At 64.0% G+C, this 57,671-nt stretch carries 42 protein-coding genes and 1 riboswitch; of the genes, 24 read left to right on the top strand and 18 right to left on the bottom strand.

Annotation, left to right across the window (positions count from 1 at the left end; genetic code table 11):
• Positions 1-37: 37 nt before the first annotated feature.
• The 3 genes from ACVOLS_RS07215 to thiC form a co-directional block, all read right to left on the bottom strand.
• Positions 38-721 (bottom strand): ion channel, encoded by a 684-nt coding sequence (locus ACVOLS_RS07215; protein ID WP_481545084.1) that lies wholly within the window; start codon positions 719-721, stop codon positions 38-40.
• A 54-nt stretch (positions 722-775) separates the two neighbouring features.
• Positions 776-1,366 carry a DUF4136 domain-containing protein gene (locus ACVOLS_RS07210; protein ID WP_481545042.1) on the bottom strand — a complete coding sequence of 197 codons (591 nt, stop codon included), beginning with the start codon at positions 1,364-1,366 and terminating at the stop codon, positions 776-778.
• Positions 1,367-1,471: 105 nt separating this feature from the next.
• On the bottom strand, positions 1,472-3,346 hold the full coding sequence (gene thiC / locus ACVOLS_RS07205; protein ID WP_481545041.1) for a phosphomethylpyrimidine synthase ThiC: 1,875 nt from the start codon (positions 3,344-3,346) through the stop codon (positions 1,472-1,474).
• Between the two features lie 114 nt (positions 3,347-3,460).
• Positions 3,461-3,562: riboswitch (TPP riboswitch) on the bottom strand.
• A gap of 269 nt (positions 3,563-3,831) precedes the next feature.
• Between thiC and ACVOLS_RS07200 the strand changes: the two genes are divergently transcribed.
• Positions 3,832-5,412 (top strand): BCCT family transporter, encoded by a 1,581-nt coding sequence (locus tag ACVOLS_RS07200; RefSeq protein ID WP_481545040.1) that lies wholly within the window; start codon positions 3,832-3,834, stop codon positions 5,410-5,412.
• 112 nt (positions 5,413-5,524) lie between these two features.
• On the opposite strand, the gene ggt is transcribed toward ACVOLS_RS07200, so the two are convergent.
• Positions 5,525-7,228: a gamma-glutamyltransferase gene (gene ggt / locus ACVOLS_RS07195; RefSeq protein ID WP_481545039.1), complete on the bottom strand. Its 1,704-nt coding sequence runs from the start codon at positions 7,226-7,228 to the stop codon at positions 5,525-5,527.
• A gap of 249 nt (positions 7,229-7,477) precedes the next feature.
• Positions 7,478-8,323, bottom strand: a complete 846-nt coding sequence (locus ACVOLS_RS07190) for an AfsR/SARP family transcriptional regulator (protein WP_481545038.1) — start codon at positions 8,321-8,323, stop codon at positions 7,478-7,480.
• A gap of 642 nt (positions 8,324-8,965) precedes the next feature.
• Here ACVOLS_RS07190 and ilvC point away from each other — a divergent pair.
• From ilvC to ACVOLS_RS07135, 11 genes are all read left to right on the top strand, one after another.
• Entirely contained in the window at positions 8,966-9,940 is a 975-nt protein-coding gene (ilvC, locus tag ACVOLS_RS07185) for a ketol-acid reductoisomerase (protein ID WP_481516359.1), read from the top strand.
• A 132-nt stretch (positions 9,941-10,072) separates the two neighbouring features.
• A complete protein-coding gene (gene ilvG / locus ACVOLS_RS07180) occupies positions 10,073-11,800 on the top strand; it encodes an acetolactate synthase 2 catalytic subunit (RefSeq protein ID WP_481545037.1) in 1,728 nt (575 codons plus the stop codon).
• Positions 11,784-12,035: an ACT domain-containing protein gene (locus tag ACVOLS_RS07175; protein ID WP_282267202.1), complete on the top strand. Its 252-nt coding sequence runs from the start codon at positions 11,784-11,786 to the stop codon at positions 12,033-12,035. The genes ilvG and ACVOLS_RS07175 overlap by 17 nt, the downstream gene beginning before the upstream one ends.
• A 159-nt stretch (positions 12,036-12,194) precedes the next feature.
• The gene (locus ACVOLS_RS07170) at positions 12,195-13,247 is read left to right on the top strand and encodes a threonine dehydratase (RefSeq protein ID WP_481545083.1); all 1,053 of its coding nucleotides are present in this window, start codon (positions 12,195-12,197) and stop codon (positions 13,245-13,247) included.
• Positions 13,244-14,800 (top strand): 2-isopropylmalate synthase, encoded by a 1,557-nt coding sequence (locus ACVOLS_RS07165; protein ID WP_481545036.1) that lies wholly within the window; start codon positions 13,244-13,246, stop codon positions 14,798-14,800. Before ACVOLS_RS07170 ends, ACVOLS_RS07165 begins: the two co-directional genes overlap by 4 nt.
• 35 nt (positions 14,801-14,835) lie before the next feature.
• The gene (leuC, locus tag ACVOLS_RS07160) at positions 14,836-16,254 is read left to right on the top strand and encodes a 3-isopropylmalate dehydratase large subunit (RefSeq protein ID WP_481545035.1); all 1,419 of its coding nucleotides are present in this window, start codon (positions 14,836-14,838) and stop codon (positions 16,252-16,254) included.
• On the top strand, positions 16,254-16,832 hold the full coding sequence (gene leuD, locus ACVOLS_RS07155; RefSeq protein WP_481545034.1) for a 3-isopropylmalate dehydratase small subunit: 579 nt from the start codon (positions 16,254-16,256) through the stop codon (positions 16,830-16,832). The genes leuC and leuD overlap by 1 nt, the downstream gene beginning before the upstream one ends.
• A 188-nt stretch (positions 16,833-17,020) precedes the next feature.
• Positions 17,021-18,082, top strand: coding sequence for a 3-isopropylmalate dehydrogenase (gene leuB, locus ACVOLS_RS07150; RefSeq protein WP_481545033.1), 1,062 nt, complete (start codon positions 17,021-17,023; stop codon positions 18,080-18,082).
• 120 nt (positions 18,083-18,202) lie between these two features.
• The gene (gene gdhA, locus ACVOLS_RS07145) at positions 18,203-19,546 is read left to right on the top strand and encodes an NADP-specific glutamate dehydrogenase (protein ID WP_481545032.1); all 1,344 of its coding nucleotides are present in this window, start codon (positions 18,203-18,205) and stop codon (positions 19,544-19,546) included.
• Between the two features lie 307 nt (positions 19,547-19,853).
• Positions 19,854-21,122: an aminotransferase class I/II-fold pyridoxal phosphate-dependent enzyme gene (locus tag ACVOLS_RS07140; protein ID WP_481545031.1), complete on the top strand. Its 1,269-nt coding sequence runs from the start codon at positions 19,854-19,856 to the stop codon at positions 21,120-21,122.
• Positions 21,123-21,213: 91 nt separating this feature from the next.
• Positions 21,214-22,023 (top strand): hypothetical protein, encoded by an 810-nt coding sequence (locus tag ACVOLS_RS07135; RefSeq protein WP_481545030.1) that lies wholly within the window; start codon positions 21,214-21,216, stop codon positions 22,021-22,023.
• A 33-nt stretch (positions 22,024-22,056) separates the two neighbouring features.
• On the opposite strand, the gene ACVOLS_RS07130 is transcribed toward ACVOLS_RS07135, so the two are convergent.
• From ACVOLS_RS07130 to ACVOLS_RS07120, 3 genes are all read right to left on the bottom strand, one after another.
• Entirely contained in the window at positions 22,057-24,903 is a 2,847-nt protein-coding gene (locus ACVOLS_RS07130) for a ligand-binding sensor domain-containing protein (protein ID WP_481545029.1), read from the bottom strand.
• A 245-nt stretch (positions 24,904-25,148) separates the two neighbouring features.
• Positions 25,149-28,310 (bottom strand): efflux RND transporter permease subunit, encoded by a 3,162-nt coding sequence (locus ACVOLS_RS07125; RefSeq protein ID WP_481545028.1) that lies wholly within the window; start codon positions 28,308-28,310, stop codon positions 25,149-25,151.
• 3 nt (positions 28,311-28,313) lie between these two features.
• Complete coding sequence (locus tag ACVOLS_RS07120) at positions 28,314-29,441, bottom strand: efflux RND transporter periplasmic adaptor subunit (RefSeq protein WP_481545027.1); 1,128 nt, start codon at positions 29,439-29,441, stop codon at positions 28,314-28,316.
• 106 nt (positions 29,442-29,547) lie between these two features.
• Here ACVOLS_RS07120 and ACVOLS_RS07115 point away from each other — a divergent pair, with 106 nt between their 5' ends.
• The 3 genes from ACVOLS_RS07115 to ACVOLS_RS07105 all read left to right on the top strand — a co-directional run bounded on the left by ACVOLS_RS07115 (position 29,548) and on the right by ACVOLS_RS07105 (position 32,377).
• Entirely contained in the window at positions 29,548-30,225 is a 678-nt protein-coding gene (locus ACVOLS_RS07115; RefSeq protein ID WP_481545026.1) for a TetR/AcrR family transcriptional regulator, read from the top strand.
• A gap of 125 nt (positions 30,226-30,350) precedes the next feature.
• A complete protein-coding gene (locus tag ACVOLS_RS07110; RefSeq protein ID WP_282267184.1) occupies positions 30,351-30,998 on the top strand; it encodes a protein-L-isoaspartate O-methyltransferase family protein in 648 nt (215 codons plus the stop codon).
• Between the two features lie 20 nt (positions 30,999-31,018).
• Complete coding sequence (locus tag ACVOLS_RS07105; RefSeq protein ID WP_481545025.1) at positions 31,019-32,377, top strand: TolC family outer membrane protein; 1,359 nt, start codon at positions 31,019-31,021, stop codon at positions 32,375-32,377.
• A 239-nt stretch (positions 32,378-32,616) separates the two neighbouring features.
• Here the strand turns inward: ACVOLS_RS07105 and waaA are convergent, their stop codons facing one another.
• Complete coding sequence (waaA, locus tag ACVOLS_RS07100; RefSeq protein WP_481545024.1) at positions 32,617-33,924, bottom strand: lipid IV(A) 3-deoxy-D-manno-octulosonic acid transferase; 1,308 nt, start codon at positions 33,922-33,924, stop codon at positions 32,617-32,619.
• Positions 33,925-34,170: 246 nt separating this feature from the next.
• On the opposite strand from waaA, the gene ACVOLS_RS07095 reads away from it, so the two are divergent.
• Complete coding sequence (locus tag ACVOLS_RS07095; RefSeq protein ID WP_481545023.1) at positions 34,171-35,091, top strand: LpxL/LpxP family Kdo(2)-lipid IV(A) lauroyl/palmitoleoyl acyltransferase; 921 nt, start codon at positions 34,171-34,173, stop codon at positions 35,089-35,091.
• A gap of 13 nt (positions 35,092-35,104) precedes the next feature.
• On the opposite strand, the gene ACVOLS_RS07090 is transcribed toward ACVOLS_RS07095, so the two are convergent.
• The 6 genes from ACVOLS_RS07090 to ACVOLS_RS07065 all read right to left on the bottom strand — a co-directional run bounded on the left by ACVOLS_RS07090 (position 35,105) and on the right by ACVOLS_RS07065 (position 42,217).
• Positions 35,105-36,439 carry an O-antigen ligase family protein gene (locus ACVOLS_RS07090; protein ID WP_481545082.1) on the bottom strand — a complete coding sequence of 445 codons (1,335 nt, stop codon included), beginning with the start codon at positions 36,437-36,439 and terminating at the stop codon, positions 35,105-35,107.
• The gene (locus ACVOLS_RS07085) at positions 36,420-37,532 is read right to left on the bottom strand and encodes a glycosyltransferase (protein WP_481545022.1); all 1,113 of its coding nucleotides are present in this window, start codon (positions 37,530-37,532) and stop codon (positions 36,420-36,422) included. The genes ACVOLS_RS07090 and ACVOLS_RS07085 overlap by 20 nt, the downstream gene beginning before the upstream one ends.
• Before the next feature lie 10 nt (positions 37,533-37,542).
• Positions 37,543-37,740, bottom strand: coding sequence for a zinc-finger domain-containing protein (locus ACVOLS_RS07080; protein WP_282267169.1), 198 nt, complete (start codon positions 37,738-37,740; stop codon positions 37,543-37,545).
• A 280-nt stretch (positions 37,741-38,020) separates the two neighbouring features.
• Complete coding sequence (locus tag ACVOLS_RS07075; RefSeq protein WP_481545021.1) at positions 38,021-40,765, bottom strand: M16 family metallopeptidase; 2,745 nt, start codon at positions 40,763-40,765, stop codon at positions 38,021-38,023.
• Between the two features lie 199 nt (positions 40,766-40,964).
• Positions 40,965-41,678 (bottom strand): HlyD family secretion protein, encoded by a 714-nt coding sequence (locus ACVOLS_RS07070; protein ID WP_481545020.1) that lies wholly within the window; start codon positions 41,676-41,678, stop codon positions 40,965-40,967.
• A gap of 20 nt (positions 41,679-41,698) precedes the next feature.
• Positions 41,699-42,217, bottom strand: coding sequence for a hypothetical protein (locus ACVOLS_RS07065; RefSeq protein ID WP_481545019.1), 519 nt, complete (start codon positions 42,215-42,217; stop codon positions 41,699-41,701).
• 288 nt (positions 42,218-42,505) lie between these two features.
• Here ACVOLS_RS07065 and ACVOLS_RS07060 point away from each other — a divergent pair, with 288 nt between their 5' ends.
• The gene (locus ACVOLS_RS07060) at positions 42,506-42,871 is read left to right on the top strand and encodes a helix-turn-helix transcriptional regulator (protein WP_481545018.1); all 366 of its coding nucleotides are present in this window, start codon (positions 42,506-42,508) and stop codon (positions 42,869-42,871) included.
• A gap of 295 nt (positions 42,872-43,166) precedes the next feature.
• Here the strand turns inward: ACVOLS_RS07060 and ACVOLS_RS07055 are convergent, their stop codons facing one another.
• Positions 43,167-45,458 carry an NADP-dependent malic enzyme gene (locus ACVOLS_RS07055; protein WP_481545017.1) on the bottom strand — a complete coding sequence of 764 codons (2,292 nt, stop codon included), beginning with the start codon at positions 45,456-45,458 and terminating at the stop codon, positions 43,167-43,169.
• A 233-nt stretch (positions 45,459-45,691) separates the two neighbouring features.
• Complete coding sequence (locus ACVOLS_RS07050) at positions 45,692-47,023, bottom strand: dicarboxylate/amino acid:cation symporter (RefSeq protein ID WP_481545016.1); 1,332 nt, start codon at positions 47,021-47,023, stop codon at positions 45,692-45,694.
• 186 nt (positions 47,024-47,209) lie between these two features.
• Here ACVOLS_RS07050 and ACVOLS_RS07045 point away from each other — a divergent pair, with 186 nt between their 5' ends.
• Complete coding sequence (locus ACVOLS_RS07045; RefSeq protein WP_481545015.1) at positions 47,210-49,852, top strand: hybrid sensor histidine kinase/response regulator; 2,643 nt, start codon at positions 47,210-47,212, stop codon at positions 49,850-49,852.
• A 250-nt stretch (positions 49,853-50,102) separates the two neighbouring features.
• Here the strand turns inward: ACVOLS_RS07045 and ACVOLS_RS07040 are convergent, their stop codons facing one another.
• Positions 50,103-50,762, bottom strand: a complete 660-nt coding sequence (locus ACVOLS_RS07040) for a response regulator (RefSeq protein WP_481545014.1) — start codon at positions 50,760-50,762, stop codon at positions 50,103-50,105.
• A 111-nt stretch (positions 50,763-50,873) separates the two neighbouring features.
• On the opposite strand from ACVOLS_RS07040, the gene ACVOLS_RS07035 reads away from it, so the two are divergent.
• From ACVOLS_RS07035 to ACVOLS_RS07010, 6 genes are all read left to right on the top strand, one after another.
• The gene (locus ACVOLS_RS07035; RefSeq protein ID WP_481545013.1) at positions 50,874-52,022 is read left to right on the top strand and encodes an OprO/OprP family phosphate-selective porin; all 1,149 of its coding nucleotides are present in this window, start codon (positions 50,874-50,876) and stop codon (positions 52,020-52,022) included.
• A gap of 125 nt (positions 52,023-52,147) precedes the next feature.
• Positions 52,148-53,413, top strand: a complete 1,266-nt coding sequence (locus tag ACVOLS_RS07030; protein WP_481545012.1) for an amino acid deaminase — start codon at positions 52,148-52,150, stop codon at positions 53,411-53,413.
• A 23-nt stretch (positions 53,414-53,436) separates the two neighbouring features.
• Positions 53,437-54,792, top strand: coding sequence for a GntT/GntP/DsdX family permease (locus tag ACVOLS_RS07025; protein WP_481545011.1), 1,356 nt, complete (start codon positions 53,437-53,439; stop codon positions 54,790-54,792).
• Positions 54,793-54,794: 2 nt separating this feature from the next.
• Positions 54,795-55,670 (top strand): MurR/RpiR family transcriptional regulator, encoded by an 876-nt coding sequence (locus ACVOLS_RS07020; RefSeq protein WP_481545010.1) that lies wholly within the window; start codon positions 54,795-54,797, stop codon positions 55,668-55,670.
• Between the two features lie 3 nt (positions 55,671-55,673).
• Positions 55,674-57,113 carry an N-acyl-D-amino-acid deacylase family protein gene (locus ACVOLS_RS07015; RefSeq protein ID WP_481545009.1) on the top strand — a complete coding sequence of 480 codons (1,440 nt, stop codon included), beginning with the start codon at positions 55,674-55,676 and terminating at the stop codon, positions 57,111-57,113.
• Positions 57,114-57,146: 33 nt separating this feature from the next.
• Positions 57,147-57,545, top strand: coding sequence for a RidA family protein (locus tag ACVOLS_RS07010; protein WP_481545008.1), 399 nt, complete (start codon positions 57,147-57,149; stop codon positions 57,543-57,545).
• The last annotated feature ends 126 nt before the right edge of the window (positions 57,546-57,671 follow it).

Here is a 57,671-nt window from a genome sequence, read left to right as displayed (position 1 = left end):
GTTACATGATTCGCGCCGCACGGCGCGATTTTTTTAACTAACGTTCAGTTTTCTCTGCCTTGTAGATGGTCAGGCCAACCAGCCGCGAAACCACCAGCGCAACGTACATAACGCCTGCAAACTGCTCCAACATCACCAATGCACGTGCCTGCGGATGCACCGGTACCACGTCGCTCAGACCTACCCCTGACAACAAGCTGAAGCTGAGATAAAGCAGCTCGACCCAGCTTCTGAAATCGCCTTCGCTGGTGGCGACAAAACTGCCCGGATAGACGTGCTGGCATACTGAATAGGCAAAAGCGAACGCCCAGGCCAACAGGGTGAACGTAGCGCCCGCAGCAAACAGCTCATCCCGTGTGACCTTGTGGTCCTGCAGCATGTAGGCAATCAAACTGCATGAAGTATAGAAATACAGCAGGCTCTCGAACGCCTGCGCCACCGCCACCAGCGAATGGCGCCCCAACAAGGCACCGGCGACGGAGAACACCACCGCCGGGATCGCCAGCGTCAATGCCAGCCACAGCAACAGCGGACTGCGCCGTACCACCCACACCGCCAACCCCAGCACCAGCATGCCGAACGCGCCGAACAACGCGCGTCCGGCCGGCATGTGCTCCATCGCCGGGTAAAGCAGCACACCCAGCAGCTGCACCGCCAGCAACCACGCCGACGGGTGCCTGCGCGCCATCACGATCCATCTCAAGCGCGACTGCATACGCATCCCCATTGCCGGTACCAAACGATGTGGTTGAGCCAGGGCCCGCAGGGGCGGACCTCAGGGACCCGGACTGGCCGCCATCCCGGCGCGATACGGGTAAGTGGCAAAGATCGCCGCTACCGCGGCATCAATCCGCTCGCCGCGCTGCTCCGGCTTCACCCGCCCCACCGTACCGACCGCAACGCCTTCCCAGACCAGTTGCTTCTTCCGCGCATCCACCACGTCGATGTTCAAGGTACCTTCGGTGTACTGGCGCACGTCGGTGCGGTCGCGCCAATAAGGCACGGCAACATAACCGCGGGCGCGGTAGCTGTAGTAATAGTCGTAATCCACTTCCGGCATCGTGGTGACCTGGGTCTTGTCCTGCAGGTAGGCGTTGAGGTTCACCCACAGGTCCGGGTTGGTTTCATCGAACCGATAGCCACGTGATTCCATCTGCGTGCGCACCGCTGCGCGGATACGATTGCTGGTGATGGTGGTATAGCCATGCTGCTCAAGCGCGAGCGGGGTGTAGAAGGCAAAGCTGCGGTAGCGCGAGAAGTCAGCGGTCGGATCGGCCTGGCTGGCAACTCGCGGTGTGCTGGCGCAGGCGCCCAGCAGGAGCAGCGAGGACAAGACGAAAAGCAAGGAAACGAAGCGAAGTTTCATGGCCTACCCCTGGTGTGGACGAGCGCACGCTAACACGTCCTTAGCCGTCCCGGCGTCAAACAATGGGCGGGGCACCCGCTGGATGCCCCACCCCGGATTGCAGGACTACTCGACCCGGTAGACCTGCGCGCCCTGCTCGCGGAACTGCGCCGACTTCTCGGCCATCCCCGCCGCCAACGCCACCCCCTCATCCATCCCCTGCTCGGCCGCGTACTCACGCACATCCTGGGTGATCTTCATCGAGCAGAAATGCGGGCCGCACATCGAGCAGAAGTGGGCCAGCTTGTGTGCATCCTTGGGCAGCGTTTCATCATGGAATTCCTTGGCCTTTTCCGGATCCAGACCGAGATTGAACTGGTCTTCCCAGCGGAACTCGAAGCGCGCCTTGCTCAAGGCGTTGTCGCGGACCTGCGCACCCGGATGGCCCTTGGCCAGATCGGCGGCATGCGCGGCGATCTTGTACGCCATGATGCCGTCGCGCACATCCTGCCGGTTGGGCAGGCCCAGGTGCTCCTTCGGCGTCACGTAGCACAGCATCGCGGTACCGTACCAACCAATCATCGCTGCACCAATCGCACTGGTAATGTGGTCGTAACCCGGCGCGATGTCGGTGGTCAGCGGCCCCAGCGTATAGAACGGTGCTTCGCCGCACTCCTGCAGCTGCTTGTCCATGTTCTGCTTGATCAGCTGCATCGGCACATGACCGGGACCTTCGATGATGGTCTGCACATCGTGCTTCCACGCAGTCTTGGTCAGCTCGCCCAACGCCTCCAGTTCGCCGAACTGCGCCGCGTCGTTGGCATCGGCAATGCAGCCAGGGCGCAGGCCGTCACCGAGACTGAAGGACACGTCGTAGGCCTTCATGATGTCGCAGATGTCTTCGAAGTGCGTGTAAAGGAAGTTTTCCTTGTGGTGCGCCAGACACCATTTGGCCATGATCGAACCACCGCGCGAGACGATGCCGGTGACGCGCTTCGCGGTCAGTGGCACGTGTCGCAACAACACCCCGGCATGGATGGTGAAGTAGTCAACGCCCTGCTCGGCCTGTTCGATCAAGGTATCGCGGAATATCTCCCAGGTGAGCTCCTCGGCCCGCCCGTCCACTTTCTCCAGCGCCTGGTAGATCGGCACCGTACCAATCGGCACCGGCGAATTGCGCACGATCCACTCGCGCGTCTCATGGATGTGCTTGCCGGTGGACAGATCCATCACCGTGTCGCCGCCCCAGCGGATCGCCCACACCAGCTTCTCCACTTCCTCGGCGATACCGGAAGAAACCGCGCTGTTGCCGATATTGGCGTTGATCTTGGTCAGGAAATTGCGGCCGATGATCATCGGCTCACACTCGGGGTGGTTGATGTTGTTTGGCAGGACCGCGCGGCCGCGCGCGATCTCATCGCGCACGAACTCCGGCGTGATGATCTGCTGGATGCTGGCACCGAAGCTCTGCCCCGGATGCTGGGCAAGCAGCCCTGCATCGCGCACCGCATCCAACCGCTGGTTCTCGCGGATGGCGACGTACTCCATCTCCGGGGTAACGATGCCGCGCCGCGCATAGTGCATCTGGGTGACGTTGGCGGTACCAATCGCACGGCGCGGCAGCGTGCGGCCGGGGAAGCGCACGGCATCGAGCCTGGCATCGTGCTGGCGACCACGACCGAACTCTGAACTGAGCCCGGCCAACTGCTCGGTATCGCTGCGTTCCTCGATCCAGGCGCTGCGCACCGCCGCCAGCCCAACTGCCAGATCGATATTGGCCTGTGGGTCCGTGTACGGGCCGGAGGTGTCATACACGGTGACCGGATGATTCTCTTCGCCGCCAAACAGGGTTGGTGTGCGGGTCAGCGCGATCTCGCGCATCGGCACCTGCAGGTCCGTACGCGAACCCGCAACGAAGATCTTGCGCGAACCGGGAATCGGCCGGGTAACGGATTCGGAGAGTTGCTGGGCCTGTTGCTGCAGGCTGGGCTGTGCGTTCATTGGCATTCGTCCTGTCTATCCACACGCGGGGTGCGAAGGCCACGCGAGGGATTCGCATGACGGAACGAAGCGAAGGCGCACGCCACCCGGCCCTGGCCCATAGCGGGACATCGACTGGCGGCACACGAAGCTTCCCTACGCCGGTATGAGCCGGATCAGGTTCGAAGGGTATGTCTCAACCGTGACCCAATGGTCACGGTACCCCCGCTTCGGGCGTCATTAGACCCGCAATCGATGGGAAAGCCAAGCCAGCAGGAACGCCGGTCAACGGTACTACCCGGGGCATCGCCCTGCGCAACAACACAAGCCACTAACGTAATCGTGACGCGCCATTCAGTAGCATCCCGCGCAGGCTCGTTTCGAATGACTGCCTTGCGGCGCTTGCCGCCCCTCCTTTCCCGGTTTGGCGCCACGGTGCCAGCCGGCTGTCCTGCAAGCTCAGGCTCGCTCCCCTCAATCACTCATTTGATCGGAGAAGCTCCTTCATGGTGTTTCGTGTCTCCATTGCACTGGTCGCGCTGCTGGTGCTGATTGCCGGCCTCGCGCCCGGCCCCTTCAACGACGTGGTGCAGGCCGCGCTGGCCCAGGTTGTGCGTGGCGCCGGCTGGATGTACCTGCTGATCGTGTTCCTGACGCTGTCCTTCCTGCTGTACCTGGCGTTCGGGCGCTTCGGCAGCCTGCGCATCGGCGGCGAAGATGCCGAGCCGGATTTTTCCCGCGCCAGCTGGCTGTCGATGCTGTTCGCCGCTGGCATGGGCATCGGCCTGGTGTTCTGGGGCGCAGCCGAGCCGGTATCGCATTTCGTCACACCACCCGAAGGCCTTCCGCCGCAAAGCATGGATGCCGCCCGGGCCGCGATGCGCTACTCCTTCTTCCATTGGGGCCTGCACCCGTGGGCGATCTATGCCTTGATCGGGCTGGCAATGGCCTGGTTCCAGTACAACCGCAACGGCCGCGGCCTGATCAGCGACATGCTGCAGCCGGTGATCGGCCGCCATCATCGCGGTTGGTTTGGCAAGCTGGTGAACATTGCCGCCGTGGTCGCCACCGCAATCGGTGTCGCCACCACGCTGGGATTCGGCACCATCCAGATCGCCGCCGGCATGCAACGTGTGTTTGGCGTCACCGCAGGCGTGCCACTGCAGATGACCGTCATCGCCATCGCCTTCGTGCTTTACATGATCTCCACCACCAGCGGCGTGGACCGTGGCATCAAGTGGTTGTCCAACTTCAATCTGGCGTTGGCGGCATTGCTGCTGGCCGCAGTGCTGGTGCTCGGCCCCACCGGTTTCATCTTCGATACCTTCACCACCACGCTGGGCTCCTACCTGAACCAGCTGGTGACGATGAGCCTGCGCATGTCGCCTTTCTCCGGCAGTACCTGGGTCGCCGATTGGACCATCTTCTACTGGGCCTGGTGGATTGCCTGGGCGCCGTTCGTGGGCGCATTCATTGCGCGGGTATCGCGGGGCCGCAGCGTCCGCGAGTTCGTGGTCGGGGTAGTGCTGGCGCCAACCCTGCTCGGCTTCCTGTGGTTCTCGGTCTTCGGTGGCACCGCGCTGTGGGCGCAGCTGTTTGGCCACGCCGATCTTGTCCAGGCGCTGGGCAATGGCTATGAAACGGTGTTGTTCACGCTGTTCGACAGCATGCCGGCGTCATTGCTGCTGTCGGGCCTGGCGCTGGTCCTGCTGGTGATTTTCTTCGTCACCTCCGCCGATTCCGCGGTACTGGTGCTGGCCAGCATGTCCACCGATGAAGCCGGCGATCCACCACTGTCGCGCAAGCTGGTGTGGGGCATTGCCATTGCACTGATCGCCGCGGCATTGCTGCTCGCAGGTGGACTGGATGCACTGCAGGGCATGATCACCATTGCCGCACTGCCATTCGCGCTGTTGATGGTGTTGGTGATGATTTCGCTGTACCGCGTACTGGACGCCGAGCACAACCGGCAGCGTCGGCTTGCGCAGCGTGCACGACACATGATGGAGGCGTGGATCGAGCGCGAGCAGGCGGCACAGGAAGCAGCGCGTGCGGCCGCTGAAGCAGGCACCAACGCCGATCCCTGACCACAAAGAATCTGCGCTGTCCCGGAGTTTCACTCAAGTTCAAAGCGCCCTCCCCTTCGGCTCTGGCCGACGGAAGGGCGCAGTTACCGCCCCGCTTGCTCAGCAACGAGCCTCAATAACCAGCCGCCTGCCCATCCTTGCGGCTTTCCGAAGCGCCGTAGTAAACGCCACTTTCCGGGTCACGCATGATTGCCTGATAGCCGCCATAAGGACCGTCGGCAAACACCACACGGTGGCCCTTGCGCATCAGGCTGCGCACCGTCTCATAGGCAAAGCCGGTTTCAAGATTGACCTCACCTCCGTCACTCATCGCCGTGGCCTGCCCGGTCGGCTCGGTGGAGCCTTCATGCTGGATGCGCGGCGCGTCGCCGGCCTCCTGCAGGTTCATGCCGAAATCGACCAGGTTCATCACGATCTGCGCATGCCCCTGTGGCTGCATCGCGCCACCCATCACGCCAAAGCTGGCGAACGGCTTGCCGTCCTTGGTGATGAAGGCCGGGATGATGGTCTGGAACGGCCGCTTGCCCGGTGCATAACCGTTGGGATGATCCTTCTGCAGCACGAACATCTCGCCTCGATCCTGCAGGATGAAGCCGAGCCCCGGTGGCGCCATGCCGCTACCCATGCCGCGATAGTTGGATTGGATCAATGACACCATCATGCCGTCGGCATCGGCCACGGTCATGTAGATGGTGTCGCCCTCCTCCAGCTGCCGGGGCGTGCCCGGCTGCACTTCCTTCAAGGCCTTGTCCATCGAGATCAGCGCACGGCGCTGTGCTGCGTACTCTTTGGAGATCAGCCGCTGCACCGGCGCCGGCGAGAATGCCGGGTCCGCGTAGAAGCGTGCACGATCGGCGAACGCCAGTTTCTTGGCCTCAACGAACAGATGGATATGTTCTGCCGAGCCAAATGGAATCTTCGAGAAATCGTATGCTTCCAGCACGTTGAGGATCTGCAGCGCGGCGATGCCCTGGCTGTTCGGCGGCAACTCCCACACGTCGTAGCCGCGGTAGTTGCTGCTGACCGGCTCGACCCACTCACCCTGGTGCGCAGCCATGTCCTCGTAGCTCAGGTAGCCGCCATTGGCCTTGAAGTAGTCGCCAATGCCGCGAGCGATGTCGCCTTTGTAGAACGCATCGCGGCCGCCGTCGGCAATCTGCTGCAAGGTGTTTGCAAGGTTTGGGTTGCGCCACATCTGCCCCTTGCGTGGCGCTTGCCCGTCGATGGTGAACTGCTCTTTGAAACCCGGATACTGCGACAGCTTGGGCACCGAGCGATCCCAGTAGTAGGCAATGACCTCGGACACCGGATGCCCTTCTCGCGCATAGGCGATTGCCGGTGCCAGATTCTCCGCCATCGGCTTGCGCCCGAAGCGTTCGTGCAAGGCGAACCAGCCATCCACCGCGCCAGGCACCGACACCGGCAGCGGCCCGGTCGCAGGAATCTCCTTCAAGCCACGCCGCTGCAGCTCTGCAAGCGTCAGCGAACGCGGCGAGCGGCCCGAGCCGTTGTAACCATGCAGCTTCTGCGTCGCCGGGTCCCAGACAATCGCGAACAGGTCACCGCCAATGCCATTGCCGGTCGGTTCCATCAGTCCAAGCGCGGCGTTTGCGGCGATGGCCGCATCCACCGCCGAGCCGCCGCCCTTCATCACGTCGAGCGCGATCTGCGTGGCCAGCGGCTGCGACGTGGCCGCCATCGCATGCGGCGCGATGACTTCCGAACGGGTGGCAAATTCATGCCCGGTGATACGGTCTGCGGCAGGCACCGTTACCGGCGCGAGGGACAAGGCGAGCAACAGCGCGGTACGCAACATGGCGAAGGACCAGCAAGGGAATAGCGGGACGATAGCCCAGCCGCCATACAAGCGCACGCCTTGTGCAGTCGTTCAACTGCCAGGGAGGCGCCCTCATGGCGCGATGTGGTCCACGCAGGCTTTTTGCATCAACCAGAATCCCATGCCAGGTCACCACGGTCGGCTTCCCGGTGGGAATGGCGTGAACCGCGAAGCAGGGACATTGTCAGATGAGGGAACTCGAGACACCCGTCGGATGCCGCTGGCAATTCAGGGCGACGTCCCGGCCCGCGCCACTCCCAACGCCCCGACAGTCTCCTGCCCCCCGCTTGACCAGCCGCTGATCTGCTCCAGCAGCCCGCGCGTCTCCTGGCCTGGATCCAGGCCCAGTTCCTGCCGCAATACCGATTCGAATCGATGGTAGACCTTCAGTGCTGCAGCGCGCATGCCGGTCCCGGCATGTGCGCGCATCATCCGACGTGTATGTGCCTCGTTCCACGGATCGCGCTGACTCAAGGCATTGGCCAGCTGTACCGCCGACTCCCAACGCGATGCCTCCAGCATTTCATCGCAGCAGCGAGCCGCCGCATCGATCAGCTGCGCGTCCAGCAATTGCCGGGTACTCGCCAGCCAGCTCTGGAAGTTGGAATCGGCCACATCCTCCATTCCATCCAGAAACACTTGCTGCTCAGCCATCAGGTGGACCGCTTCACACGGCGCCTGCTGCAGCAGATCGACATCGAACAAAGGCGCACCGCCACGCATCAGGCCAACCGCCGAGCGTTCGATACGCAGAATGCCTTCGCCCAAAGCCAGATTGCAGAAGCGATTGAGGTTGCTCAGCACCTGGCGCAGGTTGGTCAGGGCGCTGGTCTCTCCCAGGTTGGGCCACAACAGGGCCGCCAGCGCAGCCCGCGAATGCATGCGATTGGATTCGATCGCCAGGTAGCCAAGCAGGACCCAGCCCTTGCGATAGATCAATGGCGTCGGCAGACCACCCCCCTGACCCATCAGCTGCAGCAGGCCGACGGTCGGTTCGCTGGTCAGTCCGCCATTCGGGTCGCCACACCGGCCCGCCCCCGCACACGTAGTGTCCTGTCCTGTTAACTGGGTCATGGCGATCTTCCTCGGGCTGGCCCAGAAAAGAGCCTCTTACTTGCTAAACCGGCAAAAGCGGCGCGATCCAATCATCGCCAGGGGAAATTTTTCCTTCGGCTGCATTCAAGCCGCCGCGGCTGGCCCGAAACCGCGCAATCCCGCAGCAAGCGCTACCGGTGCGCTTAGGTTTCAGCCGCAACCATGCCGTAGCGGCGGGGCTTGCGCGGCAATGTCAGGTATTCACACCTGCAAGCGTTGACACGCACCCGCAGGTAGTGGTTATCTCGACCAATGCTGCAACGCCACAACACCACCGCCAACACAACTTCGATCCCGGCCAACGCCGCGGCGTCGCTGCTTGTACTCGTACTTATTACCGAACCTACAGGGGCGGGACGAGCTGGCGCGTAGCAGAAAATGCCAGATTCGAACAAAGACCCCGCACCGGCCCCGGCGCGGGGTTTTTCGTTTCCAGCTTCTATTTCATCTGAAACCATGTACCCGACCCCAGACACCGCCAACAAACACACCGCCAACGCTGCCTGCCGCAGCGCTGCCGCCTGCATGGTGTCCACCCCGCCCGCCCCGGCCGCTGCGTCCTGACGCAACGGCCGTTTTTATTTCTGCCTGACTCTCTTCATTGCAAGGAAACCAAGCACCATGAGCACCAACGAACTGCCCCAGATCAAAATCGCCGTTGTCGGTTACGGCAGCCAGGGCCGCGCCCATGCCATGAACCTGCGTGAATCCGGCTTCGACGTGGTTGTCGGCCTGCGCGCTGGCGGCCCCACCGAGGTCAAGGCCCAGGCCGATGGCTTCACCGTCAAGAGCCCGGCCGAAGCGGTCAAGGACGCCGACCTGGTCGCCGTGCTGACCCCGGACATGGTGCAGAAGAAGCTGTACAACGAAGTGTTGGCGCCGAACATGAAGCAGGGTGCCTGCCTGCTGTTCGCGCACGGCCTGAACGTGCATTTCGGCATGATCGAGCCGCGCGCCGATCTGGACGTGGTGCTGGTCGCACCCAAGGGCCCGGGCGCACTGGTGCGTCGCGAGTATGAAATCGGCCGCGGCGTGCCGTGCATCTACGCGGTCTACCAGGACAAGAGCGGCAAGGCCGAGCAGTTCGCACTGGCCTATGCGGCTGGCCTGGGCGGCGCCCGCGCCAACATCATCAAGACCACCTTCAAGGAAGAGACCGAAACCGATCTGTTCGGCGAGCAGGCCGTGCTGTGCGGCGGTGCTTCCTCGCTGGTCCAGGCCGGCTTCGAAACCCTGGTGGAAGCCGGCTACCAGCCGGAAATCGCCTACTACGAAGTGCTGCACGAACTGAAGCTGATCGTCGACCTGTTCTACGAAGGCGGCATCACCCGCATGCTGGAGTTCATCTCCGAGACCGCGCAGTACGGCGATTTCGTCAGCGGCCCGCGCGTCATCGATGCCTCGGTGAAGGCACGCATGAAGGACGTGTTGACCGACATCCAGAACGGCACCTTCACCAAGAACTGGGAAGCCGAGTACGAAGCCGGTCTGCCGAACTACAAGAAGTTCCAGCAGGCCGACAAGGAACATCCGATCGAAAAGGTTGGCAAGGAACTGCGCGCCAAGATGGTTTGGCTGCAAGGTCAGACGGCGTAAGAACGTGCCGGCGAATCGTCCAGCGCAGCATCCCGTGTCCCGCGCCAAGCGCGGGCCACGGGGCATGCACGCTACGGTCGCAGCCAGGTTCCATCCCGCGGTCCCCCACCCGCAACAGGCAAAGGTCGCTGCATGAACACTTCCACCCCCGCTGCGCCCCGTAACGGCGCACGCTGGCTGACGCAGGCTTTGGAAGCCGAAGGCGTGCAAACGCTGTTCGGCTACCCGGGCGGCACCATCATGCCGTTCTACGACGCATTGGTGGACTCCAGCCTCAAGCACATCCTGGTACGACACGAGCAGGGCGCCGCTTTGGCTGCCAATGGCTATGCCCGCGCAAGCGGCAAGGTAGGCGTATGCGTGGCCACTTCCGGCCCGGGTGCGTCCAACCTGGTCACGGGCATTGCCGACGCCATGCTCGACTCGGTACCGATGGTGTGCCTGACCGGTCAGGTCGCTACCCCGCTGCTGGGTACCGATGCGTTCCAGGAACTGGATGTGTTCGGCATGACCATGCCGATCGTCAAGCACAGCTGGTTGGTGCGCAGCGTTGATGAGCTGCCGCAGGTGGTTGCCGAAGCCTTCCGCGTCGCCCGTGAAGGGCGGCCCGGTCCGGTGCTGATCGACCTGCCCAAGGACGTGCAATTGGGTGATGCCTCGCACCTGCCCGATCACGTGCCGGCCTCGGTGGATCCGGTGCCGGCACCTTCGGCCGAACGCCTGGCTGCCGCGGTGGAAATGATTGCCGCTGCAGAGAAGCCCGTGATCTACGGCGGTGGCGGCATCGGCCTGGCCGATGCGGTTGGCGAGTTCCGTCATTTCGTCGAAAGCTCCGGCATTCCGACCGTGCTGACCCTGCGCGGCCTGGGTGCATTGCCGGCCAATCATCCGCAATACCTGGGCATGCTGGGCATGCACGGCACCCGCGCCGCCAACATGGCGGTGCAGGAGTCGGACCTGCTGATCGTGGTCGGTGCCCGTTTCGATGACCGTGCCACCGGCAAGCTGGCTGAGTTCGCCCCGTTCGCCCGCGTCATCCATCTGGATGCCGATGCCTACGAGATCTCCAAGCTGCGCGCGGTCGACATCGCCATTCCCGGCAACGTCAAGACCGGCCTGCAGGCACTGACCAGCATCCGCAGCAGCTGCAACAGCTGGCGTGCACGTTGTGCCGCCAACCGCGAGAAGTTCGCCGCCCGCTATGACGCGCCCGGCCATGACATCTACGCACCAGCGCTGCTGAAGCGGCTGAGCGAAGTGGCACCGCCGGATACCGTCATCGCCTGCGATGTCGGCCAGCACCAGATGTGGGTGGCGCAGCATTGCCGTTTCAACCACCCGCGCAACCACCTGACCTCCGGCGCGCTGGGCACGATGGGCTTCGGCCTGCCAGCGGCGATGGGTGCGCAGTTCGCCTGCCCCGATCGCACCGTGGTGCTGGTTTCCGGTGATGGCAGCTTCATGATGAACGTGCAGGAGCTGGCCACCATCGCCCGCTGTCGCCTGCCGGTTAAGATCGTGCTGCTGGACAACTCCTCGCTGGGCATGGTCCGGCAGTGGCAGGAGCTGTTCTTCGCCGAGCGCTACAGCGAGATCGACCTGTCCGACAACCCGGACTTCGCCGCGCTGGTGCAGGTGTTCGGCATTCCCGCCACCCGCATCACCCAGCGTGCGCAGGTTGAAGATGCACTGGCCGCCATGCTGGATACCCCCGGCCCGGCACTGCTGCACGTGTCCATCGATGCACGCGCCAACGTGTGGCCGCTGGTGCCACCCAACAACGCCAACAGCACCATGCTGGACAGCAACCCAGCCCATGCCAAGGCAGCGCAGGAGAGTTCCAATGCAATACCGGCTTGACCTGGTGCTGAAGCCTGCCGAAGGCGCGCTGGTGCGCGTGATCGGCATGGTCGAACGGCGCGGCTTCGCCCCCAGCAACATCGCCGGCGCCCGCAATGCCGACGATGCCGGCCGCTGGCACGTGCAGATGGATATCCATGGCACGCGCCCGCCGGAAACCCTGTGCCACCAGTTGCAGAAAGTCTATGACTGCGAATCCGTGCAACTGGTTGCCGTAGCAGGTGCCAGCGTATGAGCAGCGATGTAAGTGGCGTACCGGTAGTACGCCGCCGCAAACCACGGAGGCGTCTTCTTCGACGCGAACAGCCGACAGCTGGTTCGCTCGTATCCGGTGACGGCCACGTACATGCCTGATCGTGGCCGCGCCGTCGCAGTTGCAACACCCGCTGACGCCCTGAACGTCAGCGTTGCCGACGTATTGGCCGCGCAGGCCCGCCTGCGCCGTTTTCTGCCGCCTACCCCGCTGCATTACGCCGAGCGTTTTGGCACCTGGCTCAAGCTCGAAAACCTGCAGCGCACCGGCTCCTACAAGGTGCGTGGTGCCTTGAACGCAATGCTGGCCGCACTGGAACGCGGCGACGAACGCCCGGTTATCTGCGCCTCGGCCGGCAACCACGCCCAAGGCGTGGCCTGGGCCTCGCATCGCCTGGGCGTGCAGGCCATCACGGTGATGCCGCATGGCGCACCGGCCACCAAGATCGCCGGCGTCCAGCATTGGGGCGCCACCGTGCGCCAGCATGGCAACAGCTACGACGAAGCCTTCGCCTTCGCCCGTGAACTGGCCGAACAGAACGGCTACCGCTTCCTGTCCGCCTTCGACGACCCCGACGTGATCGCCGGCCAGGGCACGCTGGGCATCGAACTGGCACCGCATGCACCGGACGTGGTGATCGTGCCGATCGGCGGCGGCGGCCTGGCCTCCGGCGTCGCGCTGGCCCTGAAGTCGCAGGGTGTGCGCATCATCGGCGCGCAGGTTGAAGGCGTGGACTCGATGGCACGCGCGATCAAGGGCGATGTGCGCGAAGTTGATCCGGTGCCAACCCTGGCCGATGGCGTCAAGGTCAAGATCCCAGGCTTCCTCACCCGCCGTCTGTGCGCCAGCCTGCTCGACGATGTGGTCATCGTCCGCGAAGCCGAGCTGCGCGAAACCCTGGTGCGGCTGGCACTGGAAGAACACGTCATCGCCGAAGGTGCAGGTGCACTGGCGTTGGCCGCAGGCCGCCGCGTGTCCGGAAAGCGCAAATGTGCGGTGGTGTCCGGCGGCAACATCGACGCCACGGTATTGTCGACCTTGTTGTCTGAAGTACGCCCCAGCCCACCACGCAAACCTCGACGGCGTAACGCCGAACGACTTAGAAGCCGTGTCGTTGCATCGACACAGCGCAGTTCCAGATCCGAATCCCCCCAAATTTCCGTTACCGCCGCAGTCGAGGAGACCCTCTGGTGAATACTCCAACCAACAACACCCCGCGAATTACCATCTTCGACACGACCCTGCGCGACGGTGAGCAATCACCCGGCTGCAGCATGACCCCACCACAGAAGCTGGTGATGGCGAGGGCGCTGGCGGAACTGGGCGTGGACGTGATCGAAACCGGCTTCCCCGCAAGTTCGCAGTCCGACCGCGAAGCCATGGCGCTGATCGGCCGCGAGGTACGACAGCCGGTCCTGGCAGTGCTGTCGCGCTGCCTGGCCGGCGATATCGAAACCTCCATCAAGGCTCTGGAAGCCGCAGCGCGCCCGCGCCTGCACCTGTTCCTGTCCACCAGTCCGCTGCACCGCGAGCACAAGCTGCGCATCAGCAAGGAACAGGTGCTGGAATCGGTGCACAAGCATGTGAGCATGGCGCGCGGCTATCTGGACGATGTCGAGTTCTCCGCTGAAGACGCTACCCGCACCGAGCTGGACTTCCTGACCGAAGTCACCCAGGTCGCGATCGCCGCCGGCGCGCGCACCATCAACCTGCCCGACACCGTTGGCTTCACCACGCCGGAAGAAATCCGCGCGATGTTCCAGCACGTGATCGCCAACGCCGCCGGTGCTGACAAGGTCATCTTCAGTACCCACTGCCACAACGACCTGGGCCTGGCCGTGGCCAACTCGCTGGCCGCCATCGAAGGTGGTGCGCGCCAGGTGGAAGGCTCGATCAACGGCATCGGCGAGCGTGCCGGCAACTGCGCGCTGGAAGAAATCGCGATGGTGCTGAAGGTGCGCAATGCCTTCTACAACAACTTCGACACCGGCTTCGACACCCGCCGCATCGTGCCCACCTCGCAGCTGCTGCAGCGTCTGGTCGGCATGCCGGTCCAGCGCAACAAGGCCATTGTTGGCGCCAATGCCTTCGCGCACGAATCCGGCATCCACCAGCACGGCATGCTGCGCAACCGCAACACCTACGAAATCATGCGTCCGGAAGACGTGGGCTGGGAGTCCTCGCAGATGGTGCTGGGCCGCCACAGCGGCCGCGCCGCGGTCGAGGCACGCCTGCGTGCGCTGGGTTACTGGCTGGAAGAGGAAGAACTGAAGCTGATCTTCGAGCAGTTCAAGGCACTGTGCGAACAGCAGCGCGTGGTCACCGATGCCGACCTGCAGACCCTGATGCAGGGCACGTCCAGCAGCGACGGCTACCGCCTGGCATCGATGACCATCAGCGACGTCGGCAGCCGTGCCAACGCGCTGGTCGAGCTGTCCGATCCGGAAGGCAACCGCGTCGCTGAAACCGCGCAGGGCGACGGCCCAGTCGATGCCTTGTTCTCGGCATTGTCGGCCGCCACCGGCGTGCAGCTGACCCTGGACAGCTACCACGTGCACAGCGTCGGCATCGGCGCCGATGCGCGCGGCGAGGCCAACCTGAGCGTGCGTCACGAAGGCGAAATCCTCGAAGGCACCGGCACCAGCCGTGACATCATCGAAGCCAGCGCGCTTGCCTGGCTGGATGTCACCAACCGCCTGCTGCGCCAGCGTGAAAGCAGCACCACCGAGGAAGCCGTCAGCGCCTGAGCGCGACGACAGAACATAGGCACCGGAACGAACCAATGAGCTCCGCACCCAAAACCCTGTACGACAAACTGTGGGATGCCCACGTTGTCGTTCCCGAATCCGACAACGCGCCGGCCGTGCTGTACATCGACCTGCACCTGATCCATGAAGTCACCTCGCCGCAGGCCTTCACCGAGCTGCGCGAGCGCGGCCTGAAGCCGCGCCGCACCGACCGCACCAAGGCGACGATGGACCACTCCACGCCGACCCTGCCGGCCGGCCCGGACGGCAAGCTGCCCTACGCCAGCAAGGCCTCCGAAGCACAGGTGGAGACGCTGGCGAAGAACTGCGCCGAGTACGGCATCGAACTGTTCGACCTGTCCTCGGCCAACCGCGGCATCGTCCACGTCATCGCCCCCGAGCAGGGTTTCACCCAGCCGGGCATGACCATCGTCTGCGGTGACAGCCACACCTCCACGCATGGCGCATTCGGCTCGCTGGCCTTCGGCATCGGCACCAGCGAAGTCGGCCACGTGCTGGCCACGCAATGCCTGCTGCAGCGCAAGGCAAAGACCATGTCCATCACCGTTGATGGCGCCGTTGCGCGGGGCGTCGGTGCCAAGGACGTGGTGCTGCACATCATCGGTGTGATCGGCGTCAACGGTGGTACCGGCCACGTGCTGGAGTTCCGTGGCTCGGCTATCCGCGCGATGGACATGGAACAGCGCATGACCCTGTGCAACATGTCGATCGAAGCCGGCGCCCGCGCCGGCATGGTGGCACCAGACCAGATCACCTTCGACTGGGTCGCCAAAACCCCGCGCGGCCCCAAAGGCGCCGACTTCGACAAGGCGGTGGCGTACTGGTCCTCGTTGAACAGCGACGAAGGCGCACGCTTCGATGTGGAAGTGAATATCAATGCCGCCGACATCCGCCCGACCCTGACCTGGGGCACGCACCCGGGCACCGCGATTGCCGTTGATGCGCCGATCCCGGCTGCCAACGATGCCGCCGCGCAGAAGGGCCTGGACTACATGAAGTTCGAAGCCGGCCACAGCTTGATCGGTACGCCGGTCGACGTGGTGTTCGTCGGTTCCTGCACCAATGGCCGGCTGAGCGACATGCGCGAAGTGGCACAGGTGCTGCGCGGCCGCCACGTCGCCGATGGCGTGCGCATGCTGGTGGTGCCGGGCTCGGAGATCGTCAAGCGCGATGCCGAGGCCGAAGGCATCCACGAGATCGTGCGTGCCGCCGGTGCCGAATGGCGCGAGCCGGGCTGCTCGATGTGCATCGCCATGAACGGTGATCTGGTCGCACCGGGCCAGCTGGCGGTAAGCACCAGCAATCGTAATTTTGAAGGCCGCCAAGGGCCGGGCTCGCGCACCTTGCTGGCCTCGCCGATGAGCGCGGCATGGGCTGCGGTGAATGGGCGCGTTGCCGATACCCGCGATCTGTTTGCCAAGGAGGTGGCGTGATGGCCGCACTGACCCGCATCGTTTCGCGCAGCGTGGTGCTGCGCCAGACCAATATCGACACCGACCAGATCATCCCGGCGCGTTTCCTGTCCACCACCGAGCGTGCAGGTCTGGGCAAGAACGCGTTCAATGATTGGCGCTGGCAGGCCGATGGTTCGCCGAATGCGGAATTCGCCTTCAACCAGCCGCACAACCAGGGCCGTGCCATCCTGTTGGCCGGGCGCAATTTCGGCTGTGGTTCCTCGCGCGAACATGCGCCGTGGGCGCTGACCGATCTGGGCCTGCAGGCAATCGTCAGCAGCGAGATCGCCGACATCTTCCGCAACAACTCGCTGAAGAACGGCCTGCTGCCGATCGTGCTGGACGAAGCCGATGTGCAGGCGCTGATGCAGAATCCGGATGACGAACTGACGGTGGATGTAGCAGCGCGTGAGCTGCGCACGTCCAGCGGCAAGGCATACAGCTTCCCGCTGGATGGTTTCTCGCAGACCTGTCTGCTGGGAGGCGTTGACCAGCTGGGCTGGCTGCTGGGCCGGGTCGATGAAATCGAGCGGTATGAGGCGGCGAAAGCAGCCTGACGAAACACCCCTCCCCTTGCCGGCGTAGCCGGCAGGGGGAGGTCGGGAGGGGGTTGGCTTTTGGCTTGCAAGGCTCAAACGGCAACAGCAACAGCAACAGCAACAGCAAGAGCTACCCCTCCCCAGCCCTCCCCTGCGCCTTCGGCGCAAGGGAGGGAGTTCTCAACAACAGCAACCGGAACCCATACATGCAAGCCAACATCGTCGTACTGCCGGGTGACGGCATCGGTCCAGAAATCACCGCGGTCGCCGTCGACGTGCTCAAGGCCATCGCAGCCCGATTCGGCCACAGCTTCAGCTTCAGCGAACACGACATCGGCGGCATCGCCATCGACAATCACGGCGAGCCGCTGCCGGCAGCCACGCTGGACGCCTGCAGCAAGGCCGATGCGGTCCTGCTAGGCGCCGTCGGTGGCCCCAAGTGGTCCGACCCGAACGCCAAGGTGCGCCCGGAACAAGGCCTGCTGGCGATCCGCAAGGCACTGGGCCTGTACGCCAACCTGCGCCCGGTTCGCACCCACCCGGCCGCGCTCAACGCCTCGCCGATCAAGCCCGAACTGCTCAAGGACGTGGACTTCGTGGTGGTGCGCGAACTGACCGGCGGCATCTACTTCGGCGACAAGACCCGCGACGCCGACAGCGCCAGCGATCTGTGCCGCTACACCGCGGTCGAGATCGAACGCGTGTTGCGCAGCGCCTTCCGCCTGGCGCAGCAGCGCCGTGGCAAGCTCACCTCGGTGGACAAGGCCAATGTGTTGGAAACCTCGCGTCTGTGGCGTGACATCGCCGCACGCATCGGCCGCGAGGAATTCCCGGACGTGGAACTGGAACACCAGCTGGTCGATTCCATGGCCATGCACCTGATCGCCAAGCCGCGCGTCTACGATGTGATCGTCACCGAGAACATGTTCGGCGACATCCTCACTGATGAGGCCTCGATGCTGGCCGGTTCGCTGGGCCTGCTGCCGTCCGCCTCGTTGGGCGAACAGGGCAAGGTCGGCATCTACGAGCCGATCCACGGCTCGGCACCGGATATCGCCGGCAAGGGCATCGCCAACCCCTACGCCACCATCCTCAGCGCGGCGATGCTGCTGCGGCACTCATTGGGGCTGGAAGCAGAAGCTGCAGCCATCGAACAGGCGGTGACATCCGCGCTCGACGGAGGCTATTTCACCGCCGACCTCGCAGCACAAGGTCAGGCGCTCAACACCCAGCAAGCCGGGCTAGCCGTGCTTGCGCAGTTGAACTGATGTAACCGGACGCGGCCCTTGGCCGCGTCTTTTTTTGCGGGCCGTTCCCGCCAGGTGGATACCACGCCGTTTCTTCATTGGACCTGTCGTTTCAGGTCCCGCACCAACAAAGGAATGACCTTGAACTACCGCACCCCCGACGACTTCCTGGCCCATGTGGCCAAGCGCGACCCCAACCAATCCGAGTTCCTGCAGGCAGTGAAGGAAGTGGCACACAGTCTGTGGCCATTCCTGCAGCAGAACCCGAAGTACACGCAATACGGGTTGCTGGAACGTCTGGTCGAGCCGGAGCGGGTCATCCAGTTCCGCGTCGCCTGGGCCGATGACAAGGGGCAAACCCACGTCAATCGCGCCTGGCGCGTGCAGCACAGTTCGGCGATTGGCCCCTTCAAGGGCGGCATGCGCTTCCACCCCTCGGTGAACCTGTCCATCCTCAAGTTCCTGGCCTTCGAGCAGACCTTCAAGAACGCGCTGACCACCCTGCCAATGGGCGGTGGCAAGGGCGGCTCGGACTTCGACCCCAAGGGCAAGAGCGACGGCGAAGTGATGCGGTTCTGCCAGGCGCTGATGCTGGAACTGTACCGCCACCTCGGCCCGGATACCGATGTGCCGGCTGGCGATATCGGCGTTGGCGCACGCGAGGTCGGCTTCATGGCCGGCATGATGAAGAAGCTCAGCAATGACGCCTCCAGCGTGTTCACCGGCAAGGGCCTGGCCTTTGGCGGCAGCCTGATGCGCCCGGAAGCCACCGGCTTCGGCACGGTCTACTTCGTCGAGCAGATGCTGCATCACGCCAAGCGCCAGACCCACGGCGCCAAGGTGCTGGTGTCCGGTTCCGGCAACGTTGCCCAGTACGCGGCGATCAAGGCCAGCGAACTCGGCGCCAAGGTACTGACATTTTCCGACTCAGGCGGCACGCTGTATGCGCGCGATGGCTTCGACGAGACCGCCCTGCAGGAAGTGATGGCGTTGAAGAACGAACGCCGCGGCCGTCTGTCCGAGCTGGCCGATGATGCGCGCTTTGAATTCCTTGCGGATCGTCGTCCCTGGCATATCCCGGCCGACATCGCCCTGCCCTGCGCTACCCAGAACGAGCTGGATGAAACCGACGCACGTACCCTGGTCCACAACGGCGTGCTCTGCGTGGCCGAAGGCGCCAACATGCCGTCCACACTCGAAGCGGTGGATGTGTTCCTGCAGGCCGGCACGCTGTACGCGCCAGGCAAGGCCAGCAATGCCGGCGGCGTGGCCACCTCGGGCCTGGAGATGAGCCAGAACGCGCTGCGCCTGTCATGGCGCCATGCCGATGTCGACGAACGCCTGCACGTGATCATGAAAGAGATCCACGCCAACTGCGTGCATCACGGCGTGCGTGCCGATGGCAGCGTCAATTATGTCGACGGCGCCAACATCGCCGGCTTCGTCAAGGTCGCCGATGCTATGCTGGCACAAGGTCTTTACTGACCCATCCATATTTGGAACAGCTCCAGGACAACGGCACCTTCGGGTGCCGTTGTCGTTTGTGGAAGAAGCTTCGTGGCAACCCCAACACCATGCAATGGCACCTGCATACCTCGCCATCAAGAAGCAGTGCGCGAGCGCCGTTGCAGTTGCTGCACAGGCGTCGCGCCATGCACAGGCAACATCCCCATATCCAGGCACGGCAGTCCGGCGAAGGGAATCTGCTTATTCCCAAGCATTTGCTTCCTGAAACATTCCGGCTACATGAAGGTGGCTACATGGAGCTCATTCAACGGAATGGAGTCAGTAAATGGAGATTTCGCACGCAACTGCCCAGCCAGAAACGCGCATCAACAGCTGGGCCGCAGATGATGCCGCCAGGGACAAGAACCTCTACGGCATCCAGATTCTCGAATGCGGGCAGAACCGCACCCTGAGGATCGACGCAGCAGGCGGCTCGCGCTGGGTAACCGACTTCCTTTCCAACAGCCCATTTGGGCTCAACACCCGCAGCGAAGTGTCGCGCGCCTCCATCGATGCGATCGACCAATTCGGCGCACTGCACTCCAGTGTCGCAATGGCACGGGCACAGACCGCGTTGAGTGATGACATCAACCATCGCCTCGTCGCGATGAAAACCGGCGATTCGCAGGCACGTATCTATCCGACAACGCTGTCTGCCAATATCGCGGTAGCGGCCGGCTTCGCCGCTTCTGCGATTGATGCCACCGCCGTCGTCCACCCCAACGCCCATGCAACCGTTCACTTCGCGGTCAAAGGCGCGTTCGCGGCGAACCGCGTCATTGTCAGCAAGAACACCGTTGCCGTCGCCAGCGCCGTGGCCAGCAGCTCGCGCCGGCCGGTTGTCGTCGTCGAAGATGGTCTCTATTCGATGGGCACTTTCGCTGACTTCAAGGGTTTGTCGCGTTTCCTCGATGAGACGCCCAGCGGCCTGCTGTGGCTGGACGATGCGCATTCGGTAGGCATGCATGGTCGCGATGGCCGCGGCAACGCGATGGAATCGCTGCAGCAACATACGCAGCGCACCGTCGTCACTGGCTCGTTCGGGAAGGCGTTCGGTGCGGCCGGTGGATTCATGGTGGGTCCATGCACGTTTGTAGACAGCCTGCTGAAAGATTCCGTCGCTGACAGGTTCTCCTGCAATCTGGATGCATCGGCGCAGGGGGCGATTCTCGCGGCGATGAAGATCCTGGCAGTACCGGAGGAGCACCTGCGCCTGAGCACGGCACTCGGCGAACGTCTAGCGGCGCTGGATGGCCTGCTTGATGCCGCCGGCATCCGTACCGAGCAAGCCGGCACGTCCATCGCTTTCCGGGTCATTCCCTGCGCCGATGCCGCCAATGCGATCGCCAGCGCGGACGCCCTGCTGAGCCGTCACGGATTTATCACCACGCCAGTCTACTTTCCGACGATTGCACGCGGCCAAGGGGCGATTCGCGTGTCACTGTCCGCCGCGCATACACACGATGATGTGCGCCGGCTTGGCCTGGCAATCACGACACTGTTGGCGACCAAGCCGGGCCACGCCCGTGCACGCGCACAAGGGGCGCTTGCATGAGCGTCACGTGCCCGCCGCGCCGCGACGCAGCCACAAGTGCGAACGCCACTGATTCGCGAACAAACCACGCCTTGGCGGTGGAATCACACTAGTGCGAACGCTGCTGCTGGGCATCTTCGCCAGTCTGCTGTCTGCCATCACCGCGTTGATCATCAGCGGCACCAGCGATGCCTTGATCAACCCGTTGTGGCTGTTGATGGCGCAGTTCCTTGCAGGCGCGGCGCTGAGCCCTGGCCGCATTCGTCGCAGGGCGCCGCTGCGACTGCACGTTCGGCGCATGCTGGTCGGGCTGTGGGCCTTCGGCGCCTATTACTTCGCGCTGGCCTGGCCAGGTGCGAGTGCGATCGAGGCATCCATGCTGCTCAATGCCGCGCCCATCCTGGTGACCTTCCGCACGATGCGCGATATCCGCTCACGTGCTGGCGCGCTACTGGCATTCGCAGGACTGGCGTTGACCTTGCAGCCCGGCATGCAGGGTTTCAATCTCAATGGCGCACATCTACTGGCGGCTTCGGCGGCATTGGCCTATGCCGGTTCGTTCCTGAGCCTGGGTCAGCTGGCTGCAGCCGGTGAAAGCCCAGCCACCACCAACCGCATCTACAACCGCGGTGCGGGACTGTCGACCCTGTTGTTGCTCGCCATCGTTCGCCCGGCCTGGCCGGCACAGCTGTGGCCGGTTGTGGCAATCGGCCTGATCGCCGCCCTGCGCATCCAGGTCATCACCGTCGCCGCGCGCAGCCCACGTGATGCGACGCTGGTGTCGGTGCTGACCAATCTCGCGTTCTTTTGGCTTGCGCTGGCCGATGCCTATCAGGGCAACAGTTACGCCGCTCTCAAGTGGATGGGGCTGACCCTGGTTGCATGTGGTGTCGGCATGACACCGCTACGCAGGCGGCCTTGACCTGGCATGGTCTGCTTGGCTGTCCTGCACGACTCAGGCCAGCACCCGATTACGGCCCTCGCGCTTTGCGCGGTACAGCTGCCTGTCCGCTGCTGCCAGCAAGGTGCGTCCGTCAGCCTGTCCCGGGCCCAAGGCCGCGACACCGATACTGACGGTGACACTGACGTCGGCATCCACGTCCTCGAAGCGCAGCCTTGCCAAGCGGATCCGCAGCTCCTGCAATGTCGCCACCGCCTCCTGCAGTGATGTGCCGTGTATCACTACCAGGAACTCCTCACCGCCATGCCGCGCCACGAACTGCTCCTTGCCAAGCCGCAGCTGCAGCAGGCTGGCGATATCACGCAGCACCTGATCGCCGGCATCGTGACCGTAGCGGTCGTTGATCTGCTTGAAGTGATCCACATCCACCAACGCCACGTTCAAGGGCGTGCCCTCGGTACTGGCACGCTGCAGCGCCTGCTGCAGATAGGCATCACCCGCACGCCGATTGGGCAGACCGGTGAGCGGATCGTGCATCGCCTGATGCTCCAGGCGTTGCAACAGGCTGGCGCGCTCGGAGTCGGCCTGCTCCAGCGCGCGGTTCTTCTCGCTCAGTTCCTGGGTACGTGCGGCGATCTCGTTGCTCAAACGCTGCTGCCCGCGCCGGTAGCTGGCCGCCCGCCAACCTGCCAGCAACAGGATCAGGCCCAGCACGGCAGCAGCACTCAGCCAGCGCACCCATGGGCGCTGCCATAGCGGTGCGGCGATATCCAGTTCCAGCACTGCTTCGCCGCCACGATTGGTGTTTTCCCAATCCAACGGCAACGACATCGCCTGGATGCGCAACCGATATTTCCCTGGCGGTAGATTGGTATAGATCGCTTCGACGCGACTGCCCGCATCCAACCAATCACTGTCAAAGCCTTCCAGGCGATAGCGGTAACGCATTTTGTCCGGCGCGCGGAAGCCCAGGCCGGCGTAGGCCACGGCAATGCGATCCACTCCGGCTGGCAGGGAATAGGCGCTGCTCACCGGCTGCGGATCGCCATCGATGACCACACTCTCAATGGCCACCGGAATCTTCCGGAAACGTGCATTGCCATCGACACGCTGCGGATCGATCACCGCCAGGCCACCGGCGGTGGGAAACAACAATTCACCCTCACGCGTGAACCAGCCCGCCGGGGATGAAGCGCCATTGCCCTGGCTGCTGGGCATGCCATCGGTATGGTCCAGCACCTGCACCGCCAGATGCGTACGCGCGCCGGCAGCCACGGCAATCAGGTCCGTGCGATCGAGCCGGAACACGCCCTGGTTGCTGGGTAGCCACAGATGGCCAGCGCCATCGTCGATGACCCGGAAGATCTTGTCGCGCGGCAACCCATTGCGGTGATCGAAGACGGTAATGTCCAAGCCGCGCTTACGCAGCAGTCCGTGATCGCTGGCAATCCACAGATCGCCATTGTCGTCACCAAGGAAGTCGAAAACATAACGTGCCGGAAACCCCACGTCGGGCGACCACGCCTGCAGCTTGCCGTCCTTGTCCAGACCCGCCATGCCGCCGTTGGTACCTATCCAGAGTACGCCGGCAGCGTCGCGATACAGCGCGTGCACCGCCAGCCCCGGCAGACCTTCTTCCAATCCGTAGTGATGCAGCTTGCCGCTCTGGTGGTGAAACAGACCTTCCGAACTACCAATCCACAGACCGCCATCGCTTTCAGTCAACAGGGCCCGGATCAGCGGCTGGACGGTACCTGGCAAGCTGATTTGTTGCACGACCCGACCAGCCACATCCAGGCCAAGCACGCCCTTGTTGTACGTGCCAGCCCACACGCCCTCGTCGCGCTCAGCCAGAGCCAGTACCGACGCGTCGCGACCAGTGCCCGGCAACAAGCGCACCGCGCTGATCACATCGCCGCGCATGCGGTTCAGGCCTTCGGAATGCCCAATCCAGACATCACCATTGTCGGACTGGATCAGCGCCCGCAGGTAGTCCGAGCCCAATCCATCCTCCATGGTCAGCCCACGTGCCGCGCCTTCATCGATGCGGAACAAGCCATCGGTGCTGCCCGCCCAGACCAGACCTTCCCGGTCTATCAACAAGGCGGGGCTGACCTGCCCGGGGACCGCGATACGCTCGGTCTTGCCTGCCGCCAAGCGCACCAGACGACCTGCGGATAGGCTCAGCCACAACGCGCCGCTGGCATCATGACGCACCGCATCCACGCGCTCACCGGGTAACAGGTGCTGCCTCTGGCCATCACCGTGCAGCCAATGGACACCGTCGTCGGCGGCCACCACCCAGCCGTTGTTGCCATCATCGACCAGATCACGCACCACCCAACCAGCCGTACCGTTCCACGGCACCAGGCGCCCCTGCTGCTGGTGGTAGACACCTTTTTCGGTGGCAACCAGCACCGATCCATCCGCCATCAGGCGCAGTGCGGTGATCGGAACCTCGGGCAGCCCCAGCGTGGCGCCGGCATCGAGCAGTTGCCCGGAGGACAGCAAGCGCAGCAGCTTGTCCTTGGCGGCGATCCACAGGTCACCGGACGGATCCCGCAGCAGTGCGGTAACCGATAGATGGCGGGCATCGGCACCCCCCAATGCTTCCCAACGTCCGCGGTGGTAGCTATAGACACCATCGGAAATGGTCCCGAACAGCACTGCGCCGTCGGCCTCGGGCAGGATGCTCAGCACCCCGGACAGCTCCACGCCCGGGGTGTTCTGCCGATCAAATACGGTAAAGCTGCGCCCATTGAAGCGGACCACGCCTTCCCAGGTACCCAGCCAGATGAAGCCGTCACTGCCCTGCGCCACCGACTGCACCAGATTGTGCGGCAGCCCCTGCTCCATGCCCCAACCAGCGACGGTATGCCGCGAGGCCTGGGCCGGCGGCAAGATCGCAGCCCATAGCAGTGCTGTTACGAACAGAGTGCACAGCGCGGCCGCCAGCCGATTCCGGCCTGCAAGGCATGCAACTGTGGCGTCGGTGATCCTCTGGCGTCTGTACAAACCCGCCTCCGCAGGTCGCGCCGACTCCCCCGTCGACGCGCCAATTTACCACCTCAACCGTGAAATCCGTCGCCGTTTCTTACGGCAGGCGCAAAAGCCAGCCGTGGCGGCGACGGATCACAGCGGTCCTCTCAGTGGCTGGCCTCGTCCGGGCGCACCCGGAACCAGGCTGCATACAACGCCGGCAGGAACACCAGGGTCAACACCGTACCGACGATCAGCCCGCCCATGATCGAGATCGCCATCGAGCCGTAGAACGCACTGCGCGACAGCGGGATCATCGCCAGCACCGCCGCCAGCGCCGTCAGCACGATTGGCCGGAAGCGGCGCACCGTGGCATCGATGATCGCGTGCCAACGATCGTGGCCAGCGTCGATGTCCTGCTGGATCTGGTCGATCAGGATCACCGAGTTGCGCATGATCATGCCGGCCAGGGCAATCGTTCCCAGCATCGCCACGAAGCCGAACGGGGCCTGGAACAGCAGCAGGAACCAGGTCGCGCCGATGATGCCCAGCGGTGCGGTGATGAACACCATCGCCGCCCGCGAGAAGCTGCGCAGCTGCACCATCAGCAGCGTCGCCACCACCACCAGGAACAACGGCATGCCGGCCTTGATCGAGTTCTGCCCGCGTGCGGAGTCCTCCACGGTGCCACCGGTTTCCAGCAGGTAGCCGCTGGGCAGGGCGTCGCGGATCTCGCTCAAGGTCGGCACGATCTGCTCGACCACGCCTACCGGCAGCATGCTGTCGCCGATATCGGCACGCACGGTGACGGTCGGCAGGCGGTCGCGGTGCCAGATGATGCCGTCTTCGAAGGCATATTCCAGCTTGGCCACCTGCGCCAACGACACCGACTTGCCGCTGGCCGTCGGAATGGCCAGGCTGCCCAGCATGTCCAGTCGTGCGCGCTCGTCATCGGGGCCACGCAGCAACATGCCGATCTGGCGGTTGCCCTCGCGGTAGGTACTCACGCTCATGCCCGACAGCGAGCTGGTCAGGAACTGCGCGATCTGTGCACTGCTCACACCCAGTACGCGGGCGCGGTCCTGGTCAACGACCAGCCGCACCACCTTGCTCGGCTCGCTCCAGTTGAGGTTGACGTTGGTGGTATGCGGGTTCTGCCGCACCTTCTCCGCCACCTGCGCGGCAATCGCCTGTACCCGCTCGATATGCTCGCCGGAAATACGGAACTGCACCGGGTAACCAACCGGCGGGCCGTTCTCCAGACGGGTCACGCGCAACTGCACGTCACCGAACTTCGGCACCACTTCTTTCAACAGCCAATCACGCAACTCCTCGCGCGCCTTGGTGTCCTCGGCCAACACCACGTACTGGGCGAAGTTGGTGGCTGGCAGCTGCTGGTCCAGCGGCAGGTAGAAACGCGGCGAACCATTACCGACATAGCCGACGAAATTGGCTACGCCCTTGTGCCCCTTGATCAGTGCTTCGAACTTCTGCGCCTGCGCCTGGGTAGCAGTCAGCGACGCGCCTTCGGCCAGTTCGATATCCACCATCAGCTCGGGCCGGGTTGAATCCGGGAAGAACTGCTGCGGTACGAAGCGGAAGATCACCAGCGAGAACACGAACAGCCCGGCCGTGGCCAGGATCACCAGCCAGCGGCGACGCAGGCAGGCATCCAGGAAACCGCGGAAACGCTGGTAGAACGCGCTCTTGTAAGGGTCATGGTCGTGCGCCAGCTCCTTGGGTTTGATCACGTTGGCCAGCGCCGGGTTGCGGTCGGCCCAACGCAGACGCATGGCGTGCCAGCGCCCGGCGATGCTGCCCGGCTTGGGCGGCTGCGGGTTGTGCAGGTCCGGCAGCATCTTGTCGCCGAGGTAGGGAATGAACAGCACCGCGGCAATCCACGACACCACCAGCGCGATGGTCACTACCTGGAACAGGGAACGCGTGTATTCACCGGTGCTCGATGCCGCGGTGGCAATCGGCAGGAAGCCGGCCGCGGTGATCAAGGTGCCGGTCAACATCGGGAAGGCGGTGGATGTCCAGGCAAAGCTGGCGGCGCGCAGGCGGTCGTAGCCCTGCTCCATCTTGGTGGCCATCATCTCCACCGCGATGATCGCATCATCCACCAGCAGGCCCAGTGCCAGCACCAGGGCACCCAACGAGATCTTGTGCAGGCCGATATCGAACTGATGCATGACGAAGAAGGTCATCGCCAGCACCAACGGGATCGACACTGCCACCACCAGGCCAGTACGCCAGCCCAGCGAGAAGAAGCTCACCAGCAGCACGATCACCACCGCCTCGGTCAGCACCTTGACGAACTCGCCCACCGATTCCTTCACCGCATGCGGCTGGTCGGAGACCTTGCGCAGCTGCATGCCGGCCGGCAGCGTCTTCTGCAGCTGCTCGAACTCGCTGTCCAGGGTCTTGCCCAGTTTGAGGATGTCGCCACCGCTCTTCATTGCCACCGCGATACCGATGGCGTCCTCGCCCATGAAGCGCATCTTGGCCGAGGCCGGATCGGCGAAGCCGCGTTTCACTTCCGCGATATCGCCCAGACGCACGGTGCGATCACCGGCCTGGATGGGGAAGTTGCGGATGTCTTCGACCGAGGTGAACTGACCGCTCACGCGCAGCTGCACGCGGTCGGTCGGGGTTTCGAACCAGCTGGCCGGGGCAATCGCATTCTGCTGCGCCAAGGCCTGCTGTACCTGCTGCATCGACACACCCAGCGTCGCCAGCTTGGTGTTGGACAGCTGGATCCACACCTTCTCGTCCTGCAGGCCAAGCAGATCGACCTTGCCGACATCATCCACGCGCTGCAGCTGCAGCTGGATGCGGTCGGCATAGTCGCGCATCAGCGCATAGTCGAAGCCCTTGCCGGTCAACGCATAGATATTACCGAAGGTGTCGCCGAATTCGTCGTTGAAGAACGGCCCGATCACTTCGGCCGGCAGCTGCGAGTGGATGTCGCCGACCTTCTTACGCACCTGGTAGAACAGTTCGGGGACATCCTTGGACGGCATCGAGTCGCGCGCCATGAAGATCACCTGCGACTCCCCCGGGCGCGAATAGGCCTGGATGAATTCGAACTCGCCGGTGTTCATCAATGCTTTTTCAATCGGCTCGGTGACCTGCTTGGACACCTGCTCGGCGGTGGCACCCGGCCACATGGTCTGCACCACCATCGCCTTGAAGGTGAACGGCGGATCTTCGGATTGGCCAAGGTGCTTGTACGACCAGGCACCGATGATCGCCATCGCGATCATCATGAACAGCACCAGCGGGCGGTTACCGAGCGCCCATTCGGAGAGATTGAAGCGTTTCACGCCTCACTCCCCTTTCTTTGCGGATGCGGCGGCAGGCGCAAGCACCGGTCGGTTGCTCCTGTCCACGGCGGTCACCTGCTGGCCTTCGCGCAGCAGATGGCCGCCGGCGGCAACCACCCAATCTTCAGCCTTCAGACCCTGCAGCACCGGCACGCTTTCCGGGCCATAGGCGCCCAGCGTCACCGCACGCGCCTGCAACTTGCCATCGGCCGGGTTCACCACCCAGACGCTGGCCTGCTGCGGCTGCTTGCCAACCTGCACCGCAGCCAGCGGCACACTCATCACGCCTTGCTTGCCATGGGCGATGAACACCCGCGCGCTCTGACCCAGTTCAACCGCATCCAGCGCATCGGCTGCCAGGCTGACCCGTGCGGCATAGGTGCGCGCCTGCGGATCGGCAGCGGCGGCGATCTCGCGGATGCTGCCCGACAGACGCTTGCCTTCCTGGTTCCACAACTCGACCTCGACCGCCTGGCCAACGCTGAAATCGCGGATCGCACTTTCCGGCAGCGCAATGGCGACTTCGCGCGCACCATCGGCAGCCATCGTGTAGATGGTCTGGCCAGCAGCAACCACCTGCCCGGCCTCGGCCTCGCGACTGGCGATCATGCCGCCTTCCGGCGCATGCAACTGGGCATAGCCGGACTGATTGCGCGCAACATCGAGATTGGCCCGCGCCGCATCGGCCTGGCCCTGCGCCGCCTTCAGCGCCGCGGTCTGCGCATCCAACGCCGACTGGCTGACCAGTTGCTGGCTGGCCAGCGCCTGGTAGCGCTTGTGCTCGTCGCGGGCGCGCACCAGATCGGCCTCGGCGGCAGCAAACTGTGCCTGCGCCGCACGGGCCTGCAGGTTGTAGTCGGCAACATCGAGCTCGGCCAGCAACTGGCCCTTGCTGACCCGCTGGCCAGCATCCACTTCACGTCGCAGCAGCTTGCCGCCGACGCGGAAGGACAGCGCGGTTTCCTCGCGCGCACGCACCTCGCCCGGATAGGCGCCGATCGCCACCCCGCCATTGCCGGCCGGGTGCTCCACCAACACGGGTACAGCATGTACAGGCGCGGTTTCAGGCTTGCCGCAGGCAGCAAGCAAGGGCAACAGCAGGCAACAGCCAATCCATCGAAGGTGGGTCATAAATAAGGTCGCTGACGCAAGGGGAGAGGGGGGACGGGATTTCACCGCCATTACTAAACGCATCGGTATAGTATAAATATCGAGCCAGCTGGTCTAGTATTACCTGATGTCTCCGAAGAAACCCTCCCCAGCGCCCGCAGCAGCAGCGGCGCAGCGCAGTTCCGGTCCGGGGCGCCCCAAGGACCTGGGCAAGCGTGCGGCCATTCTGGACGCGGCCAAGGAGCTGTTCATCGAGCAGGGTTTCAACGGCGTCAGCATGGACGAGATTGCCGCTCGCGCCAGTGTCTCCAAGCTGACGGTCTACAGCCATTTTGGCGACAAGGACACCTTGTTCAGCGAGGCGATCCAGGCCAAGTGCGTGGAAATGATGCCGGACGAGTTGTTTGTCACCGATAACGAGGCACCGCTGCGCGGCCAGTTGCTGGGCATCGGCCATGCCTTTTTCACCCTGATCAGCAGCGATGCGGCTATTGCCACCCAGCGCATGATGATGACTCCGGACACCGACGACCGGGTCCGGCAGATGTTCTGGCAGGCAGGCCCAGCCCGTACCGAAACCGCCTTGGCTGAGTTCCTCGGTGACCGCGTTGCCCGTGGCCAGCTGGCCATTGACGACCTGGTGCTGGCCTCGCGGCAGTTCTTCTGCCTGATCAAGGGCGAAGTCCATACCCATATGATGTGTGGCCTGTGCGCCGCCCCGGATCAGCTCAATGCCGACGTGCATATCGCCGCCAGCGTTGATTTCTTCCTCCGGGCCTACGCCCCGCGCCAGCAAGCTGAATGAACCGGAGGTGCGAATGACTTCCGGCACTGCGTCCAACGCGGCCCTCGCCGCAATGTTGGACCCGTACTTTGTGTCTGGTAACCGGTAAAATGGCCGGCCCACTGCGCTGGAATGATGAGCTTCCCATGACGATCGATTACTCCCACGTCCGCGAAATGATGGTTGAACAGCAGATCCGGCCCTGGGATGTGCTGGAGGTCCGCGTGCTGGACGTGCTGGCCCGCCTGCCGCGTGAAGCCTTCGTCGCCGAATCGCACCGCGCCCTGGCCTATGCCGACATCGAGCTGCCGCTGGGCCATGGCCAGAAGATGATGAAGCCGGTCATCGAAGGCCGTACCTTGCAGGCGCTGGATCTGCAGCCGACCGACGAAGTGCTGGAAATCGGCACCGGCAGCGGCTTCCTGAGCGCCTGCATGGGCCAGCTGGCCCGCGAAGTGCTGAGCCTGGAAATCCAGCCGGAGCTGGCCGAGCGTGCCCGCCAGAACCTGGACGCCGCCAAGCTGGGCAGCAATGTCCGCATTGAAGTGGCCGATGGCCTGAATTGGCAGAGCCAGCGTCAGTTCGACGCCATCTGCATCACCGGTGCGGTAGAAACCGTTCCAGTGGAACTGCTGAAGCTGCTGCGCAGCGGCGGCCGCCTGTTTGCCATCCGCGGCGTCTCGCCGGTGATGGAAGCGGTGCTGGTCCAGGCCGATGGCAGCATTGCCTCGCTGTTCGAAACCGATCTTGATTATCTGCAGGGCGCTGCGCCCGCACCGCAATTCCAACTCTAAAACCGTCCAAGGAAGCCGCAATGATCCGCCGATCCCTCACCCTTGCGCTGGCAGTCGCTCTCACTCCGCTGACTTCCCATGCCGCCGACCTGTTGCAGGTCTACGAAATGGCCCGCAACGGTGACACGCAGCTGGCTGCGGCTGAATCCACGCGCCTGATCAATAAGGAAGGCCAGGTGCAGGCCCGCGCCGCGCTGTTGCCGCAGATCGGCGGTGAGGCGTCCTTGAACCGTACCCGCACCAGTTACGACGACATCAGCGGCAGCTCCACCTCCAAGACCCGCAACTACGGCATCAACGGCAGCCAGACCCTGTTCAACTGGAGCCAGTTCGCCAACCTGCGCGCGCAGCGTGACGTCAGCAAGGCTGCCGATTTCGATCTCGAGTCGGCCAACGACGAACTGGTCGTGCGTACTGCGACCACCTACTTCAACGTGCTGGTCGGCATCGAGTCGCTGACTGCCGCCGAGACCAACGAAGCCGCTGCCAAGAAGCAGTTCGACTATGCCGACAAGCGTCTGGAAGTGGGCCTGGCACCGATCACCGACATGCACGAAGCCCGGGCCCAGTTTGACCAGGCACGTGCCAATACCATCATTGCCCGCAATGCACTGGAAGACGCCTACCAGGCGTTGACCGAGCTGACCGGCCAGCCGGTGCGCGACCTGCGCGGCCTGCCGGTAGACTTCCGCCCGGAAGTGCCAGCCAACCGCAGCAACGTCGACCAGCTGGTCGCCGATGCGGTCTCGCGCAACCCGGCGCTGAAGGCGCAGGAGCTGCAGGTCAGCGCCGCCGAGTCCAACGTCTCCTCCGCCCGTGGTGGCCACTACCCGACCCTGTCATTGGGCGGCAGCTGGGGCAAGAGCGCGCGTTGGGGTGACACCACTGGTAGCGGCTCTGTCGCTCCGGACGCCACCACCAACTCGATCGGCCTGACCCTGAACGTGCCAATCTTCGCCGGTGGTGCCACCCAGTCCGGCGTACGCCAGGCGCTGGCCCGTCGCGATATCGCCCAGGATACCTTCGAGCAGCAGAAGCGTGCCCTCGACCGCAACACCCGCAATGCCTACCAGGCACTGGTTGCCGGTATCAGCGAAGTGGAAGCGCGCCGCCTGACCGTGGTCTCGGCACAGAGCGCCTACGACGCCTCGCAGGTCGGCCTGGAAGTCGGTACCCGTACCGTGCTGGACGTGGTTCAGAACCAGCGCACCCTGTTCCAGGCCCAGCTGGACTACGCAACGTCGCGCTACAACTTCTTGCAGGCCCGCCTGCAGTTGAGCCAGGCCATCGGCGATCTGGATATCAGCGAAATCCAGGACATCAACCGTCTGCTGACGGTAGATGCCGCCGCCAAGCTGCAGCCGAACAACGCGCAGTAACGCCGCGCAGAAGCGCAATGCAGAAAGGCGGGCCTCGGCCCGCCTTTCTTGTTTCTGGAACATTGCTCGCGAGCACCATCATCCAACCGGCGCGGCACAGCATTGCTTCTTTGTGGGAGCGGCATGAGTCGCGAAGCAAGCACCGTATCAGCGTGTACGGGTGCAGAGGACTCAAGCACCATCAGCTTCGCGGCTTACGCCGCTCCTACAAACAGGCCCCAGCGCTTCGCTTACCCCGGCTACGCAGCCGACTCACTCGGCGGCGGCAACTGCGGTGTGATCAACGCAATCGTATGCTCCAGCGCGCCACGGCCATTGGCGACCAGTGCACGTCCCGCCTGCACCATGCGTTCGCGCTCGGCTTCGTCCTGCAATAGACGCGACACGGCTGCACCCACTTCGGCCGCATCGGCACAGATGCACAGCGCTCCCGCCTCATCCATCCGTCGCGAGATCTCGGCGAAGTTGTGCAGGTGCGGGCCGGTAACCGCCGCCGTCCCCATCGCTGCCGGTTCCAGCAGATTGTGGCCGCCAATGGCCTGCAGACTGCCGCCGACAAACGCCACCTGCGCGCAGGCATAGAACGCCATCAACTCACCCAGCGTGTCGATCACGAATACCTGTGCATCGGCACCCGGCCATTGCTGCGCCTTGCGCGTGGCCACCCGCCGGCCCGGCTCGCGCGCCAATGCTTCAACTTTGGCGAAACGTTCGGGGTGACGTGGCGCCCACAGCAGCAAGGCATCAGGATGCTGTTTCAACAAGCGCGCATGGATCTCGATCACCGCCTGCTCTTCACCCTCATGCGTGCTGGCAGCAATCCAAATCGGCCGCGTGCTAGCTACGTGCTGGTGGAATGCCTGCAGCATCGCCGTCGGATCCGGCGGATGGATATCGAATTTCAGATTGCCCAAGGCCTGCACCTGTTCGGGCAATGCACCCAGCTCGATGAAGCGGTCGGCATCAGCCTGCGACTGTGCGGCGACGCAAGTCACCGTGCGCAGCGCGCGCCCAACCAGCGCTTTCAGCACGCGATAGCCCTTCAACGAGCGCGCCGACAGGCGCGCGTTGAGGATGTAAACCGGGATGTCACGGTCACGGCAACCGAACAACATGTTTGGCCACAGCTCCGTCTCCAGGATCAGCGCCAGGCTGGGCTGGAAGTGTTCAAGGAAGCGGCTGACGCTGCCGGGCACGTCATACGGCAGATACACGTGATCCACCGCATCGCCCCACAGTGCGCGCACGCGCTGCGAACCGGTCGGGGTGATGGTGGTGATGATCCAACGGATATCCGGGCGTTGAGCACGCAGTGCATTGACCAGCGGCGCTGCCGCGTTGACCTCGCCCACCGACACCGCGTGCAACCACACCCGCGGCTGGCTGCCACTTTCGGGGTAGGACGCGTAACGCTCGTCCCAACGGCGGAAATACTCGCGCACGCGGAACCCGCGCCACACCAGGTGGTACACGGTGATAGGCAGCAACAGATAAAGCACGACGGAATAGATGCCGCGCAGCAGAAATTCGACTGGATCCTTACGCATCGGCGAAGGATACGGGAGAACACCGGAACTGCGTGAGACGAAGAGCTGCTTCGCCCCCTCCCTTGCACGCAGCGCAGGGGAGGATCGAGGAGGTGCTGTTGCTTCGCCTCCTCCCTTGCGCGCAGCGCAGGGGAGGACTGAGGAGGGGTGCCGTTGCCTCGCCTTCGCCCACTCCGCACCGTCCCCACCCACTCCAGCAAACCCCCATCTACGCCAGCCGTCATCCCCGTGGCTTAGAATCGACCCATGTCCGATTCACCCTCCACCGCCATCCGGCCCTCGCTGCTGCAGCCACGCCATTGGCCCACCTTTGCCTGGCTTGGCATTGCCTTCATCGCCGCGCGCCTGCCATGGACACTGCAACGTGCACTCGGCCGTGGCATCGGCTGGCTGGCCCTGCACCTGGCACGCAGCCGTCGCCGCGCCGCCGAGGTCAACCTCAAACTGTGCTTCCCGGAGCAGGACGAGGCCTGGCGGCAACGCCTGCTGCGCGACAGCTTCGACGCACTCGGGGTGGGGATATTTGAATTTGCCCGCGCCTGGTGGGGCAGGATCGACGTGATCCGCCCGCAGGTGCAATGGGAAGGGCTGGAGCACCTCAAGGCACTGCAGGCCGAAGGCCGCGGCGTGCTGCTGGTATCCGGGCACTTCATGACCCTGGAAATGTGTGGCCGCCTGCTCTGCGATCACGTGCCGCTGGCTGGCATGTACCGCAAGTACCGCAACCCGGTGATGGAATGGGCGGTGAAAAGCGGCCGGCTGAAATACGCCTGCGCGATGTTTGCCAACGAGGACATACGCGCCACCGTGCGTCATCTGAAAAAAGGCGGTTTCCTCTGGTACGCGCCGGATCAGGACATGCGCGGCAAGGACTCGGTGTTCGTGCCGTTCTTTGGCATGCCTGCGTCCACCATCACCGCTACCCACCAGTTCGCGCGGATGACCGGCTGTGCCGTGGTGCCCTACTTCCATCGTCGCGAAGGCAGCGGCTATGTGCTGAAGATCGCACCGCCCCTGCCCGATTTCCCCACCGACGACCCGGTTGCCGACACCGCCCAGGTCAACGCCGCCATCGAGCAGATGGTGCGCGAAGCGCCGTCGCAGTACCTGTGGATCCATCGCCGCTTCAAGCGCCAGCCCGAAGGCCGCAGCCACTTCTACGACTGAGCGGGTTACCGGCTCAGTTATCGCGTTGCGCTGGCTCGGCCAGCAAGGCACCGGCGTACAGCGCCGCCAGCAACACCGTCAACCCGCCCCAGAAGGCGGAATAGAACGCCAGGTGGGTATTGAGCGGGAAGACCGTTACCGCCAAGGCCAGCGCCGCCGGACGCGCCCGATCACGCGCCTGCGGCCCGGAGTAGATCCAGGCGCGCAGCGCCATCGCCGCGCCGGCAATCCACAGCAACAGCCCAAGCCCCCCCGTCTCGGCGAGGATCTCCAGCACGATCTGGTGGGCGTGCAGGGCCGGGCCTTCGCCCCAAACCGGATTCTGCTCAGGGCTTGGGTTACAGCCCGGATAGGCATCGCGGAAACCGCGCGCACCAACGCCGTTGATCGGGTGCTCGCGCACCATGCACAGCGCAGCCGACCAGATCTGACTACGCCCGGATAGCGCCTCGTTTACCCCGTCAGCACCTCCACTGAACGCCATTGCGGTACGCGCAAAACGCTCACGCACCTGCGCCGAGCCCGCCGCCAACGCGCCAATGCCGACAACACCGGCCAGCATCACCAGCAGCAGCCACTTGGCCCCCAGCAGGCGCCAACCGGAAACCAGCAGCACCAGCGCATAGGTAATCAACGAAGCGCGCGAACCAGCGAGCACCAGCACCACGCCGACTGCAGCGGCGCTCAACAACCAGCCCAAACGTCCCAAGCGTGCGCCGACAAAAAACAGCAGGAATGGCGACAGACTGGCCAGCACCTGGCCGAATTTCAGATTGCACGGCCCGAAGATGCCGGGCAGGCGATCGGCCGCGGCAACTTCCTGCAAGGTGCACAGGCCGTGCCCACTGCTCAGCCATTTGAGCTGATCCAGGCTCCAGAACAAGGGACTGGTTCCAATACCCGCCTGCAGCAATGCATCAAGCGTCCATAGCGCCGTGACCACCGCCAGACCGGTAAAGGTGGTGTTTCGCCGCTGGCTTGTACCTACTGCTATCGCCACCAGCCACATGAAAGGCAGGTAGCGCAGCCCGGCAGCGACCTTGCCCCAAACTTTGCCCGGATCCTCCGCGCCTACCGCCGAGCCAAGCTGCGGCAGCCAGTACGCACAGAACAGCACACTTGTCAGTGCCAATGCCGGCACACCCAACAGGCTGCGGATACCGTCACCCTCTTTCAGCCGCAACAGCAACAAGCGCAGCACGGTGAACAAGGCACCCAGTACCAGTACCGACTCGGCGATGCCCGGCAACGGCAACAAAGCCACATAGGCGATGACCCAGATCGGCGCCCACCAGCCCGCCGGCCGTGGCGTCGCTACATAAGACCGATCAGCTACCGAATTCTGCATAGACATCCAGAGTCGCACGCTGCATGGCCTGCAACGTATAGGGAATTTTTCGCGGAAGCGACGGGGGGGCCTGCAGCAGCTGCAGCACGCGTTGCGTCAACTGCTGCAGGTCACCCTGCGCGACCGCGCCGGAAGGCTGCAACTGGCTGAGCAACTCGCCCACCCCGCCATGGTTCCAGCCAACCACCGGGCGACCCGCCGACAGCGCTTCCAGCACCGTGCGGCCGAATGCTTCTGGCTTGTCCGAAAGCTGCAGCACCAGATCGCTGGCGGCGTAAGCCTCGGCAATACGGTTGGTGGGTTCACTCAACACCACTTGATCGGCTACACCCAGCGTCTGCGCCAGCTGTTCCAGCTCGCGCACATAGGCCTCGCGTCCGGGCTCGCGCACACCGGGCATCCACAACATTGCCGGTTGGCCTTCGCGCTGCAAGGCTGCCAACAGCTGCAACGCGTGCGCATGGCCCTTCAGGCGGGTGCCACGCCCGGGCAACAGCAATAATGGCGCCTGCGCGCCCAGTCGCGGATGTTGCGCGGCCACCGCCAGACGCGGCCGGCGGTCGCTGCGCTCCACGCGCGGGAACTGGGCCACGTCCACACCGCGCGGTATCACCCGCAGTTTGGCCGGATCGGTATCTCGATAATGCTCAAGCAGATAGTCACGCACGGTCTGCGATACACAGATCACCCGCTCACCACTGGCCATGATGCCGCTGTAACGGCCGGGCGAGTTCAGCCCATGCATGGTGGTCATCCAGTGCGGACGCTGGCTCGCTGGCATGCCGCGCAGCGCATACCAGCCCAGCCAGGCCGGCAAGCGCGAACGCGCGTGCACGATGTCGACGCCGGTTTCGCTGAACAGGCGCCGCAGCGACGCCACATGACGCAGGGTCAGCAGCGACTTGCGGCCGATGTCCAGGGTCAGATGCTCGGCACCGCTGTCCAGTAGTGGCTGCACCAGGCGGCCACCCGCGGACACGACAATGGCCCGGTGACCGGCCGCCACCAGTGCCGCTGCAATTTCCAGAGTAGAACGCTCGACGCCGCCGGAATGCAGCGCCGGCAGCAACTGCACCACCGTCAAACGGCGCATCGGTCAGCGATCAGTCGGCCAGTACGAATACCGAACCGCAATACGGGCAGGCAGCCTCGCCATTGGGTTCGTTCTCGATCGGCAGGTAAACCCGCGGGTGCGAGTTCCACAGTGCCATTTCCGGCGTCGGGCAGCTCAGCGGCAGGTCAGCGCGGTGCACGGTGTAACGCTTCTCGGCGTTGGCGGGCGCGGTGGCGGTATGGCTCATGGCGTCATTCACAAAAAAACCAGGTCCGCGCAATTCTAGCAGCGCCGGGCCGGTGCGGCCGCTTCGAAGCAGCGTGGAAGGCAAAAAGCCGGTCAGGCCCCCGCCACGACGGGGAAAGAGCCACCCTGCCCCGCTCCCTGGTTCGGCCAGGACCGAGTGGGCAGCGATCCTGTTCGCCAGGACAGTGGAAGCTCCCGCTACCAAGGCCCAGTGCTATCGATTGCGGTCAGCAACAGGACGGCCGCCGACCGCCCCGTTGCCCGCTTGCCGGACGCCGCCGTTACTTGAAGTCCCCGGCAACAAACACGCTCAGCCGTTCCGGCTTGAGGTGCTTGCGGATGGCGGCGTTGACCTGCTCCACCGTCAGTGCCTGGTAGGCAGCATCACGTTGCGCTTCAAAGGTCATGTCACGGCCGTAGTACAGGTGGTCGCTCAACAACCCGGCGATGGCACCATCGGCCGCCCGTGACTGCTCACGTGCCACCTTCTTTTCGGCCACCGCGCTGCGCAGCTCCTCCACAGTGATGCCGTCGGCGACCAACCGGGCTAGCTCCTCACGCAGTGCAGCCTCCAGCTTGCCCATGTTTTCCGGCGCAGCGATGGCCTGGATGCTCAGGCTGCCGTTGTCATCGCGCCCAGTGCGGCTTTCATCAGCACTTAGGCCAGCACCGACGTTGTAACTCAGGCCATCCTTCTGGCGGATGCGCTCGCCCAGACGCGCCTTGAGTGGGTCGCCACCGAGGATGGCGATGGCGATATTCAGCGCCGCGAAGTCCGCGTCGGCCAGATTGATCGAGATGTTCTGCCGCGCAAGCAGCACCGCATTGGGCTTGTCAGGGGTGACGAAGCGCTCGTGCGTGGCGGCGACATTCCGGTAATGGGTGCTGATCGGCGCATAGGGCTTGGGCGACTTCCAGTCGCCGAACAAGGCCTGCAACTCGGCTTTCAATGCCACTGGATCGAAATCGCCAACCACCGCGATCTCACCTTCCGCAGTGCCGTAGAAATCCCTGTGATAAGCACGCACGTCGTCCAGCTTGAGCGCCTTCAGTCGGGCCAGTGACTCGTCGACCGATAGCACGTGCAGCGGATGCCCAACCGGCCACGGATCGAAATACTGGCTCAAGGCCAGCGATGCCAAGGTCCCAGGCTCCTTGCGCTGGAACTCCAGCCCAGTGATTGCCTGCAGCCGCAGCTGCTCGAACTCGGCCGGCGGGAAGGCTGGGTGCCGCAGCACATCGGCCGCCAGCCGCAGCGCCTCGGCCAGGCTCTCGCGCTTGCTGCTGAGGCCGATGCCGGCACTTTGCATACCGCCGCTCACCTGCGCCTGGGTGTTGAGCGCATCAAAGCGAGCCGCTATCTGGCCACGATCCATGCGCGTGCTACCCGCCATCAGCATCGGTCCGACCCAGCTACCGGCCTCGCCACGCCCGGTAATGAGCTGCTCGTCAGCGAAGCGGAAGGTGGCAGTCAACGCCACCGTCTGCCCACGATTGCGCTTGGGCAGCAATGAAACCCGCAGCCCGTCGCCGATGACAAAACTCTCGGTACGCGCGGCGATGTTTTCGACGCTGGGGTCGAAGGCTTCACCCGCGCTGACCGCGGCACGTCCCTTGTAGCCATCCACCAGGCTTGCAACTGCCGGTGCCGCGGGAATCACCGCACGATCCGGCGCGGCAGTGGGCACAAAGCGGCCGAGCGTACGGTTCTGCGGCTTCAGATACGCCGCCGCGACACGATTCACGTCGGCAGCAGTCACCCCTTCGATTGCGTCGCGCTGCACGAACAGCAAGCGCCAATCGCCAGCGGCCTGGTACTCGGACAAGGCCATCGCCATCGCGTTGACGTCGCTGGCACGCTTGTCGATGGCATTGCCGATACGCTGCTTGGCGGCAGTCACTTCCGCGTCGGTGACCGGTGTCGCCGCGATGGCTTCTGCCTGCTTCAACAACTCGGCTTCCACCTTGTCCGGGTCGCCATCCTTGGGCAACACCGACACCAGGGTGAACAGACCCGGATCATGCAGGGTCTCGCTGCTGGCGCCGGCAAAGGCCGCCAGCTTGGTTTCCATCATCGCCTTGTAAAGGCGGCCATTGGGATTGTCCCCCAACACATTGCCCAGCACCGCCAGCGGCGCGCTGTCGGCCTGGGCCAGCGCCGGCACGTGATAACTGGCAGCAATCAGCGACAGATCACTGCTGCGCCGCACGCTGACTTCGCGCTCACCGTCCTGCACCGGCTCAACGGTGTGGAAGCTGGGTTTGGTCCGCAGCGGCTTCTTCAACGGTGCGAAATGCGTGGCAACCCGCGCCAGCACCTGCTCGCTGTCGATGCGTCCAGCGACGATCAACAAGGCATTGTCCGGCTGATACCAGGTGCGGTAGAAGGCCTGCAGGTTCTCGATCGGCACGTTCTCCACATCCGAACGCGCGCCAATCGGCATGTTGGCATAGTTGTGCCAATCAAAGGCCACCGAGCGCATGCGCTTCATCAGCACGCCGATCGGGCTGTTGTCGCCAGCTTCCATCTCATTGCGGACAACCGTCATCTCGCTGTCAAGGTCGGCCTTGGCCACCTTGGCGTTGAGCATGCGGTCGGCTTCCATCCCCAGCACCCAGTCCAAGGTATCGTCGTTGGCCGGGAACGAAGCGAAGTAGTTGGTGCGATCCAGCGAAGTGGTCGCATTCTTGCTGACCCCGCGCCGCTGCATTTCCGCCGGTATATCCGGGTGTTTGGGCGTGCCCTTGAACATCAGGTGCTCAAGCAGATGCGCCATGCCGGTCTCGCCGTAGTTTTCATGCAGCGAGCCAACGCCGTAGACCAGATTGACGGTGACCGTTGGCTTGCTGGCATCGGCAAACAACAACACGCGCAGGCCATTCTGCAAACGGTACTCACACACACCTTCGACGCAGGGACCGGCCTGTGCACTGGCGGGCATCGTCGCCACAACCAGCTTTGCCCGCGCCACTGGCGCCACTGCCAAGCAAAGCGCCATAGCCAAGCCAGCACACGGAAATTTCATCATCGGAATCCAGTCCTCGTTAGTCGTCGATCAACGCACAAACCCATATGCACGGCGCTCCCGGCAACGCATGGCGTGCGAGCACGGTGCCAGCGCCAATCATCGCAAAAGCCAGCTATTTTGTGGCGAAAAAGTGGCCAATCCAGCTTCCCGGCGCGGCCAATCAACCAGATCCTGCAAGCATGGCAGCCCCATGACATCAGCGCCCGCCCAACCAGCCCCCGAACGAATACATGGGCTGCAGCAAACGATCACTCAACGGTTCCCGTTCGCCGGCAACCTGCGCATCCAGCATCATGCCGGGCTTGAGCGGCTCCAAACGGCCATGGGCCACAATCGCCTGATTGGCCAACTCGACGGTCACGCGATAGAAGGCCTCCTTCATCGCGGGAAGCTCCACTGCGAAGCTGGCCTCTTCACTGTCAACCGCAGTACGACTGATGTGCGCGATGGTGCCATGCTGCGTACCGAACTTCTGATGCGGAAATGCCTGATAGCGCAGTACAACCCGATCACCAGGCGCCATTGCCCCGATCGCGCGCCCCGGCACCATCAGCTCGGCCTCGAGCCGGCCGTCACCGGGCAGTACGCTGAGCAGCGGCTGGCCAAGCTGCACCGATTGCCCCGGCTTGACCATCCGTGCGACCACCACGCCATCTACCGGCGCTTTCACCAGCAAGGCAGCACTGGCTTCGTTCTCAACCTGATCCAGGCGTAACTGTGCCAGATGCTCCGCATAGATGGCGTCGTTGGCCTTCTGTCGCCCCGGCAATTCCTGCATGGCTTGCTTCAACTGCGCAATGAGACGCTGCGTGGTGGCTTGCTGCCGGCGCAGCGCTTGCAGCTGCACGGTGTATTCCAACACCAGCGCTTCCTGCTGTTCCGCAGCGGCAAGACCGGCGGCAGACGCCATTTCAAACCCTCGCCGCCTCGTCAGTACGTCGCCGGCGATCCGAATCTGCTCACGCCGCGTGGCGACCTCCAGTGCGATCTGCTGCGCCTCTGCGCGGGCCGCCTGCATCTGCCTGTGGCCTGAGCCGTCAACTGCTCTTTCAGCGCGTCGCGCGCCAACGCGAAGCTGTCCTGCTTCTGTTGCAGGCCATGTTCCAGCGCCAGGTTGGCGTCACCGAGTTCAGGCATCGCGCGCGGTGCAGCTACCAAGGCCAACGTATCGCCCTCGACCACACGCTTGCCATCATCAGCATCCAGCCAACGAACAACACCGGCCACTGGAGCCAACACCGTCGCCATTCCCTGTACCGGAACCAGCCGGCCAGCCACCACAGCGGCCTCATTGCCGCCGCGAATGACCAGTGCCATCGTCACGACAACCAAAAGCACGAATGTACCTATTGAATACAGGCACAGTTTTGCGCGCCGATTGAGTTCCATCCATGACCACCAGCGACGATCGACAGACTCCAGTTTTTCATTCGATTCGGTTTGCGCCACGCGTGCACCAAGAGCTCAACGCTTAAGAAAAAAACTCATCAATCTGTCAGCGTTATACCGACGACCATCCAACATTAATTACCGCCTGCGTCGCAGCCTAACGTTATCGAGGCGCGTGAGCAGAGGGTGCAATTTACATTGGCAAAAGTCGTCAATATCGATGACGAGTTTCGTTCCGATAATCCACGGACGTAATGAACATTGACAATAAGTCTTTGCCGACTGCGCAAGCTCGCAATGGCTTAGGCTTTTAGTCGGCTCTCATGGTCAACGCTCGAGGAGAAATTTATGCATGACCATCTGGGAATCCGCATCCGCAAAGCGCGGAGGAAGATGAAGATGACGCAGGCGGAGTTGGCAGGCCAACTGAAAGTAAGCCGTAGCGCGGTGGGAAACTGGGAAAGTCCGACGGGCATATCGCCCAGCACGATGCGTTTGATCACCATTGCATTGGTGACGGATGTTTCATTTGAATGGCTGGCGACGGGGCGAGGTGAACTGGATGCAGTCTCTGCTGCAATACCCGGTGAGAACGCGGAGCTGGTGGACGATCCATCGGAGCGGAGGTTGTTGCTGGCGTATCGATCCTGCCGCGCGGCCACCCGCAAACTGGTCTTGCAGATAGTGGAGGCGCAGAAGATTCCGCAGTTCTGATGCTCGGCGGCGACCGATGGTTCAATCGGTGCCGCCTTTCCGCAGCTTTCGCCACTCCCACGCGTTGGGTGTGGCACCCGCGATGGATGCGGCACTGCCTGTAGGAGCGGCGTCAGCCGCGAAGCTGACATTGCTGAAGTATCAAGCGATTTTTCGATCTGATGGGGTATCTGCTTCGCGGCTGACGCCGCTCCTACAAAGCGCCCCTCCCACAAAGGACCACCAGCTCCCGTATTTCACGCAAAAGAAAAGCCGGCACAAGGCCGGCTCTGCTTTGACGCATGCGGGTTGGCAATCAACCCGCGCGGTCGGCTTCCATCTGCTTGCGGATCTGCGCATCGACCGCGGCAATCGCAGTCATGTTCAGCACGCGGCGCGAGCTGGCACTGCTGGTCAGGATATGCACCGGCTTGGTCATGCCCATCAGGATCGGACCAATCGCCACGCCATTGGTGAACACGCGCACCAGGTTGTAGGCGATGTTGGCCGCTTCCAGGTTCGGCAGCACGAACAGGTTGGCACGGCCCTTGAGTGTGCTGTTGGGCAGCAACTTCTCGCGCAGTGCTTCATCCCATGCGGTGTCGCCCTGCATTTCGCCGTCCACGTTCAAGCGCGGGTTGCGCTTGAGCAAGGCCTCTCTTACCTGACGCATCTTCAGTGCGTCCTTGGAATCGTGGCTACCGAAGTTGGAATGCGACAGCAGCGCGATCTTCGGCTCAATGCCGAACAGCTTCATGCGATACGCCGCCTGCAGGGTCGATTCGACGATCTGCTCGACGCTCGGGTCTTCCTGCACATGCGTGTCGACGAAGAAGAACACGCCCTGGTTGTTGATCACGCCGGTCATCGCCGAGGTCGAGCTGACCTTGGCTTCCAGCGGAATCACACTGCGGACATAGCCAAGCTTCTTGTGGAAGCGGCCGACCAGGCCCGACAACATCGCATCGGCTTCACCACGGGCAACCATCACCGCCGCGATCAGGGTCGGACGCGAGCGCATCAGGTTCTTGGCGGCTGCCACGGTGACGCCCTTGCGGCCGGTCATCTCGTGGTAGTACTGCCAGTAGTCGTTGAAGCGCGGGTCGTCGTTGATGTTGGTGATTTCGAAATCGACACCGGCACGCATGCGCAGCGCCAACCGCTCGATGCGGGCTTCGATCACGTCTGGACGGCCGATCAGGATCGGGAAAGCAACACCTTCGTCGATCACGTTCTGCACCGCCTGCAGCACCACTTCTTCTTCGCCCTCGGCGTAGACCACGCGCTGCTTGTCCGAACGCGCACGGTCGTAGACCGGTTTCATGAACAGGCTGGTGCGGTAGACGAACTGGGCCAGCTTGTCGCGGTAGGCGCCCATGTCGGCGATCGGGCGGGTAGCAACGCCCGAATCCATCGCGGCCTGGGCCACGGCGGAGGACAGTTCCACCAGCAGGCGGCGGTCGAACGGACGCGGGATCACGTAGTCGCGGCCGAAGCTGGGCACATCACCGCCGTAGGCGGCGCCCAGGTCGGAGGCTTCCTTGCGGGCCAGCGCGGCAATCGCGCGCACGCAGGCAACCTTCATTTCTTCGTTGATGGTGGTCGCGCCAACGTCCAGCGCACCGCGGAACAGGTACGGGAAGCACAGCGCGTTGTTGACCTGGTTCGGGTAGTCCGAACGGCCCGTACCCATGATCACGTCCGAGCGCACCGAATTGGCGTCTTCCGGGAGGATTTCCGGGTAGGGGTTGGCCAGGGCGAAGATAACCGGGTCACGCGCCATGCTGGCGACCATGTCCTTGGTGAGGATGCCGCCCGCCGACAGGCCCAGGAAGATGTCGGCACCATCGACGATCTCGGCCAGCGTGCGCTTGTCGGTATCACGGGCGTAGCGCGCCTTTTCCGGATCCAGGTCGGTACGGCCGGTATGGATCACGCCGTCGCGGTCATAGGCCAGGATGTTCTCCGGCTTCAAACCCAAGGAAACCAGCATGTTGACGCAGGAGATACCCGCCGCGCCCATGCCGGTGGTGGCCAGCTTGACCTCTTCGATCTTCTTGCCGGTGATGCACATGGCGTTGAGGACCGCCGCGCCGACGATGATCGCGGTGCCGTGCTGGTCGTCATGGAACACCGGAATGTTCATCCGCTCGCGCAGCTTGCGCTCGACGATGAAGCACTCCGGCGCCTTGATGTCTTCCAGGTTGATGCCGCCGAAGGTCGGCTCCAGCGAGGCGATGATCTCGACCAGCTTGTCCGGGTCGTTCTCGTCGACTTCGATGTCGAACACGTCGATGCCGGCGAACTTCTGGAACAGCACACCCTTGCCTTCCATCACCGGCTTGCCGGCCAGCGGGCCGATATTGCCCAGGCCAAGCACGGCAGTGCCGTTGGTGATCACACCAACCAGATTGCCGCGTGCGGTCATCTCGCTGGCCATGGCCGGGTCTTCCATGATCGCTTCGCAGGCATGGGCCACACCCGGCGAATACGCCAGCGACAGGTCACGCTGGGTCAACATGGGCTTGGTAGCCACCACCTTGATCTTGCCTGGCGGCGACATCCGGTGATATTCGAGGGCGGCCTGCTTGAAATCTTCGTTGGACATCGAGTTGTGAGCGCTAATGGGCAAGAAGGACGGGAGATGATAACGCCGTTAAGGCAGTTGGACCTGTCGCTACGCTGTCGCATTCATGCTGCAACCGCACAATTCCGGACTTTCCACACCACCGCATGCGCGCCAGTTTCAGTCCTGGGCATGACAAACCCGGGACGCAAAAAAATCGCGGGGCCGCCCGCTCGGTGGCCAGCCCCGCGCAAACACACACACACAGGTAAACCTCAGGCCTCGACCGCCGGCGGCGGGGGCAGCTCCGACGGCTCTGCGCCATCCAGCACCCGCCGCAGGCGCTGCCGATCCAGCGCGCCCTCCCAGCGCGAAACCACCACCGTTGCCACCGCATTGCCGATGAAATTGGTCAAGGACCGGCATTCGCTCATGAAACGATCCACGCCAAGAATCAATGCCATGCCAGCCACCGGGACCTCCGGCACCACCGCCAAGGTGGCGGCCAAGGTGATGAAACCCGCACCAGTGACCCCGGCCGCGCCCTTGGAGCTGAGCATGGCGACCAGCAACAGCGCGATCTGGTGGCCCAGGCTCAGCTCGGTATTGGTCGCCTGGGCGATGAACAGCGCCGCCAGCGTCATATAGATGTTGGTGCCGTCCAGGTTGAATGAATAGCCGGTTGGCACCACCAGGCCAACGACGGACTTGCTGCAACCGGCCTTTTCCATCTTCTCCATCAGCGATGGCAGCGCCGACTCCGACGAGGACGTGCCCAGCACCAGTAGCAGCTCCGCCTTCAGGTAGCGGGCCAGTTTGAACACCGAGAACCCACAAAAGCGCGCCACTGCGCCCAGGACCACCACCACGAACAGCAGTGAGGTCAGGTAAAAGGAGCCAACCAACCAGGCCAGATTCACCAGCGAGGCGATGCCGTACTTGCCGATGGTGAAGGCAATCGCGCCAAACGCACCGATCGGCGCCGCCTTCATCAGCAGGTGCACCAACTTGAACACCGGCATGGTCAGTGCATCCAGCAGCGCCAACACCGGGCGCCCCTTCTCCCCAACCGAGGCCAGGGCGATACCGAACAGCACCGCAACGAACAGCACCTGCAGAATGTTGTCGCCGACGAAGGAGCTGACCAGGGTCTTGGGGATGATGTCCAGCGCAAAGCCGACCAGGCTCAGTTCGTGCGAGCGCTGCACGTAGCCATCCACCGCGCTCTGGTCCAGATCAGCCGGATTGATGTTCATGCCGGCCCCAGGCTGCACCACGTGTGCCACCACCATGCCGACCACCAGCGCCAGCGTGGAGAAGAACATGAAATAGGCCATCGCTTTGGCAAACACGCGGCCGACGCTGCGCAGGTGGGTCATGCCGGCAATGCCGGTGACGATGGTCAGGAAGATCACCGGCGCGATGATCATCTTCACCAGCTTGATGAAGGCATCGCCCAATGGCTTCAGCTGCTCGGCGAGCACCGGCTCGAAATGGCCAAGCAGCACGCCCAGCGCAATCGCAACCAGCACCTGCACGTAAAGCTGGCGGTACAGCGGCAGCCGGCGCACATGCGGGCTGGCAACAGTGACGGAAGGAGCATGCATGGCGGAGAAACCTCGAAGATTCACTACGGGAGGTTTTGTACGCGCCGAAGTGCACGCCGCCGATAACGCATTGGTGTTAGTCCGCCGCACACAAACGAAACCGGATCACCGTTTTTTGGCCCGGCACACCAATAACCGGACCAGACCTATGGCTGCCCGCCGCAGGCCTGCCAGACCATCACGGTCATGCCGTTCTTTCCCTCCCATCGCCGCCGCATGCGCTGGCTGCTGCCGCTCGCAGCCGCCCTTGCCGTTGCTGCGATCAGCCTGGTGGCGCTGCGCCATTTCGAGCGCAGCAGCCTCGTCGGCGATGGCGCGCGGGCGAAGACGCAACTGCACCTGCATGGCGAGGCACTGCAGGCCCTGATCGAACGCCATCGGGTGCTGCCAGCGGTGCTGGCATTGGATCCGGATGTACGCAGCGCGCTGGCGCGCACGACAATCAGCCGCGCCGAACTGGACCGCCTCAACCGCAAGCTCGAACGCGTCAATGGCGTGGCCTCCACCTCCACCCTGACCCTGCTCGACCGAAACGGGGTTGCCCTGGCCGCCAGCAACTGGCGCGTGCCCCACAGCAACAATGTCGGCAACGACTATCAGTTCCGCCCCTACTTCCGTCAGGCAATGCACGAAGGTAGCGGCACCTTCTATGCAGAGGGCATCACCACCGCCATGCCCGGCTATTTCCTGTCCGAAGCGGTGCGCGATGAAAGCGGCAACCCGGTCGGCGTGGTGGTGGTCAAGGCCATCCTGCGGCCGCTGGAGCAAACCTGGGCGGACACCACCGATACGGTTTTCGTCAGTGACAGCAATGGCGTGATCTTCCTGTCCAGCCATCGGCCGTGGCGCTATTTCACCCTCCAGGAACTGGATGTCAGCGTCCGCGAAGAACTGCTGCGCACCCGCCAATACACCCATCTGCCAAAGCAACTGCTGCAACACTCGCCAGGCAAGCAGCTGGGGCCGAACCAGCAGCTGGTGACGCTGCCCGATGCCGGCGAGGTCATCTGGGTCTCGCAGCCGCTGCCGCACCAACGTTGGAATCTGCATCTGCTGCGTAGCACGGAAAACAGCAGCAACAGCGCGCGCACCTTCGCCGGCGCGGTGATGGCCAGCCTGATCGCGGTGCTGTTGCTCGGCTATGGACTGTGGCAGCGACAACGGCTGGCACGCCTGCGCGAGCGCAGCCGCCGCGAACTCGAGCAACTCGTTGAGCTCCACGCATTGGAGCTGCGCACCGCCCAGGACGGCATCGTGCATGCCGCCCATTCCGCCGACTACGGCGAGAGCGCCAGCCTGCAGCACTTGCCACAAGGTGTCTGCGTAGTCGATGCACAGCTCAACCTGGTGGCCTGGAACCGCCGCTATATTGAAATGTTCCGTTTTCCGCCCGGATTGATCCAGATAGGTCGCCCGATCGCCGACGTCTTCCACTACAACGCACGCCGTGGTTTGCTGGGCCCTGGTCCAGTCGAGGAAGCCATCGAGCGACGGCTCAATCACCTGCGCTCAGCCACCCCGCACATGCACGAGCGCGAGAGCGGCGACGGTAACGTGATCGAGATCCGCGGCAACCCGTTGCCGGATGGCGGCTTCGTCACCAGCTATACCGACATCACCGCCTACCGCAATGCCGCCCGCGACCTGCGCTCGCTGGCCGACACCCTCAGCCTGCGGGTCAGCGAGCGCACCCACGACCTGGCCGGCGCCAAACGCGATGCCGAAGAAGCCAACCAGGCCAAGACGCGCCTGGTGGCTGCCGCCGTACATGACCTGCTGCAGCCACTGAATGCCGCGCGCATGTTCCTGTCGGCGCTGCGCAGCCGCCTGCCCGATGCCGCCAGCCGCGACATCGCCGACAACGTCGACAATGCATTGACCGCGCAGGACGGCATCCTGACCAGCTTGCTCGACATCTCGCGGTTGGAATCGGGCGCACTTGAGAAGCGGGTCCGCGACTTCGCACTGGAGCCGCTGCTGGAGGCGCTGAGCATCGAGTTCGGCATTCTCGCCAACGCGCGCGGCCTGCTGGTAACCCATGTCGCCACCACCGCGGTGGTGCGCAGCGACGAGGCCTTGTTGCGGCGCATCCTGCAGAACCTGCTGTCCAATGCGGTGCGCTACACCCGCAGCGGCCGCATCGTGATCGGCTGCCGGCGCGATGGAGCGCAGCTGCGCATCGAAGTGCACGACACCGGCACCGGCATACCGCAATCCCGCCAGCAGGAAATCTTCGAGGAGTTCCGTCGCCTCGACAACGCCGGAAGCGAAGAGCCGGGGGCCGGTCTCGGCCTGGCCATTGTGGACCGCATCGCTCACCTGCTGGATCACCGCATTGGTCTGCGTTCCACGCCCGGGCGTGGCAGCGTGTTCTCGGTGACCCTGCCGCGGGGCGACGTCGGCTGCGGCACCTTGCCAGTCAGTCCGCCGGAGGAGCCGCAGATGGATTCCCTGCTGGCCGGATGCCGGGTCTGGTGCATCGACGACGACCCCCGCATCAGCCTGGCTACCCGCCTGTTGCTGGAACGATGGGGCTGCGAAGTCGAGTTCGCCGGTGGCGTGGAAGCCGCCCAAGCGGCGACGCGTGCCGACAATGTGCCCGACATGCTGCTGCTGGACGTACGCATGGGCGATATCAGCGGCCCTGCCCTCTTGCCGCTGCTGGTGGAGCGCTGGGGCAGCGAGCCCGGCGTGATCCTGTTCACCGCCGAACAGGATCCCGACCTGCGCGACCTGGCCCGCGATCGCCACTGGGGCTTTGTTTCCAAGCAGGCGCGAACGGCCGCACTGCGCTCGTTGATGACGCACTTCTATCAGCGCGGAAGTTGAAGTGGCACTTCTATCAGCGCGGAAGTTGAAGTGGCACTGCAAGGCAGGGCCGAGCCATGCTCGGCTGGGGCATTACCGATAAACCGTCACCTGTAGAGCCGAGCCATGCTCGGCTGGAGCCTTACCGATAGACCCTCACCTGTAGAGCCGAGCCATGCTCGGCTGGGGCATTACCGGTAAAGCCCCCGCCGAGCATGGCTCGGCTCTACATGGGTTTGCTTGGAAAGCCCCTGCCGAGCACGGCTCGGCACTACGGTGCGGGTCCTGGCAACTCTGGCTCCCATTCCGCCTCCAGCGTCTTCAACAGCACCGCTGCCTGGGTGCGGCTATTGCATTCGAGCTTCTTCAGCACGGCAGTGACATGCACCTTCACCGTGTTTTCGGCCAGCCCCAGCACGTGGGCGATCTGCTTGTTGAGCAAGCCATCGGCCATGCACAGCAGCACGCGTATCTGCTGCGGTGTCAGCCGTGCCAGCCGCGAGGCCAGCAAGGCGTCGTGCTCGGAACGCACTGCCGCCAGCGGCGGGAAGCAGGTATCGCCCTCCATCACCGCAGCCACCGCCGCACCAATCGACTCCACCGGTGCGGATTTGGGAATGAAGCCGACCGCACCGAACTGCTGGGCACGGCGGACTACCCGTGGGTTGTCATTGGAAGAAATGATGATCACCGGCAGCTCAGGCCGTTCACCGCGCAGCCACACCAACGAGGAAAACCCATGCGCACCGGGCATGGTCAGGTCCAGCAGGACCAGATCCACGTCGGCATGCTCGACCACCGCCTGGGTCAGGGCCGAGACACTGGCCACTTCCAGCATTTCGCCCACGGCAGCGCCGTCGCGCAGTGCATGCAGCACGGCGGCGCGGAACAAAGGATGGTCGTCGGCAACAAGCACCTTGATCAGGCTCATTCGGCCAGTTTGGCACGGGCGCCACCTGCCCGCCTTAGTCCCAAATCGCTATTGGTGACCAAACTTGCCCTGTCTATCGTAGCGGCACTCCCCAAAGTGCCGAGGCAACGGATGGCCAGTTTCACCCTGCGCGTTTCAATCACCGGCCTGCTGATGCTGGCCGCCGCGCCTGCTGCGTTCGCCAGCGCTGACATCACCGCCACCGCCAGCGGCCGCCTGTATTACGAATTTGCCCGTTTCGACAATGACGCGCGTGGCCCGGCCGAACGCCGCGGGGACGATCTGCGCGCGGCATGGCTGGGAATTGCCGGCAAGGTCCATGGCATCGGCTACAAGCTGGAGGCAGACTTCGCCGGTCATCGCCCGGTCGCACGCGACGTCTACCTGACCCACAAGATTGGCAACACCCAGCTGACCATTGGACAGTTCAAGCAGTTCTACACGCTGGACGACCGCAGCAGCACCAACCATACGCCGACCATCGAACGCAGCTACCTGGTGCAGTCGCTGGGCGCGACTTACCGCTTGGGTATCGGCGCGCAAGGCAACCATGACGGCATTTTCTGGAGCAGTAGCATCTTCAGCCTGGAAAGCATCGACGTGTGGCAGGCCAAGGGGCATGTCATCGGCGGTCGCGTCGGTCACGCACCGTGGCGCCAGCCAGGCCGGGTACTGCACGTTGGCGTCTCCGGTGCCCGCGAGCGCCACAGCCACCCCGGCGCCGATGGCGCACTGCCGCTGCGCGCGCAGGCTCGGCCCACCGGCCACCTCGGCAAGCACGGACGGCTCCCGCTGGTGGATTTCCGCAGCGGTCGTGCGGTCACGGTCAGCCGCTACAGTTTCGAGGCTGCGGGCGTATCCGGTCCATGGTCATGGCAGGCCGAGTACGGCGGCGCCCGTTACGACGACGGCGAGCAGCGCGGCGAAGTCCAGGCAGGGTATCTGCAGGGCAGCTGGCTGCTTACGGGGGAATCCCGCCCCTACGACGCAAAGGGCGGCCGCTTTGTCCAACTGGAGCCGGAAGGTGACTTCGGTGCATGGGAACTGGTCGCCCGCTACGACCGTATCAATGGCCCCCAATGGCCGGCGCAGCACCGCGACGTCACCGCCGAAGCGTGGACCGTCGGAGTGAACTGGTACGCCTCCAGGAACGTCCGGCTGATGCTGGACTGGACCGACAGCCGGCGTCGTGATGAACTGCTCGGGCGGACGCTGGACCACACCGGCGTGCTCGCCGGACGCGCCCAGCTGCACTTCTAGACCCCACCCGATCCAGCCGGGGTGGGATTGCCCGACGCACACAAGAAAATAATTTTCACGTATCCTCCCTTTTCGCCCCAATAGCCACCCATAATCCCGGGTGACCACGGCAAGAGACAGGATTCGTGCAGGAAAATTACTTTCACTCCGAAGCAGTTCTAGTCGGCAAGGGCCTCCCCAGTGGCGCCCACTGGACCCCGGCATCGATTGCCGCTGCCGCGCCATCAATTCTTGCGGAGCAGCTCAGCCTGCCCGCCGCTGTGCTCAGCGCCTCGGCGCTGCAGCACAACCTGCAGTGGATGCGTCAGTTTGCGCAGGCCTACGGCTGCCAGCTGGCGCCGCATGGCAAGACCACCATGAGCCCGGCGCTGTTCCGCATGCAGCTTGATGCCGGTGCCTGGGGCATTACCTTGGCCGCCGCGCCACAGACCGTTGCCGCCCATGCCGAGGGCGTGCAGCGCGTGCTGTTGGCCAACCAGCTGGTCGGCAAGGGCAACTTCGAGCTGATCGCCTCCCTGCAGCAGCGCGATCCCGGCTTCTGGTTCGCGTGCGTGGTGGACTCGGCCGCCAATGTGGCCGCGCTGGGCAGCTACTTCAGCGCGCGCGGGCAGCAGATCAAGGTATTGCTGGAGATTGGACTGGCCGGCGGCCGTACCGGCGTGCGTGATGACGCGCAGGCGCAGGCCGTGCTGGACGAAATTGCGCGCTGGCCGGATGCGGTCGCGCTGGTCGGCGTGGAGGTCTATGAAGGTGTGGCTGGCGATGAGCCCGGCGTGCGCGCCATGCTGCAGCGCAGTCTCGCGCAGTGGCAGGCGATCCGGGCCAATGGCGGTTTCCGCCAATTGCCGGCCATCCTCAGCGGCGCCGGATCGGCCTGGTTCGACGTGGTCGCCGAGGAATTCTCCGTGCTGGCCAATGATGCGGACGCGCAGATCGTGCTGCGCCCGGGCTGCTATCTCAGCCACGACGTCGGCATCTACCGGCAAGCCGCCGAGCGCATCCATGCCAGCAATCCGGTCGCGCGCAACATGGGCAGCAGCCTGCAGCCGGCGCTGCGGCTGTGGGCGTACGTGCAGTCACGTCCGGAACCGGGCAAGGCCATCATCGGCCTGGGCAAGCGCGATGCCGCCTTCGATGCCGGCTTGCCGGTGCCTGCGCTGCACTATCGCCCCGGCGATACAGCGCCGAGCGCCGCCGCCGCGCATTGGAAGGTCACCGCGATGATGGACCAGCACGCCTTCCTCGAACTGCGGACCGATGATGATCTGCAGGTGGGCGACATGCTTTGTTTCGATATTTCCCACCCCTGCCTGACCTTCGACAAATGGCGCCACCTGCTGGTGGTCGATGACGCGCATCGCGTTGTTGGCGCTGTTTCCACGCAGTTCTAACCGCTTCCATCGAGCCTGTACGCATGACCGACGGTAATCTGCTGTTGATCTACGCCGCATTGTCGATCCTTGCACTGATCGTGCTGATCGCCCGCTTCCGACTCAATCCCTTCATCAGTGTCACCTTGGTATCGGTAGGCTTGGCCCTGTTTGCCGGCATGCCGGCGCCGGAGATCCTGCCGGCCTACGAGCAAGGCGTCGGCAAGACGCTGGGGCATATCGCACTGATCGTCGCGTTGGGCACCATGCTCGGCAAGATGATGGCCGAGTCCGGCGGCGCCGAGCGCATCGCGCGCACCCTGATTGCCCGCTTCGGCACGAAGAACGTGCACTGGGCGATGATGTTGATCGCTTTCTGCGTGGGCTTGCCGATCTTCTTCGAAGTCGGCTTCGTTCTGCTGATCCCGATCGTGCTCAATGTCGCCCGCCGCACCGGCGTGCCGCTGCTGCTGGTCGGCCTGCCAATGGTGGCCGGCTTGTCGGTGGTACACGGTCTGGTGCCGCCGCACCCGGCGGCGATGTTGGCCGTGAATGCCTATGGCGCCGATGTCGGCCGCACCGTGTTCTATTCCCTGTTGATCGGTTTGCCGACCGCCGCCGTCGCCGGCCCGATATTCGCCAAGTTCGTCGCGCCACGCGTCAAGCTACCCGCGCACAACCCGATGGAAGCAGCGCTGCTGGACGAAGGCCATGGCCGCATTCCCGACGAGCAGCTGCCCAGCTTCGGCATCACCCTGGCCACCTTGTTGCTACCGGTGGTGCTGATGCTGCTTGGCGGCTGGGCCGACCAGATCGCAACACCCGGTTCGCCCCTCAACCACGGTCTGCGCTTCATCGGCCATTCGGTGGTGGCGCTGCTGCTGGCGACCCTGATGAGCTTCATCACCCTGGGCCTGATGCGCGGCTTCAGCCGTGAGCAGATCCTCAAGTTCACCCAGGAATGCCTGGCACCTACCGCCGCGATCACCTTGCTGGTGGGTGCTGGTGGCGGCCTCAACGGCATCCTCGTGCACACCGGCGTGGCCGCCGAGATCATCGGCCTGTCGCAGCGCTTCGAGCTGTCGCCGCTGCTGATGGGCTGGACCATGGCTGCCCTGATGCGCATCGCCACCGGCTCGGCAACCGTGGCGATGACCACTGCCTCCGGTATCGTCGCGCCGATTGCCGCGGCCATGGGCTACGCCCACCCTGAATTGCTGGTGCTGGCCACCGGTGCCGGCTCGGTGGTGCTGTCACATGTCAATGACGGTGGCTTCTGGCTGGTGAAGGAATACTTCAACATGACTGTCGCCCAGACCTTCAAGACCTGGACGGTGCTCGAAACCCTTATTTCCGTCATCGCCCTGTCCTTGGTGATGGCCCTGTCCATGGTGCTTTGAACATGTCGCAGAATACGTTCGATATCGTCTATGAGCTGCGCCAGCGCCAGCACGAGTTCAGCCCGGTGGAAGCGCGCATTGCCGCGGCCATCCTCGCCGACGTGGATGCCGCCGCGCAGTACGGCGTCAGCGAGCTGGCCGAACGCGCCGAAGTCAGCGCCGCCGCCATCTCGCGCTTTGCCAAGGCACTGGGCTGCGAACACGTTCGCGAGCTGCGTGCACGGCTGGCCTCGGCCAGCGCGGTCGGCAAGCGCTTCCTCGAGCAGCAGAACGCACCGCCGGTATCCGCGCTGTACGCACAGATCTGCGATGACATCCAGGAAAGCCTGCGCCACAACATCGCCAACCTGAAAGAGGACGTGGTGCAGGAACTGGCCGAAGCCATCTGCCAGGCACGGATGATCCACATCTTCGGTCTCGGTGGTTGCTCCACGGTATTCGCACAGGAGCTGCAGAGCCGCTTCGTCCGCTTCGGCCGTCCTGTCTCGGCCTCCAGCGATGCCTTGATGATGAAGATCATTGGCGCCACGCTTGGACCGCAGGATCTGGTGCTGGTGCTGTCGGTCAGTGGCATTACTCCGGAAATCATCTCGGCGGTCGATATCGCACGCACGTATGGCGCCCGCGTCGGCGCCATCACCCAGGCCAACACCGCCCTGGCCGAACGCAGCGACTGGCTGCTGCCGATCCAGATCGAGGAAACCGATTTCGTGTTCAAGCCCTCGGCGTCGCGCTACGCGATGATGCTGGCGATCGACGTGCTTGCCACCACCACCGCCCTCAACGACGCCAACGCCAACCACGAGCATCTGCGCCGCATCAAGCTGGCACTGGACCGCCACCGTGGCGGTGATTCGCGCCTGCCGCTGGGTGACTGATCCATGCATGATTTCTTGATACGCAATGCCCTGATCTTCGATGGCAGCGACCGGGCCGGCGTGCAGGGTGATGTGGCCATCAATGCCGGGCGTATCGCAGCAGTCGGCCAACTCGGCGACGCGCCGGCGGCGCACGTGGTCGACGCGCAGGGGCTGGCGCTGGCACCGGGGTTCATCGACGTGCATACCCATGACGACCTGGAAGTGATCCGCAATCCGGACATGCTCAGCAAGTTGTCACAGGGCGTGACCACCGTGGTGGTCGGCAACTGCGGCATCAGCGCCAGCCCGGTGCATATCCGCGATCAGGTACCGGACCCGATGAACCTGCTGGGTGATGCCGAGGATTTTCGCTATGCGGATTTCAGCAGCTACCGCAGTGCCGTGGAGCTCGCCGGCCCCGCCGTGAACGTGGCCGCGCTGGTCGGCCACACCGCCCTGCGCCAGAACCACATGGACCGGCTCGACCGTGCCGCCAGCGATGACGAGATCGGCGCGATGCGCACGCAGCTGCGTGAAAGCCTCGCCCAAGGTGCACTCGGCCTGAGCAGCGGCCTGGCCTATGCGTCGGCCTTCAGCGCACCGTCGTCGGAAGTGGATGCGCTGGCGGCGGAACTGCCGCGCGACGGGCTGTATGCCACCCACCTGCGCGACGAATTCGGCGGCATCCTCGCTGCGATGGAAGAAGCCTTCCACGCCGCACGTGCACCGCAGGCTGCAGTGCGCGTCTCGCACCTGAAGTGCGCCGGCATCGACAACTGGGGCCGCAGTGGCGAAGTGCTGGCCAGCCTTCACGCCGCCTCGGCCACCCAGGATGTCGCCTGTGACTGCTATCCGTACGCCGCCAGCGCCTCGACCCTGGACCTGAAACAGGTCACCGACGCCTTCGACATCCTGATCACCTGGTCCGAGCCCGAGCCCAGCCAGGGCGGTCGCCTGCTGGCGGCGATCGCCGCCGACTGGGATGTGTCGCTGCTGGATGCCGCGATCCGCCTGCAACCAGCCGGGGCGGTCTACCACGGCATGGACGAAGCCGACGTGCGCCAGATCCTTGCCCACCCACTGACCATGATCGGCTCCGATGGCTTGCCGCGCGATCCGCGCCCGCATCCGCGGCTATGGGGCACCTTCCCGCGCGTGCTCGGCCATTACGCCCGCGATGAGCAGTTGTTCCCGCTGCATACCGCCGTGCACAAGATGACCGGCCTGCCGGCGTCGCGCTTCGCCATGGGCGCGCGCGGCTTCATCCGTGCCGGCTGGTGCGCCGACCTGGTGCTGTTTGACCCGGCACGAGTACGCGACACCGCCAGCTTCCACGACCCGATCCGCGCTGCCGATGGCATCAACGCAGTCTGGGTCAACGGCTGCCTGAGCTACGACGGCAAGCAGGTCGTTGCCCGCGCCGGCCGTTTTGTCTGCCCCGAGGCTGCACCAGCAGCCTGAGATGCAACCGCTGTACCCATATAAGGAATACCAATGAGTGACATCAAACGCTATGGCGCCGAAGGCGGCGTTGGCCAGGGCAAGCAGCACATGCCGTTCTCGCGCGCGGTCGAAGCCGACGGCTGGCTGTTCGTATCCGGACAGGTACCGATGCGCAACGGCGAACTGGTCGCCGGCACCGCGACCGAGCAGTCGCACGTTGTCATCGGCAATGTACTGGAGATCCTGGCAGAAGCCGGCTACGGCCCCGAGCATGTCGTGCGCTGCGGCGTGTGGCTGGACGATGCCCGTGATTTCTACGCCTTCAATGGCGTGTTCAAGCATTACTTCGGCGAAAACCCGCCGGCCCGGGCCTGCGTGGAAAGCCGCATGGTGGTGGACTGCAAGGTGGAAGTGGACTGCGTGGCCTACAAGCGCCCGCAGCGCGATTGATGCCTTTGTAACGTCCGGCAGGGACAGGCTTCTCTGTGGTGCCGAGCCCTGCACGGCAGAGGCGGTAACCGTAATGCCACTGGCGAGCCTGGCACGGCCCTACCGCGGGTATGCATTGAAAACCAA

It is taken from the genome of Stenotrophomonas sp. STEN038, from assembly GCF_056759895.1.
Note: the sequence above shows the minus strand (reverse complement) of the source record. Positions and strands in the feature narration are given on the sequence as shown.

Bases quoted from the DNA above. Each gene is read 5' to 3' on its own strand.
- ACVOLS_RS07215 (WP_481545084.1), bottom strand. From the start codon at position 721: ATGCGTATGCAGTCGCGCTTGAGATGGATCGTGATGGCGCGCAGGCAC.
- ACVOLS_RS07210 (WP_481545042.1), bottom strand. From the start codon at position 1,366: ATGAAACTTCGCTTCGTTTCCTTGCTTTTCGTCTTGTCCTCGCTGCTC.
- thiC (WP_481545041.1), bottom strand. From the start codon at position 3,346: ATGAACGCACAGCCCAGCCTGCAGCAACAGGCCCAGCAACTCTCCGAA.
- ACVOLS_RS07200 (WP_481545040.1), top strand. From the start codon at position 3,832: ATGGTGTTTCGTGTCTCCATTGCACTGGTCGCGCTGCTGGTGCTGATT.
- ggt (WP_481545039.1), bottom strand. From the start codon at position 7,228: ATGTTGCGTACCGCGCTGTTGCTCGCCTTGTCCCTCGCGCCGGTAACG.
- ACVOLS_RS07190 (WP_481545038.1), bottom strand. From the start codon at position 8,323: ATGACCCAGTTAACAGGACAGGACACTACGTGTGCGGGGGCGGGCCGG.
- ilvC (WP_481516359.1), top strand. From the start codon at position 8,966: ATGAGCACCAACGAACTGCCCCAGATCAAAATCGCCGTTGTCGGTTAC.
- ilvG (WP_481545037.1), top strand. From the start codon at position 10,073: ATGAACACTTCCACCCCCGCTGCGCCCCGTAACGGCGCACGCTGGCTG.
- ACVOLS_RS07175 (WP_282267202.1), top strand. From the start codon at position 11,784: ATGCAATACCGGCTTGACCTGGTGCTGAAGCCTGCCGAAGGCGCGCTG.
- leuC (WP_481545035.1), top strand. From the start codon at position 14,836: ATGAGCTCCGCACCCAAAACCCTGTACGACAAACTGTGGGATGCCCAC.
- leuD (WP_481545034.1), top strand. From the start codon at position 16,254: ATGGCCGCACTGACCCGCATCGTTTCGCGCAGCGTGGTGCTGCGCCAG.
- leuB (WP_481545033.1), top strand. From the start codon at position 17,021: ATGCAAGCCAACATCGTCGTACTGCCGGGTGACGGCATCGGTCCAGAA.
- ACVOLS_RS07140 (WP_481545031.1), top strand. From the start codon at position 19,854: ATGGAGATTTCGCACGCAACTGCCCAGCCAGAAACGCGCATCAACAGC.
- ACVOLS_RS07120 (WP_481545027.1), bottom strand. From the start codon at position 29,441: ATGACCCACCTTCGATGGATTGGCTGTTGCCTGCTGTTGCCCTTGCTT.
- ACVOLS_RS07115 (WP_481545026.1), top strand. From the start codon at position 29,548: ATGTCTCCGAAGAAACCCTCCCCAGCGCCCGCAGCAGCAGCGGCGCAG.
- ACVOLS_RS07110 (WP_282267184.1), top strand. From the start codon at position 30,351: ATGACGATCGATTACTCCCACGTCCGCGAAATGATGGTTGAACAGCAG.
- ACVOLS_RS07105 (WP_481545025.1), top strand. From the start codon at position 31,019: ATGATCCGCCGATCCCTCACCCTTGCGCTGGCAGTCGCTCTCACTCCG.
- waaA (WP_481545024.1), bottom strand. From the start codon at position 33,924: ATGCGTAAGGATCCAGTCGAATTTCTGCTGCGCGGCATCTATTCCGTC.
- ACVOLS_RS07095 (WP_481545023.1), top strand. From the start codon at position 34,171: ATGTCCGATTCACCCTCCACCGCCATCCGGCCCTCGCTGCTGCAGCCA.
- ACVOLS_RS07090 (WP_481545082.1), bottom strand. From the start codon at position 36,439: ATGCAGAATTCGGTAGCTGATCGGTCTTATGTAGCGACGCCACGGCCG.
- ACVOLS_RS07085 (WP_481545022.1), bottom strand. From the start codon at position 37,532: ATGCGCCGTTTGACGGTGGTGCAGTTGCTGCCGGCGCTGCATTCCGGC.
- ACVOLS_RS07080 (WP_282267169.1), bottom strand. From the start codon at position 37,740: ATGAGCCATACCGCCACCGCGCCCGCCAACGCCGAGAAGCGTTACACC.
- ACVOLS_RS07075 (WP_481545021.1), bottom strand. From the start codon at position 40,765: ATGAAATTTCCGTGTGCTGGCTTGGCTATGGCGCTTTGCTTGGCAGTG.
- ACVOLS_RS07070 (WP_481545020.1), bottom strand. From the start codon at position 41,678: ATGGCGTCTGCCGCCGGTCTTGCCGCTGCGGAACAGCAGGAAGCGCTG.
- ACVOLS_RS07060 (WP_481545018.1), top strand. From the start codon at position 42,506: ATGCATGACCATCTGGGAATCCGCATCCGCAAAGCGCGGAGGAAGATG.
- ACVOLS_RS07055 (WP_481545017.1), bottom strand. From the start codon at position 45,458: ATGTCCAACGAAGATTTCAAGCAGGCCGCCCTCGAATATCACCGGATG.
- ACVOLS_RS07050 (WP_481545016.1), bottom strand. From the start codon at position 47,023: ATGCATGCTCCTTCCGTCACTGTTGCCAGCCCGCATGTGCGCCGGCTG.
- ACVOLS_RS07045 (WP_481545015.1), top strand. From the start codon at position 47,210: ATGCCGTTCTTTCCCTCCCATCGCCGCCGCATGCGCTGGCTGCTGCCG.
- ACVOLS_RS07040 (WP_481545014.1), bottom strand. From the start codon at position 50,762: ATGAGCCTGATCAAGGTGCTTGTTGCCGACGACCATCCTTTGTTCCGC.
- ACVOLS_RS07035 (WP_481545013.1), top strand. From the start codon at position 50,874: ATGGCCAGTTTCACCCTGCGCGTTTCAATCACCGGCCTGCTGATGCTG.
- ACVOLS_RS07025 (WP_481545011.1), top strand. From the start codon at position 53,437: ATGACCGACGGTAATCTGCTGTTGATCTACGCCGCATTGTCGATCCTT.
- ACVOLS_RS07020 (WP_481545010.1), top strand. From the start codon at position 54,795: ATGTCGCAGAATACGTTCGATATCGTCTATGAGCTGCGCCAGCGCCAG.
- ACVOLS_RS07015 (WP_481545009.1), top strand. From the start codon at position 55,674: ATGCATGATTTCTTGATACGCAATGCCCTGATCTTCGATGGCAGCGAC.
- ACVOLS_RS07010 (WP_481545008.1), top strand. From the start codon at position 57,147: ATGAGTGACATCAAACGCTATGGCGCCGAAGGCGGCGTTGGCCAGGGC.